Source organism: Delftia sp. GW456-R20, from assembly GCF_001622915.1.
GTDB lineage: Bacteria > Pseudomonadota > Gammaproteobacteria > Burkholderiales > Burkholderiaceae_C > Comamonas > Comamonas acidovorans.
In genome coordinates this window covers 3,651,516-3,706,020 of record NZ_LWCN01000004.1, presented here as the reverse complement: position 1 = coordinate 3,706,020, position 54,505 = coordinate 3,651,516, and the positions used below count along the sequence as shown (strand labels likewise).

Sequence of the window (54,505 nt, the reverse complement as noted above, 5' to 3'; positions counted from 1 at the left end):
TGCCCGCAAGGCCAGCCCCGTCATCCTGGAACCCATGATGGCTGTGGAAGTCGAGACGCCTGAAGACTACGCCGGTACCGTGATGGGCGATCTGTCCTCGCGTCGCGGTATGGTGCAGGGCATGGACGACATGGCCGGCGGCGGCAAGTCCATCAAGGCTGAAGTGCCTCTGTCGGAAATGTTCGGCTACGCCACGTCGCTGCGCTCGCAGACGCAAGGCCGCGCTACGTACACGATGGAGTTCAAGCACTACTCTGAAGCTCCCCGTAACGTGGCTGAAGCCATCGTTGCTGCTCGCTCGAAGTAAGCTTTTTTGTATAATTGAAGGCTTTTGAATCGCAGCACCCAGGCGTTTTGGCGCCGGGGTGCTGCGGTTTTTGCCGGTCTGCGATCCCATGCCGCCCTGTCACCTGTGCGGGGCGACCAAGCAATGGGGTGCAGACCTTAAACATCACACAGGTTTTGCTCTTTCGGAGAAATCATGGCAAAAGAAAAATTCCAGCGGAACAAGCCGCACGTCAACGTTGGCACCATCGGTCACGTGGACCACGGCAAGACGACCCTGACGGCTGCTATCGCTACCGTTCTGTCCAAGAAGTTCGGCGGCGAAGCCAAGGCTTACGACCAGATCGACGCAGCACCTGAAGAAAAGGCTCGCGGCATCACGATCAACACCGCCCACGTCGAGTACGAAACGGCCGGTCGCCACTACGCTCACGTTGACTGCCCCGGCCACGCCGACTACGTCAAGAACATGATCACCGGCGCTGCTCAAATGGACGGCGCCATCCTGGTGTGCTCGGCCGCTGACGGCCCCATGCCCCAGACCCGCGAGCACATCCTGCTGGCCCGTCAGGTGGGCGTGCCCTACATCATCGTGTTCCTGAACAAGTGCGACATGGTGGACGACGAAGAGCTGCTGGAACTGGTCGAAATGGAAGTGCGCGAGCTGCTTGCCAAGTACGACTTCCCCGGCGACGACACCCCCATCATCCGCGGCTCGGCCAAGCTGGCCCTGGAAGGCGACCAGTCCGACAAGGGCGAACCTGCCATCCTGCGCCTGGCTGAAGCACTGGACTCCTACATCCCCACGCCCGAGCGCGCTGTGGACGGTGCCTTCGCAATGCCCGTGGAAGACGTGTTCTCGATCTCTGGCCGTGGCACCGTGGTGACTGGCCGTATCGAGCGCGGCATCATCAAGGTCGGCGAAGAAATCGAAATCGTCGGTATCCGCGACACCCAGAAGACCATCGTCACCGGCGTGGAAATGTTCCGCAAGCTGCTGGACCAAGGTCAAGCTGGCGACAACGTGGGTCTGCTGCTGCGCGGCACCAAGCGTGAAGACGTGGAACGCGGCCAAGTGCTGTGCAAGCCCGGCTCCATCAAGCCCCACACCCACTTCACGGCTGAGGTGTACGTGCTGTCCAAGGACGAAGGTGGTCGCCACACTCCGTTCTTCAACAACTACCGTCCCCAGTTCTATTTCCGTACGACCGACGTGACCGGCTCCATCGAGCTGCCCGCCGACAAGGAAATGGTGATGCCTGGCGACAACGTGTCGATCACCGTCAAGCTGATCGCTCCCATCGCCATGGAAGAAGGTCTGCGCTTCGCTATCCGCGAAGGTGGCCGTACCGTGGGCGCTGGCGTGGTTGCAAAGATCATTGCGTAATTCTTGGAAAACTAGGAATACACAATGTCCAAGCAAAAAATCCGCATCCGCCTGAAGGCGTTTGACTACAAGCTGATCGACCAGTCGGCTGCTGAAATCGTTGACACTGCCAAGCGCACCGGCGCGATCGTCAAGGGTCCCGTGCCCCTGCCGACACGCATGAAGCGTTTCGACATCCTGCGCTCGCCGCACGTCAACAAGACCAGCCGCGACCAGTTCGAAATCCGCACTCACCAGCGCCTGATGGACATCGTTGACCCGACTGACAAGACGGTTGACGCTCTGATGAAGCTGGACCTGCCCGCAGGCGTGGACGTCGAGATCAAGCTGCAATAAGAACTTCACGGCCCCTTGCGGGGCCGTTGAAGGGCTTTGATTTAACGCGAACTTGCTTGAAAAGGCAGTTCGCGTTAAAATTTGGGGCTTCGCCTTTCTTGAGCGAAGTTTTATCAACCTTCTTTCGTGCGCAAGGCCTTGGACATCTGGGGCGGGAGCGCAACGCTGGGCCAATTGCAGTTTCAGCGGCGAAAGTTTTGGAGCAAACAAATGAGTCTGAGCAACTCCCTCGGGTTGCTGGGTCGCAAGGTGGGCATGATGCGTCTGTTCACCGATGACGGGGACGCAGTGCCCGTCACGGTGGTGGATGTGTCCAACAACCGTGTGACTCAGGTCAAAACCCAAGAGAACGATGGCTACGTGGCCCTGCAGGTCACTTTCGGTTCGCGCAAGGCATCTCGCGTGACCAAGCCAGAAGCCGGCCACCTTGCCAAGGCAGGTGTCGAAGCCGGTGAAGTGATGGGTGAATTCCGCGTGACCGAAGAAACCGCTGGCAAGTACGCCGCAGGCTCCGTCCTGCCCGTTGCCGAGCTGTTCTCGGTGGGCCAGAAGGTGGACGTGCAAGGCACTTCCATCGGTAAGGGCTTCGCCGGCACCATCAAGCGTCACAACTTCCGCTCGCAGCGCGCCTCGCACGGCAACAGCCGTTCGCACAATGTTCCCGGTTCCATCTCGATGGCCCAGGATCCAGGTCGCGTGTTCCCGGGCAAGAAGATGACCGGTCACATGGGCGATGAAACCATCACCACCCAAAATCTCGACGTGGTTCGCATTGACGAAGCACGCCAACTGCTCTTGATCAAGGGCGCTGTTCCGGGCTCCAAGGGTGGCTTCGTGACGGTGCGCCCCGCCATCAAGGCCAAAGCTTCCAAGGGAGCGAACTAATGCAGCTCGAACTCCTGAATGAACAAGGCCAGGCCGCATCCAAGTTCGATGCGCCCGAGACTGTTTTCGGTCGTGAATTCAACGAAGACCTCGTCCACCAGATCGTGATCGCCTACCGTGCCAACGCACGTCAGGGCACTCGCGCTCAGAAGGACCGCGAGCAGGTTCGTCACACGACTGCCAAGCCGTTCAAGCAAAAGGGCACCGGCCGTGCTCGTGCCGGTATGTCTTCCTCGCCTCTGTGGCGTGGCGGCGGCCGCATCTTCCCGAATCTGCCTGAAGAAAACTTCACGCAGAAGATCAACAAGAAGATGTACCGCGCCGGTATGGTTGCCATCCTGTCGCAGCTGGCCCGCGAAGGCCGTCTGGCCGTGGTGGACTCGCTGAAGCTCGAAAGCCCCAAGACCAAGGTGCTGGCCGACAAGTTCAAGGCCATGAACCTGGAATCGGTCATGGTGATCGCTGAAGAAGTCGACGAGAACCTGTACCTGGCTTCCCGCAATCTGAAGAACGTGTTCGTGGTCGAGCCGCGCTACGCCGACCCCGTGTCGCTGGTGCACTACAAGAAAGTGCTCGTCACCAAGGGTGCGATCGACAAACTCAAGGAGATGTTCGAATGAGCACGCTCAAGTTTGACGAAGGTCGTCTGATGCAGGTGTTGGTTGCTCCCATCGTGTCCGAAAAGGCCACCATGGTTGCCGAGAAGTCCAACGCCGTGACGTTCAAGGTGCTGCAGAGCGCCACCAAGCATGAAATCAAGGCCGCCGTGGAACTGATGTTCAAGGTGGAAGTTGCTGGTGTCTCCGTGGTGAACATCAAGGGCAAGACCAAGCGCTTTGGCAAGACCACTGGCCGCCGCGACCACGTTCGCAAGGCCTACGTGATGCTCAAGCCCGGTCAAGAGCTGAACCTGTCCGGGGAGGCTGCGTAATCATGGCTGTTATCAAGCTCAAACCGACGACCCCCGGCCAACGCGGCACGGTCAAGGTCACGCGTGACCATCTGCACAAGGGTGCAGGTTTCGCCCCCCTGCTGGAGCCTCAGCACCAGAAGTCGGGCCGTAACAACAACGGTCACATCACCACCCGTCACAAGGGCGGTGGCCACAAGCACCACTATCGCGTGGTGGACTTCAAGCGCACCAAGGACGGCATCCCCGCCAAGGTCGAGCGCATTGAGTACGACCCCAACCGTACGGCCCACATCGCTCTGGTGTGCTATGCCGACGGCGAGCGTCGCTACATCATTGCTCCGCGCAACCTGGAAGTCGGCGCAACGATCGTCAGCGGTTCGGAAGCCCCGATCCGCGTGGGCAACACCCTGCCGATCCGCAACATCCCCGTGGGTTCGACCATCCACTGCATCGAACTGAAGATCGGCGCTGGCGCGCAGATCGCCCGTTCGGCAGGTACGTCGGCTACGCTGCTGGCCCGTGAAGGCATCTACGCCCAAGTGCGTATGCGTTCCGGCGAAGTGCGCAAGGTGCACATCGAATGCCGCGCGACCATCGGTGAAGTCGCCAACGAAGAACACAGCCTGCGCCGTCTGGGCAAGGCCGGTGTGAAGCGTTGGATGGGTATTCGCCCGACCGTTCGCGGCGTGGTGATGAACCCTGTCGATCACCCGCACGGTGGTGGTGAAGGCAAGACCGGTGAAGGTCGTCACGCTGTTGACCCATGGGGCAACCTGACGAAGGGCTACCGTACCCGTAACAACAAGCGCACGCAGTCGATGATTGTGTCGCGTCGCAAGAAGTAAAGGGTAGCAAATGACTCGTTCTCTTAAAAAGGGTCCGTTTGTTGACCATCACTTGCTGGCAAAGGCCGAAAAGGCCGTCGCCACCAAGGACAAGAAGCCCGTCAAGACCTGGTCGCGTCGCTCCATGGTTCTGCCCGAGTTCATCGGTCTGACCATCGCCGTGCACAACGGCAAGCAGCACGTGCCCGTGTATGTGACTGACCAGATGGTCGGCCACAAGCTCGGCGAATTCGCGCTGACCCGTACCTTCAAGGGTCACCCGGCGGACAAAAAAGCCAAGAAGTAAGGAATAGAACATGTCTGAAACACGTGCTGTTCTCCGTGGCGTCCGCCTGTCTGTGGACAAGGGTCGCCTGGTCGCGGACCTGATCCGCGGCAAGAAAGTGGACCAAGCCCTGAACATTCTGACGTTCACGCAGAAAAAAGCTGCCGTGATCATCAAGAAGGTGCTCGAGTCCGCCATCGCCAACGCCGAGCACAACGACGGCGCCGACATCGACGAACTGAAGGTCAAGACCATCTTCGTCGAACAAGGCACCACGCTCAAGCGCTTCACCGCGCGTGCAAAGGGCCGCGGCAATCGCATCAGCAAGCCCACGTGCCACGTGTACGTGACGGTTGGCAACTGAAAGGCCTGGGAAGAATATGGGACAGAAAATCCATCCTACCGGCTTCCGCCTGGCTGTTAGCCGCAACTGGGCCAGCCGTTGGTACGCAAGCAACCGTGACTTCGCCGGCATGCTGGCCGAAGACATCAAGGTGCGCGAGTTCCTGAAGGCCAAGCTGAAGAATGCCGCCGTGTCGCGCATCCTGATCGAGCGTCCTGCAAAGAACGCCCGCATCACGATCTTCTCGGCACGTCCTGGTGTCGTGATCGGCAAGAAGGGCGAGGACATCGAGAACCTGAAGAAGGAACTCGCAACCCGTCTGGGCGTGCCCGTGGCTGTGAACATCGAAGAAGTGCGCAAGCCTGAAATCGATGCCAAGCTGATCGCCGATTCGATCTGCCAGCAGCTCGAAAAGCGCATCATGTTCCGCCGCGCCATGAAGCGTGCAATGCAAAACGCCATGCGTCTGGGTGCCCAAGGCATCAAGATCATGTCTTCGGGCCGTCTGAACGGTATCGAAATTGCACGTTGCGAGTGGTATCGCGAAGGCCGTGTGCCACTTCACACACTGCGCGCCGACATCGACTATGGCTTCTCCGAAGCCAAGACGACCTACGGTGTGATCGGTGTGAAGGTCTGGGTCTACAAGGGTGACACGCTGGGTCGTAACGACCTGCCGGCAGCCGAGACCCCCCGCCCCGAAGAAGAACGTCGTCCTCGCGGCCCCCGCCGTGATGGTCGCGGCGATGGTCGTCGTGACGGTGCTGGCCGTGGTGCCCGCCGCCCCGCAGGCGCTAACGCAGCACCTGCTGACGGCAGCGATAAGCCCGCCGGCGCTGGCGCTGATTCCGTTAAGCGCGTTCGCAAGACTGACGCGCCCGCTACAGCAGCGGACGGTAAAGGAGAATAAAGATGCTGCAACCTGCTCGCCGCAAATACCGCAAGGAGCAAAAGGGTCGCAACACCGGTATCGCAACGCGTGGTAACTCCGTTGCTTTCGGTGACTTCGGCCTGAAGTCCACTGACCGTGGTCGCCTGACGGCGCGTCAGATCGAAGCGGCTCGCCGCGCGATCTCGCGTCACGTCAAGCGTGGCGGTCGTATCTGGATCCGCGTGTTCCCGGACAAGCCAATCTCTACCAAGCCCGCAGAAGTGCGTATGGGTAACGGTAAGGGCAACCCCGAGTACTACGTGGCCGAAATCCAGCCCGGCAAGGTGCTCTACGAAATCGTGGGCGTCCCTGAAGAGCTGGCTCGTGAAGCGTTCCGCCTGGCCGCTGCAAAGCTGCCGCTGCGTACGACCTTCGTGTCCCGTCAAATTGGTGCCTAAGGAGAACAACATGACGAAAGCTGCTGAACTCCGCCAAAAAGACGTTGCCGGCCTGGAAGCCGAAGTGAAGTCCCTGCAAAAGGCTCACTTTGGCCTGCGTATGCAAAAGGCTACGCAACAGCTGGGTAACACGAACACGCTGCGTACCACGCGCCGTGACATCGCCCGCGCCAAGACCATCCTTGCTGAAAAGCAAGCTGCCAAGTAATCAGGAAGCCGACATGACGGAAGCTAAAAAATCCCTCAAGCGCACCTTGATTGGCAAGGTGGTCAGCGACAAGCGTGCCAAGACCGTGACGGTCATGGTTGAACGCCGCGTCAAGCACCCGATCTATGACAAGATCATGATCAAGTCCAGCAAGTACCACGCTCACGACGAGCAAGGTGAATACAAGCTGGGCGACGTGGTTGAAATCACGGAAAGCCGCCCGCTGTCCAAGACCAAGAATTGGGTTGCTACCCGCTTGGTGCAAAAGGCTGCTCTGGTGTAAGCCTACACAGGCCCACCGGCTGCAAGGCCACAGGAAACGACCCACAATGTGGGTCGTTTTTTCGTTTGGGGACCTCCATTTCGGCGGCCCCCGGTTTTGCACCACAAAGGAGATAGAGATGATCAAAGTCGGAGATGCCCTGCCCGCTGCCACCCTGATGGAATACGTGGAAGTCGAAGGCAATGGCTGCAGCATCGGCCCCAACCCCGTGAAGCTGCCCGAAGCCGCTGCCGGCAAGACCATCGCGGTCTTCGCCGTGCCCGGCGCATTCACTCCCACCTGCTCGGCCAAGCATGTGCCCGGCTTCGTGGAGCAGGCCGAAGCCTTCAAGGCTGCCGGCGTGGACGAGATCTGGTGCCTGTCGGTCAACGACGCCTTCGTGATGGGCGCGTGGGCCCGTGACCAGAAGACCGACGGCAAGGTGCGCATGCTGGCCGACGGCGATGCCGCCTTCGCCAAGGCCACCGGCCTGACGCTGGACCTGAACGGCAAGGGCCTGGGCCTGCGCAGCAACCGCTACTCCATGCTGGTCAAGGACGGCAAGGTCGCCACGCTGAACGTGGAAGGCCCTGGCAAGTTCGAAGTCAGCGACGCTGCCACCCTGCTGGGCCAGGCCAAGGCCTGATCCTGATCGTGTGCTGCAGGCCTGCCGGGCCTGGGCACCGCGCTTTTGCGAAAAAAGGCATTGCACCCAGGTGCAATGCCTTTTTGTGTTTCAGGAGGCCGCTTCAGCCGGGCCTAGAAGATATCGGCCTTGAGGTAATGCGCCCCTGCGATGGGGTTGTGATAGTAGGGCGGGATTTCCTGGAAGCCCAGGTCCGTGTAGAGGGCGCGCGCCGACTCCATATCGTCCAGCGTGTCCAGCAGCACATGGTCATAGCCGGCCTGGCGCGCCACATCGAGCATGGCCTCGGCGAGCTGGCGGCCCAGGCCGAAACCGCGAAAGGCCTTGCGCACGAACAGGCGCTTCATCTCGGCGGCGTTGGCGTAATCGCAGTTGTCCAGCGGGCGCAAGGCGCAGCAGCCGGCCACGGCGCCATCGACCTTGGCCAGCAGGATGTGGCCGCGCGGCGATGCGTAGTCGCCAGGCAGATCGGCGATCTCGGCCTCGAAATCTTGAAATTGCAGATCGACATCCAGGCTTGCGGCGTACTCCTGGAAGATCTGGCGGACTTCGTCCATGTCTTCCAGGGGATTCGGCGCCAGCAAGGCGACAGCAGGCTTGTCCACGGGCACTTGGCTAAAACGACGGAAAACGCAGTGTAGCGGCAAGCTGGCAACATCTGGCCACGCCGTCAGAAAGCACCCCCCAGCTGCTGCACCCACCATGCGGCGGCCCCCGCCACCAACGCCAGGACCAAGGCCAACAGGCGGCTGGCTGCCGTGTCGCGTGAAGAGGGCAGGGGTTCGGGCAAGTGCTTGTCTCCCGTCACCATGGCGCGCACCAGGCCCCGTCCGCGCCAGGCATAGAACAGGATGGCCAACAGGTGCAGGGCCACCAGCGCGTACAGCAGATACTGCCCCCAGTGCGCGTGGTAGGCGGTGGCCTGTGCCACGGTGTCGCCCGATACAAAGCGTCCCAGCGGGCCGGAGAACGCAATCTCGTCGTCGCTGAGCAACCCGCTGCCCACCTGGGCGATCAGCACGGCCAGCATGGCAAACACGGACAGGGCGCCCAGCGGGCTGTGGCCTGCGCTGTCTCTCTCCGTTCCTTGTCCCCGCACATGGCGCAGCACGGTGGCGGGCGCGTGGATGAAGCTGGCAAAGCGCGACCAGCGGCCGCCCACCAGGCCCCAAAGCAGGCGGAACAGCAGCAGGGCCAGCATGGCATGGCCCAGCAGCAGATGCCAGTTCATGGCATTGCCGCCCAGCTTGGCCGTCACGACCAGGCCGACCACCGTTGCGGCCAGCAGCCAGTGAAACAGCCGGGTGGGCAGGTCCCAGATGCGGACCTTGTGCTTGGCGGCGCCTTGTGCGGTCGATTCTTGTGCCATGGCATGAAAGCTGGGATGGGGATGGGGCATTGTGCCGCCCCGCATTCCTGCGAGGACCAGGAATGCACCCTGGCCGTGGTCAATCAAAGCGGCGCCGGCAAGACGCCGCTGCCATACTGGCCCGGCAGATTTCCCCACACTCCCAAAGGAAAACCACGATGAAGAAAGTTTCTGCATGGGCGCTGGCCGCCCTGCTGGCCGCCACGGCGCTGCCCGCGTCCGCACAGTTCGCCAAGTCCGAAGACGCCATCAAGTACCGCCAGGGCGCGCTCGCCGTGCTGGGCCAGCACTTCGGGCGCCTGGGCGCCATGGCGAACGGAAAGATCCCCTTCGATGCCAAGGCGGCCCAGGAAAACGCCGAGGTGGTGGCCTTCATGGCCAAGCTGCCCTGGGCCGCGTTCGGCGCGGGCACGGAAGGTGGAAAGGCCAAGCCTGAAATCTGGAAGGAGCAGGCCAAGTTCCAGGACCTGTCGGAGAAGATGCAGGCCGAGACGGTCAAGCTCGCGGCTGCGGCCAAGTCCGGCAACCTGGACCAGCTCAAGGCGGCCTTCGGCCCGGCCGCCGCCAGCTGCAAGGCGTGCCACGACAGCTTCCGCAGCCGTTGAGCGGCGGGCGGAGGATGCCCCAATGAAAAACCGGCCTGGTGCCGGTTTTTTTGTGCCCTGGTCTGCGCTGTATCAGGCCTCGGCCAGCAGCTTCTCGATCAGCCGATGCAACTCCGCGAAGTCAGGTGCGCCCACATAGCGCTTCACGATGTCGCCACGCTTGTTGACGATGTAGGTGGTGGGAGTCAGTTGCACATCGCCCCAGGCCCGGGCCACGGCGCCGGTGTTGTCCAGCGCGACCTTGAAAGGCAGCTTGCGCGAATCGGCGAAGTTCACCACATAGCTGGGCGGGTCGTAGCTCATGGCCACGGCCAGGGTCTCGAAGCCCTGGCTCTGGAATTTCTGGTGGGTGGCAACGATCTCGGGCATCTCGGCCACGCAGGTGGTGCAGCTGGTGGCCCAGAAGTTCACCAAGGTCACCTTGCCCTTGAGGTCGGCCGTGGTCTGCTTGCTGCCGTCCAGCAGCACGAAGGTGGACTGCGGCGCCGCCGTCTGGCCGGCACCCGAATACACCCATGCGCCCATGCCGGCGGCTGCGGCGATCACCACGCCTGCGATCCAATGTTTGCTTGCCATAGCGACGATTGTGCCCAAAGTTGCGCCCGAAGGCCTGCACGCATGCCGTGCACCGCCTTTCGATGCGCGGCAAGGGCAAAAGTTCGGGGCTCGGACAGGTCGGGCCATGCCGATAATGCCGGCATGACATTGATGGAAAGCTTTTCGAAAGCAAAGGGCCGCGCTCTGGCCCTGCGGCTCGGCGCCGCGCTGCTGGTGTTGGCGCCCCTGGCCGCCTGCAGTCCCAGGCTGGATTGGCGGCAGGTCGCGGTCGAAGGCACGCCGCTGCGCGTGCTCTTGCCCTGCGATCCGCAATCCGCAACACGGCCGGTGGAACTGGGCCAGGGCATGGGCACGGTGCAGATGTCCATGATGGGATGCGATGCCGATGCGTCGACCTACGCGGTGTCCCACTTCCTGGTCAGCGAGCCGTCCAGAGCCGCCGAGATGCTGTCGTACTGGCAGGCAGCCGTGCTCGGCCAGATGAACCCGGGTGCTCCGGGGCAGGCACCGGCGGGCGCCAAGCAACTGCGCTCCAAGGAAGATGGCCCTTTCCTGCCTGCAGGCGCACTGAATCTGCCGCAGTCGCTGCGCACCACGTTTGAAGGCGTGGGGCCCCAGGGCTGGAAGCTCACCGCCCATGGCGTGTGGTTTGCACGAATGGAGCCGGCAGGCGCACGCCTCTACCATGCCGTGATCTACAGCGACAAGCCGCGCACAGACGAGGCCAACAACTTCTTCGCCAGCCTGCAACTGCAATAGCAACGGCAACAGGTTTCGGAGCCACGGATGCGGGAGGCAGCTGTGGCATGGAACGCAGTGCAGGCGCGCCGGTTGTCCTGCATGCGCCTGCGCACGCCATAATCGACTCCGAACCCTGTGACTTCATGACCACGCGCATCCTTTTGTTCACCCACGCACCTTTGGCCCATGCACTGCGCGAATGCGCCTTGCATGTGTTCGCCGACAGTGCCGAGGACGTCCTTGCCCTGGATGTGCCCGCTCAGGAGCCGCCCGAGGCCACCTTGATGCGTGCCGAGCAGTTGCTTGAGGACCATGGCGGCCTGGTGGCGCTACCCACGCTGGTGCTGACCGACCTCTTTGGCGCGACGCCCTGCAACGTGGCGCAGCGCCTGGTGGCGCAGCTGCCTGCCGGGCGGCTGGTGGCCGGAGTGAACTTGCCCATGCTGCTGCGCTCCATAGGCTATCGCCACGAGGCGCTGGAAGCCGTGGCCGAGCGTGCCTTGGCGGGAGGCAGCCATGGGGTGATGCAGGTGGGCGTGAACACGCCTCAGAACCAGAGTCCGCGACCATCCAATGATCAAGACCCCTATAACCATCAGCAATAAACTGGGCCTGCATGCCCGCGCCTCCGCCAAGCTCACCAAGCTTGCAGGCAGCTTTCCCTGCGAAGTCTGGATGAGCAAGGGCGAGCGGCGCATCAATGCCAAGAGCATCATGGGCGTGATGATGCTGGCTGCCGGCATGGGCTCCGAGGTGCTGCTGGAAACCGAAGGACCGCAGGAGCAGGAAGCCATGGATGCGCTGACGGCCCTGATCAACGACAAATTTGGCGAAGGCCAGTGATGGGCCTCCGCTGCGCTGGCAGACGGTGAGCGCAAAAGAGCAACACGCGCCGGGCCCGGACGCTGCCGCATTGCGACGGCCCGGGGCCTGCGCAGCAGCAGGCAAAGGACAGGCGCAATGACGTTTGCAATCCACGGACTGGCCGTTTCACGGGGCATTGCGATAGGACGCGCGGTGGTGGTGGCCTCCAGCCGAATGGAGGTGGTGCACTACTTCATCCGGCCCGACCAGGTGGACGCGGAAATCGACCGCGCCCGCAGCGCACGCAACGCCGTCATCGACGAGCTGCGCCGTCTGCAGGATGAAATGCCCCAGGATGCGCCGGGCGAGCTCGATGCCCTGCTCGACGTCCACCTGCTGCTGTTGCAGGACGAGGCCCTGGCCGCCGCCATCAAGCACTGGATTTCCGATCGTCTCTACAACGCCGAATGGGCATTGACCACGCAGCTCGAGGTCGTCTCGCGCCAGTTCGACGAGATGGAGGACGAGTATCTGCGCGAGCGCAAGGCCGACCTGGAGCAGGTGGTCGAGCGCATCCTGCGCTACATGAAGGGCATGGCCAGCCCCGTGCCCGCGCCTGCCGCGCTGCCGCGAGCCGATGCAACGGGGGAGGGCGCGCCGCAGCAGCCGCTGCTGCTCGACGAAGTCACCGATGTGCCCCTGGTCCTGGTGGCGCAGGACCTGTCGCCTGTGGACATGCTGCAGTTCAAGAGCCGGCTGTTTGCCGGCTTCATCACGGCCGTGGGCGGGCGCACCTCGCACACTGCCATCGTGGCGCGCAGCATGGACATCCCGGCCGTGGTCGGCGCGCGCGCGGCCAGCCAGCTGATCCGCCAGGACGACTGGATCATCATCGATGGCAACGCAGGCGTCGTCATCGTCGATCCTTCTCCCATCATCCTGGCCGAGTATGGCTTTCGCCAGCGCCAGAACGAGCTGGAGCGCGAGCGCCTCTCACGCCTGCGCCATACGCCCGCGCTGACGCTGGACGGAGAGCGCATCGAGTTGCTGGCCAATATCGAGCAGCCCGGCGACGGACCTGCGGCCGTGCATGCAGGCGCCGTGGGCGTGGGGCTGTTCCGCACGGAATTCCTGTTCATGGGGCGTGGCGGCAACCTGCCCGGTGAGGAAGAGCAGTACCGCGCCTACCGCGAAGCGGTGGACGGCATGCAGGGCATGCCCGTGACCATTCGCACGCTGGACGTGGGCGCCGACAAGCCGTTGGACAAGGCACAGCCCAAGGATTACTACCTGAACCCCGCGCTGGGTCTGCGCGCCATCCGCTGGAGCCTGGCCGACCCGGCCATGTTCCGCACCCAGTTGCGCGCCATCCTGCGTGCGGCGGCGCATGGGCAGATCCATCTGCTGTTTCCCATGCTGGCCCACCAAAGCGAGATCGAGCAGACCCTGGCCCAGGTGCGGCTGGCGCAAAGCGAACTCGACGCGCGAGGCGTGGCCCATGGCCCGGTCAAGCTGGGCGCCATGATCGAAGTGCCTGCGGCCGCGCTGATCGTGCGCACCTTTTTGCGCTACTTCGACTTCCTGTCGATCGGCACCAACGACCTCATCCAGTACACGCTGGCCATCGACCGCGCCGACGAGACCGTGGCCCATCTCTATGACCCCTTGCATCCCGCCGTGCTCAAGCTGGTGGCGGACGTGATCGCCGAAGGAAGGGCGCAGGGCAAGAGCGTCTGTGTCTGCGGGGAGACTGCCGGGGATGTGGGCATGACGCGCCTGCTGCTCGGCCTGGGTCTGCGCAGCTTTTCCATGCATCCGGCGCAGATCCTGGTCGTCAAGCAGGAAATCTTGCGCGCCGACACACGCAAGCTGACTGCCTGGGCGCAGGAAGTCCTCCGCTCGGACAGTCCCGCAGCGCTGCTGGGACCATGAATTCATGCAGGCGAGGATGCGCAGAAAAAAAGATTTGCAGCTTTAGTTGCGATTGATTCTCATTCGATGCTATGATCAGCCCCAATGCAGCAAGAAACTCTCTGGTGGGGAATTCGAGCTGCAAGCCTTTTTCAGTTTCATCGTGGGGCGACTCGCCAGGCCTGTTCAGCCTGCAGCAAGTCGGTTTGCCAGCCAGCGGTCTGCCGGTTAGCCAGGCTTTTTTTCTACGATGTCAGAAGAGGCAACATCGCCTCCAATTCAAGCAGAGCATGCGTCAGCGGCTCTGCTTTTTTGTTGCCTGCGCGTCTTGATGTGCCGTCATGCGACCATGAAAAAGCCCTCGGCAGCAGGGCTGGCGAGGGCTGGGCATTGAGGGTCGCCTGGGTGCGGCGAACTCAAACGCCTGCGGCGTGTGCCTGCTGATCCGCGTGGTAGCTGGAGCGCACCATAGCGCCCACGGCGGCGTGCGTGAAGCCCATCTTGTAGGCTTCTTCCTCGAACATCTTGAAGGTGTCGGGGTGCACGTATCGGCGCACCGGCAAGTGGCTGTTGCTGGGCGCCAGGTACTGGCCGATGGTCAGCATGTCGATGTCATGGGCGCGCATGTCGCGCATCACCTGCAGGATTTCCTCGTCGGTCTCGCCCAGGCCCACCATGATGCCGCTCTTGGTCGGAACCTTGGGGTGCAAGGCCTTGAACTTCTTGAGCAGGTTCAGCGAGAACTGGTAGTCCGAGCCGGGACGCGCTTCCTTGTACAGGCGTGGTGCAGTCTCCAGGTTGTGGTTCATCACATCGGGAGGTGCGGCCTTGAGGATTTCCAGCGCACGGTCGTCGCGGCCACGGAAGTCGGGCACCAGGATCTCGATCTGGGTCAGCGGCGAGAGCTCGCGGATGTTCTTGATGCACTCCACGAAATGGCCCGAGCCGCCATCGCGCAGGTCATCGCGGTCCACGCTGGTGATCACCACGTACTTCAGGCGCAGCTCGGCAATCGTCTTGGCAAGATTGAGCGGCTCGTTGGTGTCCAGCGGGTCGGGGCGGCCGTGGCCCACGTCGCAGAACGGGCAACGGCGCGTGCACTTGTCGCCCATGATCATGAAGGTGGCCGTGCCCTTGCCGAAACATTCGCCGATATTGGGGCAGGAGGCTTCCTCGCAGACCGTGTGCAGCTTGTTGGCGCGCAGGATGTCCTTGATCTCGTAGAAGCGCGTGGTGGGGCTGCCCGCCTTGACGCGGATCCACTCGGGCTTCTTGAGGGCCTCGCCATGCTCGACCTTGATCGGGATGCGCGAAAGCTTCGCTGCCGCCTTCTGCTTGGCCAGCGGGTTGTACTCGGCTTGGGACTGCGCTTCGCGCACGACGGTGTTGGTGGTCATGGTTCTGGATTCAGGGGGCTAGGCGGCGCTGCAACTGTCGTCCCAGCACGCGCGCGGCTTCGTCCCAGGTTGTCTGAACGCCGATTGTAGAAAGGTCCACCGTTTGCAGTCCTGCATAGCCGCAAGGGTTGATCCGTTCGTAGGGTTCCAGGTCCATGGCGGCATTCAGGGCAACGCCGTGATAGGTGCAATGCCGGCTGACCTTGATGCCCAGGGCTGCAATCTTGCCCAGCCCCGAAAAATCGGGCTGGGGCGCGGGTGAGCCGGGTGCGCGCAGTTGCGGGCGCTGGGCCAGCATGGCGTGGCTGCGAGGATCGTCGAGGCGCACGTAGATGCCGGGGGCGCCTTCCACGCGGTGGCCGGTGATGCCGAAATGCTCCAGCGTGCGGATGACCGCATCTTCGATGCGGAACACGTATTCCTTGACGAAGTAGCCCAGGCGCTGCAGATCGAGCAACGGATAGGCGACCACCTGGCCCGGGCCGTGGTAGGTGACCTGCCCGCCGCGGTTGGTTGCGACCACGGGAATGTTGCCAGGGCACAGCAAGTGGTCACTTTTCCCGGCAAGGCCTTGCGTGAAATGCGGGGCGTGCTCGCAGATCCAGAGCTCGTCGCGCGTGCCGGCATCGCGGCCGCTCGTGAATGCCTGCATGGCCTGCACCGTGGCTTCGTAGTCGGTGCGGCCCAGCAGGCGCAAGTCCAGCGTCTGCGCAAGCTCGGCGGCTGGGGCGCTCAAAGCACCACTTTCACAAGCGGGTGCGAGGTGAACGCCCGGTACAGGTCGTCGAGCTGCTCGCGGCTGGTGGCTGTCACCGTGACGGTGACACCCAGGTATTTGCCGCTGCTGCTGGGGCGCAACTCGATGGTGCTGGGGTCAAAGGCGGGGTCGAAGCGCTCGGCGATCTGGGTGATTTCATGCACCAGATGCTCGGCCTTGATGCCCATGACTTTGATGGGAAACTGCGACGGGTACTCGATTAACGAGTCCTTGCGCGGGTCCGCGCCCGGCGCGGCTGCTGGTGCGGAGGAGGGGGTGGGGGCGTCGGTCATAGGTGAATCAAGGTTAATCGCTTGGCGTTGGAGGCGATTGTGCGCTATCGTTCGCGGCCATGTCGCAGCCTGGGGCTGCCGCGCCGCCGGTCACGAAAACTCCACACACAACAAACAAGCTGCCTGCGGTGCGAGGCTGGCGTTGTTGGCCTGCTGCCACACAGCCAGGCTGCCGCCGCCGTTTTGGGCATGCCCGTAACAACCCCTATCGTTCGGCAGGGGTTTTTACTTATAATCAGAGGCTTTGTGAAAAAGTCTTGTCTGGTCTGCGGCCTTCGAGAACTCAATGAAAAACTACGCCGCTGACACAGACGCTGACAGGGAACTTGAGGGCGAGGATTCCGACTTCAAGCCCCTGACCTCCGAGGAGGCTCAGGAGTGGCGCACGCGAAACCCGCAGATGTCTGTGTGGCGCTTCGTGGTGGTCCAGGCGGTGGTTGGCGTGCTGGTGGCACTGGTCGCGTGGCTGGTGACGGGTCGCGCCGAGGTCGGATGGTCGGCTGCCTATGGCGCCTTGTCGGTGGTGCTGCCGGCTGCGCTGTTTGCGCGCGCCGTCGTGCGCAAGAGGCCTGGCGGCGCTGCAGCCGCCATGGTGGGAATTTTTGGCTGGGAACTGGTGAAGCTGGTGCTGTGCATTGCCATGCTGGCGGCTGCACCCAAGCTGGTCCCGGGGCTGAGTTGGCTGGCGCTGCTGGCGGGCTTGGTGATCGTCATGAAAACGTATTGGGTCGCGCTGATAGTGCGGGCCAATGTCCGAAAAACCGATTGATATTTGAAGAGAAGTTGACCGATGGCCGCAGACGCGCACGCACCTACTGCAAGTGAATACATCGTTCACCACCTGCAGCACCTCCAGAACATCAAGCAAAAGTCGATCATCGACTTTTCGGTCATCAACCTGGACTCGATCGTCGTCAGCGCCACGCTGGGCGTGCTGAGCCTGTTCGTGCTGTGGCTTGCCGCGCGCAAGGCCACCTCGGGCGTGCCGGGCCGCTTCCAGGCCGCCGTCGAGCTGCTGGTCGAGATGGTGGACAACCAGGCCAAGGCCAACATCCACAACGCGCAAAGCCGCAAGTTCATCGCTCCGCTGGCGCTGACCGTGTTCGTCTGGATCTTCATGATGAACGCCATGGACATGCTGCCCGTGGACCTGCTGCCGGTACTGTGGCAGGGGGTCCAGGGTGACTCGCACGCCTACCTGCGTGTCGTTCCCACGGCTGACCTCTCGACCACGCTGGGCCTGTCCTCGGCCGTGCTGATCCTGTGCTTCTTCTACAGCATCAAGATCAAGGGCATGGGCGGCTGGGCCCACGAACTGGTGACCGCTCCGTTCGGCACCAGCAAGAATCCCGTGTTTGCACTGATCCTGGGTGTTATCAACCTGGCCATGCAGATCATTGAATATGTCGCCAAGACGGTTTCGCATGGCATGCGACTGTTCGGCAACATGTACGCTGGTGAGTTGGTGTTCTGTCTGATCGCTCTGATGGGCGGTGCGGCTGCCATGTCGCTTTCCGGTGTGTTGCTCCCCTTGGGGCACATCATTGCAGGCTCTATCTGGGCGATCTTCCACATTCTGATCATCACCCTGCAGGCCTTCATTTTCATGATGCTGACGCTGATCTATCTCGGCCAGGCACATGAAGCCCACTGACCATTTCCTTTCCCTCTCAACCTTTCTCTTTCTTTAATCTCAGGAGTCATCATGGAAAACATTCTCGGTCTCGTCGCTCTGGCTTGTGGTCTGATCGTTGGTCTGGGCGCTATCGGCGCTTCGATCGGTATCGCCCTGATGGGTGGCAAGTTCCTGGAATCGTCGGCACGTCAGCCTGAGCTGATCAACGAACTGCAAACCAAGATGTTCATCTTGGCCGGTCTGATCGACGCTGCCTTCCTGATCGGTGTTGCTATCGCTCTGCTGTTCGCTTTCGCCAACCCCTTCGTCCTGGCCTAAGCTCCGATCAACGCCCTAGATAGAAAGGTGTTGCCGTGAGTATCAACGCGACCCTGTTCGTCCAGGCCATCGTTTTCCTGATCCTGGTGCTGTTCACGATGAAGTTCGTGTGGCCCCCGATCGCGAAGGCGCTGGATGAACGAGCTCTGAAAATCGCCGATGGCCTCGCTGCTGCCGACAAGGCCAAGACTGACCTGGCCGCCGCCAACAAGCGCGTCGAGCAGGAACTGGCCCAGACGCGCAACGAAACGGCATCGCGGCTTGCGGACGCCGAACGCCGTGCCCAGGCCATCATCGAAGAAGCCAAGGCCCGTGCCTCCGAAGAAGGCAACAAGATTGTTGCTGCTGCCCGCGCCGAGGCCGAGCAGCAGACAGTCCAGGCCCGTGAAGCCCTGCGCGAGCAAGTGGCTGCGCTGGCCGTCAAGGGCGCCGAGCAGATCCTGCGCAAGGAAGTGGATGCCGGCGTCCATGCCGACCTGCTGAACCGCCTGAAGACCGAGCTGTAAGGAAGAGCAAACATGGCAGAACTCGCCACCATTGCCCGTCCTTACGCAGATGCCCTGTTCAAGGCCAGCACCCAGCAGGGTGCTGACCTGTCCGGCACTGTTGCCTGGGCGGAGGAATTGGCGGCGATTGCCGCCAATCCGCAATTGCGCCAGCTGGCCGACGACCCCAAGGTGACCGACGAACAACTGTTCGACGTCATCAGTGGCGTGGCCGGCTCGGCATTGCCTGATGCCGCTCGCAACTTTCTGCGCGTCATCATTGAAAACGGCCGACTGCAAGCCCTGCCAGAAGTGGCGGCCCAGTTTCGCAGCCTCGTGAACCGCGCCGGTGGCTCGTCCGACGCCGTGGTTCAAAGCGCTTTTCCCATAGATGCTGCCGCTCTGGCTGCCCTCGGGACTTCGCTGGAGAAGCGTTTCGGCCGAAAGCTGAACCTGTCGGTGCAGCAAGATCAGTCCCTGATCGGTGGCATCCGCGTCGTGGTGGGTGATGAAGTTCTTGACACGTCCGTCAAGGCCCGCCTGGAACAAATGAAAGCGGCCCTCATTGCGTAACAACGCGACTGAGGTCTCGGCTAACCAAAGCTAAAGAAGGAAAGAGTCATGCAACTCAATCCCGCAGAAATTTCTGAACTGATCAAGAGCCGCATCGAGGGTCTGGCTGGCAGCAGCGACATCCGTAACGAAGGCACCGTGGTTTCGGTGACCGACGGTATCGTGCGCGTGCACGGCCTGTCGGACGTGATGCAAGGCGAAATGCTGGAATTCCCCGCAGGCAAGGATGGCCAGCCCTCCTTCGGCCTGGCGCTGAACCTCGAGCGCGACTCCGTCGGCGCCGTGATTCTGGGCGAGTACGAGCACATCTCCGAAGGCGACACCGTCAAGTGCACGGGCCGTATTCTGGAAGTGCCCGTCGGCCCCGAACTCATCGGCCGCGTGGTCAACGCCCTGGGTCAGCCGATTGACGGCAAGGGCCCGATCAACGCCAAGATGACGGACGTGATCGAGAAGGTCGCTCCCGGCGTGATCGCACGCCAGTCCGTGGACCAGCCCCTGCAGACCGGCATCAAGTCCATCGACTCGATGGTGCCCGTCGGCCGTGGCCAGCGCGAACTGATCATCGGCGACCGCCAGACCGGCAAGACCGCCGTGGCCATCGACGCCATCATCAACCAGAAGGGTCAGGGCGTTACCTGCATCTACGTTGCGATCGGCCAGAAGGCTTCCTCGATCAAGAACGTGGTGCGTGCCCTGGAGCAGGCCGGCGCGATGGAATACACCATCGTCGTGGCTGCCACCGCCTCCGAATCTGCTGCCATGCAGTACGTGTCGGCCTACTCCGGCTGCACGATGGGCGAGTACTTCCGCGACCGCGGCGAAGACGCCCTGATCGTCTATGACGACCTGTCCAAGCAAGCCGTGGCCTACCGCCAGGTTTCGCTGCTGCTGCGCCGTCCCCCAGGCCGCGAAGCCTTCCCCGGCGACGTGTTCTATCTCCACAGCCGCCTGCTCGAACGTGCAGCCCGCGTGAATGCCGACTACGTCGAAGCCTTCACCAAGGGTGAAGTCAAGGGCAAGACGGGTTCGCTGACGGCACTGCCCATCATCGAAACCCAGGCCGGTGACGTGTCGGCCTTCGTGCCCACGAACGTGATCTCGATCACGGACGGCCAGATCTTCCTGGAAACCAGCCTGTTCAACGCCGGTATCCGCCCCGCCATCAACGCCGGTATCTCGGTGTCGCGCGTCGGTGGTGCTGCACAGACCAAGCTGGTCAAGGGCCAGTCCGGCGGTATCCGTACCGACCTGGCGCAATACCGTGAGCTGGCTGCCTTCGCGCAGTTCGCCTCCGACCTGGACGAAGCCACCCGCAAGCAGCTGGACCGCGGTGCCCGCGTGACCGAACTGCTCAAGCAGGCCCAGTACAGCCCCCTGTCCACCGCCTTGATGGGCGCTTCGCTGTTCGCAGTGAACAAGGGCTACATGGACGACATCCAGGTCAAGCAAGTGCTGGCTTTCGAGTCTGGTCTGCACCAGTTCCTGAAGACCAGCCACGGCGCCCTGATCGACAAGCTGAACGCTTCCAAGGCCATGGACAAGGATTCCGAAGCCGAATTGAACGCCGCCATCGCTGCGTTCAAGAAGTCGTTCGCTTAAACCGGACGAGGAGCCATCATGGCAGCAGGTAAGGAAATTCGCGGCAAGATCAAATCGGTGGAAAACACCAAGAAGATCACCAAAGCCATGGAAATGGTGGCCGCATCCAAGATGCGCAAGGCGCAGGAACGGATGCTGGCTGCACGCCCGTACAGCGAAAAGATCCGCAACATTGCAGTCCATCTTGGCCAAGCCAACCCCGAGTACGTGCACCCGTTCATGCAAGTGAACGGTGATGCAAAGACAGCCGGCGTCATCGTGGTGACGACGGACAAGGGGTTGTGCGGCGGCATGAACACCAACGTGTTGCGTGCTGTCACGGCCAAGCTGCGGGAGCTGCAGGATCAAGGCGTGTCGGCAGAAGCAGTGGCCATTGGCAACAAGGGTCTGGGCTTTCTGAACCGTGTCGGCGCCAAGGTGGTTTCGCACGCGACGGGTCTGGGCGATACGCCCCATCTGGAAAAGCTGATCGGCCCTGTGAAGGTGCTGCTCGATGCATATGCAGCGGGCAAGCTGAGCGCGGTGTACCTGAGCTACACCAAGTTCATCAACACCATGAAGCAGGAATCGGTGGTGGAGCAGTTGCTGCCCCTGTCGTCCGAGAGCATGCAGGCCGAGAAGACGTCTGGCCATAGCTGGGACTACATCTACGAACCCGACGCGCAGTCCGTGATCGACGAGCTGCTCGTGCGCTACGCAGAGTCCCTGGTCTACCAAGCTGTCGCGGAAAACATGGCGTCCGAGCAATCGGCGCGCATGGTGGCCATGAAGGCCGCTACCGACAACGCAGGCAGCGTCATTGGCGAGTTGAAGCTGGTCTACAACAAGACGCGCCAGGCAGCGATCACGACCGAGCTGTCGGAAATCGTGGCTGGCGCCGCTGCTGTGTAAAGCAGCTCAACAGACAAACTAATTGGAGCAAAAAATGGCTCAAGTGCAAGGCAAGATTGTTCAATGTATTGGCGCTGTGGTGGACGTCGAGTTCCCCCGCAACGCAATGCCCAAGGTGTTCGATGCCCTGAAGCTCGACGGCTCGGCCCTGACGCTGGAAGTGCAGCAACTGCTGGGTGACGGCGTTGTGCGTACCATCGCCCTGGGTTCGTCCGACGGTCTGCGTCGCGGCCTGATGGTGTCCAACACCGGCAACCCCATCACCGTGCCCGTGGGCAAGGCGACGCTGGGTCGCATCATGGACGTGCTGGGCAACCCCATCGACGAACGCGGTCCCGTGGATCAGGCGCTGACGGCTCCCATCCACCGCAAGGCACCGGCTTATGACGAGCTGTCGCCTTCGCAGGAACTGCTGGAAACCGGCATCAAGGTGATCGACCTGATCTCGCCCTTCGCCAAGGGCGGCAAGGTGGGTCTGTTCGGTGGCGCCGGTGTGGGCAAGACCGTGAACATGATGGAACTCATCAACAACATCGCCAAGGGCCACGGTGGTCTGTCGGTGTTCGCCGGTGTGGGTGAACGTACCCGCGAAGGCAATGACTTCTATCACGAAATGTCGGACGCCGGCGTGGTCAACCAGGAGTCGCTGAACGACTCCAAGGTGGCCATGGTCTACGGCCAGATGAACGAACCCCCGGGCAACCGTCTGCGCGTGGCGCTGACCGGCCTGACCATGGCCGAAGCCTTCCGTGACGAAGGCAAGGACGTGCTGTTCTTCGTGGACAACATCTACCGCTACACGCTGGCTGGTACCGAAGTGTCCGCTCTGCTGGGCCGCATGCCTTCCGCCGTGGGCTACCAGCCCACGCTGGCCGAGGAAATGGGCCGCCTGCAAGAGCGCATCACCTCGACCAAGGTCGGTTCGATCACTTCCATCCAGGCCGTTTACGTGCCCGCCGATGACTTGACCGACCCCTCGCCTGCCACGACGTTCGCCCACTTGGATTCGACCGTGGTGCTGTCGCGTGACATCGCTTCGCTGGGTATCTACCCCGCCGTCGATCCGCTGGACTCCACCAGCCGCCAGCTGGACCCCCAAGTCGTGGGTGAAGAGCACTACAAGGTGGCCCGCGAAGTGCAGGGCACGCTGCAGCGCTACAAGGAACTGCGCGACATCATCGCCATTCTGGGCATGGACGAGCTGGCTCCCGAAGACAAGCTGACCGTGGCCCGCGCCCGCAAGATCCAGCGTTTCCTGTCGCAGCCTTTCCACGTGGCCGAAGTGTTCACTGGCGCTCCCGGCAAGTACGTGTCGCTGGCTGAAACCATCCGTGGTTTCAAGATGATCTGCGCTGGCGAGTGCGATCACCTGCCCGAGCAGGCCTTCTACATGGTTGGCACCATCGACGAAGCCTTCGAGAAGGCCAAGAAACTGGCGGCTTGAGCCTGCGGCACCCCCTGAGCGACTGCGTCGCTTCCCCCTCTCTACTCGCTTCGCGGGGAAGGGGGACGACACCATCGCTGCGGGGTGGCCCTTGCTCGGTGTCCCCGATCTGGGCCCTGCCGGTTCCAAGTTCCAGTCAACCTTTTCTGAGGAGCAAAGATGAACACCATCCACGTTGATGTGGTCAGTGCCGAAGAGTCCATCTTCTCCGGTGAAGCGCGCTTTGTCGCCCTGCCCGGTGAATCCGGCGAACTGGGCATTTTTCCCCGCCACACTCCGCTGATCACGCGCATCAAGCCCGGCTCGGTGCGTATCGAGATGGCGGACGGCAGCGAAGAGTTCGTCTTCGTGGCCGGCGGCATCCTGGAAGTGCAGCCCAACTGTGTGACCGTGCTGTCCGACACCGCCATCCGCGGTGCCGACCTGGACGCCGAGAAGGCCGAGAAGGCCAAGCTCGAAGCCGAGGAAGCACTGAAGAACGCCAAGAGCGAAGTCGATCTGGCGCGTGCCCAGTCCGAGCTGGCCGTCATGGCCGCTCAGATCGCAGCCCTGCGCAAGTTCCGCCAAAAGCGCTGAGCCCCATTCGGGCTCCAGCTGCAAGAAAGCCGCCCTTGGGCGGCTTTTTCTTTGGTGCGAAAGGCTGGAAGGCCGGTCTCACCGGCCCCATGGCTCAGTCGCCGCAGCGGGCCTGGTACACGTAGGTCACGGCATTGTCCTTGGGGTCCACCGTGCGCGACTTGTGCGTCACGGCCTTGGCGGGCACGGGGCACAGGGCGCGGATCTGTTGCTCGCAGCGCTTGGGGTCGTCTTCGCGCAGCTTGCAGCTGAGCACATAGTCATATTCCTGCGAGTCGTCGAGGATGGGGCTTGCGCAGGCGCTCAGGGTCAGCACGGCGGCCAGCAGGCCCAGGCGGGCCAGGGTGTTCTTCATGGTGTGGATGCTCCTTGATGAAATGGCGTGACGCTATCACAGCCTCCGTGCCCGCGATAGCTTGATGAAGGGGGTGGCTCGGCCCGGCCTGCGCAGCCTGCCTGCCTTTCAGTGGTGCTGTATCACGACAGCATCGGGAAGATTGTCGCTGCCATCGTGCACAGGCTGGAGCGGGTCACGCGGAAAGTTGGTTTCAAGCAGCAGGCTCACGCGCTCCAGGGCTGCTGTCATGCCCATGGCGTAATGGCCGCCCTGAAAGGCGGCACCCATGTCGCTGATCAGCGTTTGCCATTGTTCCGCCGGCAGGGTGCGCGCCAGGGCGCGGTCGGCGACGATTTCGATGGCGTGGTCGGCCAGCAGCAGATAGATCAGAGCACCGTTGTTGTGTTCGGTATCCCAGACGCGCAGCTTGCCGAACAGCGTGATGGCGCGCTCGCGCGGCGTGGCGTCGCGCCACAGGTAGCTGGGCGGCAGTCCGGGTTCGACGCAGATGCGAATCTGGCCTGTATGGCGCTGCTCGCTCATGGTGATCAGGCGCTCCAGCTCCGCCAGGCTTTCAGGCGGGAGTGCACGGCGCAACTGTCCTTCGGCCCAATGGTGGCGCAGCAGCCGGAGCAGACGCTGTACAAAGCCTGTGATTGCAGCCGCCATCTCACCAACTCCCCGAGGCGCCGCCGCCCCCGAAACTGCCGCCTCTGCCGGAACTGAAGCCCCCGCCGCCGCTGCGGCCGCCGCCTCCGCCAAAGCCGCCACCACCGCCCCATCCACCGCCGCCACCCCTGCCGGAGCGGCCGCTTCCCAGCAGGGTGAACAGCAGCGCGACGACTCCCGCTCCTGCGGCGACGAGCAGACTGGCCGTCACCACATAGGCGGCAATGCCGGCGCCTGCCCCCGCCAGCACGGAGGCCAGCGGCCGGCCCAGCACCGAGCGCAGGATGGGGCCGACCACGGCCACGCCGAAGAAGAAGAACAGCATCAGGTCTTCCATGTCGAAGCCCCTGTCCGGGCTTTTGGAAGACTGGGGGCTGGAGGAGGGCGCCGGCAGTTGCTCGCCCGCAATGCGCGCTGCCACCTGGTCCAGCGCAGCGGTGATGCCGCCCGCATAGTCCCCCTGGCGAAAGCGTGGTGCCATCTGCTGGTCGATGATGCGCGCGGCCGCCAGGTCGGGGATCGCGCCTTCCAGCGCGCGGGCCACTTCCATGCGCATGCGCCTGTCGTTCTTGGCAATCACCACCAACAGGCCGTCGCCCACGTCGCGGCGGCCGATCTTCCAGTCACTGGCCACGCGCCAGGCATAGGCGGCAATGTCCTCGGGCGCGGTGGTGGCCACCATCAGCACGACGACCTGCGAGCCCGACTTCTGTTCGATGCCACGCAGCCTGTCTTCAATGGCGCGTGCCTCATCGGCCGACAGCGTGCCCGTCTGGTCGATGAGCCGCGCCGAGAGGGCCGGCACGGGCTGCGGCGCCTGCGCCAGCGTGCTCCCGGGCAGCAGCAGCATGGTCAGGGCAAGGGCGCAAAGCATGCGCCACAGTGGCACCAGGGACATGGTCACGGCTTACTTGTTGCCGAAGTCCACCGTGGGCGGGCGGGAGATTTCGGCCTCGTTCTGCACGCTGAAGCTGGGCTTGGGTTCGTAGCTGAAAACCTTGGCCGTCAGATTGGTCGGAAAGCTGCGCGCCAGCACGTTGTAGGACTGCACGGCCTGGATGTACTGGTTGCGCGCCACGGTGATGCGGTTCTCCGTGCCCTCCAGCGTCACACGCAGGTCGCGGAAGCCCTGGTTGGCCTGCAGCTGGGGATAGCGCTCGGCCACCACCATCAGCCGCGACAGGGCACTGGACAGCTCGCCCTGCGCCTGCTGGAACTTGTTGAAGGCCTCGGGGTTGTTGACCAGCTCGGGCGTGGCCTGGATGGAGGTGGCCTTCGCGCGTGCCTCCACCACCTTGGTCAGGGTTTCCTGCTCGAAATTGGCCTCGCCCTTGACCGAGGCCACGATGTTGGGCACCAGGTCGGCACGGCGCTGGTACTGGTTGAGCACCTCGCTCCAGGCCGACTTGGTCTGTTCGTCAAGACGCTGGAAGTCGTTGTAGCCGCAGCCGGTCAATGCCAGGACGGTGGCAAGCGTGGCGAGTAGACGTTTCATAAGATGGCAACCTGAAAGCGACAATGGAAAACAGTATCGCGCACGATGCATGCGCAATGCTGGCGATTGTGCTGCGCGCCCGGCCTGCTGCCCTGTAGGGCAAAGGCCATTGCGCAGCGGTGTGGCAAGGACTGCTAACAGGGCTTTTATGCACGAATTCACGGCGGCGCGCTGGTTGCCCGGGGGCCACGCCCAGACCATCTGGCCGGCACTGTTCGCGCGCCGCTGGCCGGTGGGCCAGGCGGCGCCCGCCTGGCGCTGGGAGCGCTGGGATACCCCGGATGGCGACTTCATCGATGTCGCCTTCGGCGGTGCTCCCACCCTGCCTGCCGATGCGCCATGGCTGGTGCTTTTCCATGGCCTTGAAGGCTCGGCGAACAGCCACTATGCCCAGGCCATGGCCTGGGTGGCCGCGCAGCGTGGCTGGCACATGGCCGTGCCGCACTTTCGCGGCTGCAGCGGCGAGGTCAACCGGGGCCCGCGCGCCTATCACTCGGGCGATGTGCACGAGGTGGACTGGATACTGCGCCGCCTGCGCGCACGCTCTTCCCGCCCGCTCCATGTGGTGGGTGTTTCCCTGGGCGGCAATGCGCTTGCGCGCTGGGCCGGTCTGCAGGCAGACAAGGCCGCCGAGGTGGTCCAGGCTCTGGCGGCGGTGAGTGCGCCGCTGGATCTGGCGGCTGGCGGCATGGCACTGGGGCAGGGTCTGAACCGCTGGATCTACACACGCATGTTCCTGCGCACGCTGGTGCCCAAGGCGCGGGTCAAATGGGCGCAATTTCCCGGGCTCTTCGACCGCGATGCCGCGGTGCGCGCGCGCGATCTGAAGGAGTTCGATGACGCGTTCACGGCACCCGTGCATGGCTTTCTCGATGCGCACGACTATTGGCGCCGGGCGGCAGCCAAGCCTGTGCTGGGCAGCATTGCCGTGCCTGCGCTGCTGCTCAATGCGCTGGACGATCCTTTTGTCCCTGCATGCAGCCTGCCAGGGCCAGGCGAGGTCGGCCCACGGGTTACGCTGTGGCAACCGCCGCATGGCGGTCATGTGGGTTTTGCACAGGGACATTGGCCAGGGCATGTACTGGGCATGCCGCAGGCCGTCACGCAGTGGCTGGCAGACAGCGAACAAGGATGAATGCAATGGACGATATCGTGAAGCAGGCCATGGCCAAATGGCCCCATGTGCCCGCCTGCAGCGGCTGGCTGGGGCTGGACGAGCGCGGGCGCTGGTATCTGCGCGATGAAGAGGCCCAGGCCTGCGGCGCTTTCGACAGCGGCATCCCGGGAGCCAAGGGCGCGGAGGTACGCAACGAAAAGCTGGCGGACTTCATCGCCCGCAACTATCTTGCCGAGCCCGACGGTCGGTGGTTTTTCCAGAATGGTCCCCAGCGCGTGTATGTGGAACTGGAAAGCACACCCTGGATATGGCGGCTGCGCTGGGATGGCGAGCGCCTGCAGATGCACAGCCACACAGGGGCAGAGCTGCAGGCCGCAGACATCAAAGAGGTTTTGATGGATGAGATAGGGCGCCTGTATCTGGCCATGCCCTCCGGCCTGGGCCTGGTCCATACGCAGGACATGGTCGATGCCGCTGCCGCGCTGGACGCCGGCATGCTGCCTGCGTGTGAAGAGGTGCCGGCACAGACGTTGCCGCAACGCTACGGTTTTGTGCGCAGTCCGGCCCGGGCATGAAAAAACCGGCCGAAGCCGGTTGGTGCCAGACATCCTGGGCCTTGCTCAGTTGGCGGGTGCCGCTGCACCTTCTGTTGCAGCGCCTTCTGCGGCCGGAGCCTTGGGCTCTTCAAACTTGCCACCTGCGGCATTGGCCATGTAGACCACGCCACGGGCAATTTCGGTGTCGTTGAAATCGCCGCCGCCTTGAGGCGCCATCGCTCCCTTGCCCTTGAGGGCCGAGTGCACCAGACCTTCCAGACCTTGTGCCAGGCGCGGGCCCCAGGCCGCGGCATCCGCGAACTTGGGAGCACCTGCGGCACCTGTGGCATGGCAGGCCGCGCATTGGCCCTTGAAGACTTCTTCACCCGAGCGCAGCGGGCGATTGGCATCCCGGATTTCCACGAGGCCGATTTTCTGCAGCCGCTGGGCCTTGGCCATTTCGGTCTGGGAAGCGCCGGCGCCGGCCTTGTCGGCCGAGCTCACGTATTGCACGAGGCCGATGATCACGAACACCGGAACCACGAACGAGAAAAACACCGCCATCAGCAGCTGCTTGGGGTTCTTGATCGGGCCCGTATGGGCTTCTTCGGTGTGGGTTGCGCTCATGAAGTCCTCTTGTGTTGTGGGGGCGTGAGTCAACAACAAATTATATCGACGGGCCTCTTGCAGACACTGCGCGCAGACCCGGGTTGACCTGGGGCGCACATATGCCATGAGATGGATCAAGCAAATGGCAAATGCTTTCCGCGCGCCATGAAAAAGAGGTGTTCACCTTGCGGAGAACACCTCTGTGCGGTTGGCGCGGCAGATGCCTGGCTTGGGTCTTACTGCGCGGGCGCGGGAGCCGGCGTGGCTGCCGCTGCTGTCGCCGTCCTGTCGGTCCAGCCGCCGCCAAGCGCCTTGTACAGCTCGATCTGGTTGAGCAGCTGCGCCAGACGCACGCTCACGGTGGACTGCTCCAGCGCGAACAGGGTGCGCTGTGCATCCAGCAGGTCCAGGTAGCTGGCCACGCCGTTGCTGTAGCGCAGGTCGGACAGCTTCAGGCGTGCCTGCTCGGCTTCGAGCTGGGCGCGCTGGGCCATGATCTGGTCACGCAGCGTGCCCTGGCTGTCCAGTGCGTCGGAGACCTCGCGGAAGGCGCTCTGGATGGACTTCTCGTACTGGGCGATGGCCACTTCGCGCTCGACCTTGGCTGCAGCCAGATTGGCCGAATTGCGGCCCGCATCGAAGATGGGCAGGAGGGCGGATGGCGCGAGGGTGAAGCCCCAGCTGCCGCTCTTGAACAGGCCCGACAGCTCGTTGCTGGCCGTGCCGAACTGCCCCGTCAGCGTGATGCGCGGGAAGAAGGCGGCACGCGCGGCACCGATGTTGGCGTTGGTGCTGATCAACTGCTGCTCGGCCTGGCGAATGTCGGGCCGCTGCGTGAGCAAGTCCGAAGGCAGGCCGGCCGGCACGGCGGGCAGGTCGGCCGTGTCGCGCAGTCCCTGACTGGAGCCCAGGCTGGCGAGCACGTCCGCTGGCAGGGACTGGCCCAGCAGCAGCACCAGGGCGTTCTCGTCCAGGGCGCGCTGGCGCTGCTGCTGCGCCAGCGTGGCGCGCGCAGCCTCGGTCAGCGAGACGGCCTGGCGGTAGTCCAGCTCGGACGCCACGCCCGTGTCGAAACGCAGCTTGGTCAGCTTGATCGACTCTTCACGGGTCTGCAGCGTGTCGCGCGAGATCTTCAGCAGTTGCTCGTCGGCCAGCAGCGTGTACCAGCCGCTGGCCACAGCGGCCACCAGGCTGGTCTGCGCGGCGCGGCGAGCTTCCTCGGTCGCCAGGTACTGGGCCAGGGCCGCTTCCTTCAGGCTGCCGATGCGGCCGAAGAAGTCCAGCTCCCACGAGGTGACGGCGAGGCCGACCTGGTAGCTGTTGACGTACTTGGTGCCCGAGCCCGTGGTGTTCGGGGCGCGGCTGGCGTTGACGCCTGCACCCACCGTCGGGAACTGGTCGGCGCGCGTGATCCGGTACTGGGCCTGGGCACGCTCGATGTTGAGCGCGGCCACGCGCAGGTCACGGTTGTTGTCCAGCGCGGTGCGAACCAGCTGCTGCAGGCGTGCGTCCTGGAAGAAATCCTGCCAGGGCAGCTGCGCTGCAGCCGTGCCGCCTTCCGCCGCAGCGGTGGCGTTCGCGCGGGTGTACTGCGCCGCGACCGGAGCGGCAGGGCGCTCGTAGGTGGGGATGAGCGAGCATCCCGCCAGGAGCAGGGCGGTGGCGATGGCCACCGGGGTACTGCGATTAATCATGGCTCAAGGCCTCCTTGCCGGCCGGTGTGGACGGCGGGTTGTGCGATTTGATCTTGCCCTTGAACAGCTTGCGCACCACGACGAAGAAGGTGGGCACGAACAGCACGGCCAGCACGGTGCCGGTGATCATGCCGCCGAGCACGCCGGTGCCGATGGCACGCTGGCTGGCCGAGCTCGCGCCCGTGGCGATCACCAGAGGCACCACGCCCAGGCCGAAGGCCAGCGAGGTCATGATGATGGGGCGGAACCGCAGGTGGGCGGCTTCCAGCGCAGCCTCGATCAGTCCCTTGCCTTCGGCCTGCAGGTCCTTGGCGAACTCCACGATCAAGATCGCGTTCTTCGCCGACAGGCCGATCACCGTCACCAGTCCGATCTGGAAGTACACGTCGTTGGAGTAGTTGCGCAGCAAGGTGGCAAGCACCACGCCCAGCAGACCCAGCGGCACGACCAGAATCACCGACAGCGGGATGGACCAGCTTTCATACAGAGCAGCCAGGCACAGGAACACGGCCAGGATGGCGAAGGCGTACAGGAAGATGGCTTGCGAGCCCGCCAGCTTTTCCTCACGCGACTGGCCGGTCCACTCGAAGCCGAAGCCTTCGGGCAGCTTGGCAGCCAGCTTTTCCATCTCGTCCATGGCATCGCCCGAGCTGAAGCCCGGTGCGGCCGAGCCTTCGATGCGCACGGCAGGGTAGCCGTTGTAGCGCACCGTCTGCTGGGCGCCCTTGACCCACTTGGTGGTCGCGAACGTGGACAGCGGCACCGGATCGCCCTTGGCATTGCGCGCGTTCAGGCGCAGCAGATCGTCGGGCTGCATGCGGGCCGGAGCATCGGCCTGCACGATCACGCGCTGCAGACGACCCTGGTTGGGGAAGTCATTGACGTAGGACGAGCCCAGCGCCGTGGACAGCGCGGCATTGATCGAGGTGAAGTCCACGCCCAGGGCGTTGGCCTTGTCGCGGTCGATCTCGATGCGCAGCTGGGGCGCGTCCTCCAGACCATCGGGACGCACGCCGGCCAGCACCTTGCTCTGCCCGGCCATGCCCAGCATCATGTTGCGGGCATTGATCAGCGCATCGTGTCCGTGGCCGGCACGGTCCTGCAGGCGGAACGAGAAGCCCACGGCGTTGCCCAGTTCGGGAATGGGCGGCGGGTTCACGGCGAACACGAAGGCATCGCGGATGCCCGACGTCATGCCCATGATGCGGCCCGTCATGGCGTCCACCGTGGAGTTCGCTCCCTTGCGCTCGGACCAGTCCTTGAGCGGCACGAAGGCGAGGGCGGCGTTCTGGCCCTGGCCGGAGAAGCTGAAGCCCAGCACGCTGACCATGTTGGCCACTTCGGGCTGCGGCAGCACGGCTTCTTCCACCTGCTTCATCACCTCCAGCGTGCGCTCCTTGGCGGCGCCAGGGGGCAGTTGCACGTTGACGATGAAGTAGCCCTGGTCCTCGGTCGGCAGGAACGAGGTCGGCAGGCCACGGAACACCACCACGGCGCCCGCGATCACGGCCAGGTACACGCCGATCATCAGCACCGAGCGCTTGAGCAGTCGGGCCACCCAGCCTTCATAGGACTTGGCCGAGCGTGCGAACGTGCGGTTGAACCAGCCGAAGAAGCCTTTCTTCTCGTGGTGGTGACCGGCTTCCACGGGCTTGAGCAGCGTTGCGCACAGGGCCGGCGTCAGCGTCAGCGCCATGAAGGCCGAGAAGCTGATGGAGGCGACCATCACGATGGAGAACTGCCGGTAGATATTGCCGGTGGACCCCGCGAAGAAGGCCAGCGGTATGAACACCGCGATCAGCACCAGCGTAATGCCCACGATGGCGCCCGAGATCTGGCCCATGGCCTTGATCGCGGCTTCGCGCGGCGGCAGGCCTTCCTCGCTCATGATGCGCTCGACGTTCTCCACCACCACGATGGCGTCATCCACCACGATGCCGATGACCAGCACCATGCCGAACATGGCCAGCACGTTGATCGAGAAGCCCACGGCCTGCATGACCGCGAAGGTGCCCAGCAGTGCAATGGGCACCACGATGGTCGGGATCAGCGTGTAGCGCCAGTTCTGCAGGAACAGGTACATCACCAGGAACACCAGCACGATGGCTTCCAGCAGCGTGTGGGCGACCTTCTCAATGGAGATGCTCACGAACTTGGAGCTGTCGTAGGGGATGGAGTACTTCACGCCCTTGGGGAAGAACTTCTGCAGCTCTTCCATGCGCGCATGCACGGCCTTGGCGGTCGCCAGCGCATTGCCGCTGGGCGTCAGCTGGACGCCGATACCCACGGCATCCTTGCCGTTCAGGCGGGCGGAGGTCGCGTAGGCCTGGCCGCCGATCTCGATGGTGGCCACATCCTTGAGGCGCACGGTGGAGCCATCGGGATTGGCGCGCAGCACGATGTTCTCGAACTGGCCGATCGAAGACAGCTGGCCTATCACCGTCACCGTGGCGGCGATCTTCTGGCCCGTGATGTTGGGCAGGTCGCCGATGGCGCCGCTGGCCACCTGGGCGTTCTGGCTGCGGATGGCGGCCGTCACGTCCTCGGCCGAGAGCTTGTAGCCCTGCAGCTTGGCGGGATCGAACCAGATGCGCATCGCCTTTTCGGTACCGAACAGCTGTGCCTGGCCCACGCCGGCCACACGCTGGATTTCGGGAACGATGTTGCGCGAGGCATAGTCGCCCAGGGCCACCGTGTCATAGGCCTTGGCGTCCTCGGACGACAGCATGATGAACAGCAGGAAGTTGGACGACGCCTTGTCCACACGCACGCCCTGCTGCGTCACGGACGCAGGCAGGCGCGGCGTGGCGCGCGACAGGCGGTTTTGCACGTCCACCTGCGCCAGATCCACGTTGGTGCCGGCCTCGAAGCTGATGGTGATGCTGCCCGTGCCATCGGCCTGGGCCACTGACTCCATGTAGACCAGACCGGGCGAGCCGTTCATCTCGCGCTCGATCACGGACAGCACGCTGTCTTCGAGCACCTTCGCGGACGCGCCTGGATAGGCAGTGTTGATGACGATGGCCGGAGGAGCCACCTTGGGGTATTGAGCGATCGGAAGCTTGGTCAGCGCGATACCACCGAGGACGATGATGAATAGCGCGACGACCCATGCAAAGATCGGTCTGTCAATAAAGAACTTGGCCATTGCTGAGCCCCTTGATTACTTCTTGTCTGCCTGGTCCGCAGGCTTGGCATCGGCTGCGGCTTGCGGGGCTGGCGCTGCCGCACCGGCCGGCTTCTGGGCACCTGCGGCCTCGGGCTGCCAGGGCACGGGCTTGACCGGCGTGCCGGGCGGCAGCATCTGCAGCTTCTGGAAGCCGTCGACCATGACCTTCTCGCCCGCCTGCAGGCCTTCGCTGACCAGCCACTGGTTGTTCTGGGCCGTGGTCACCTTCACCTGCCGCTTGGTGATCTTGCCGTCGTCGCTGACCACGCTCACGGTGTCGCCGGTCTCGGTGCGCGTCACCGCCTGCTGGGGCACGGCAATGGCGTTGGACGCCTGGGCCTGCTCCATGCGCACACGCACATACATGCCGGGCAGCAGCAATCCCTTGGGATTGGGCACCTCGGCACGCAGCGTGACCTGGCCCGTGGAGCTGTCCACGGTCAGGTCGGTGAACAGCAGCTTGCCCTTGAGTTCATAGGCCGTGCCGTCGTCCAGGCGTACCTCGACGCTGGCAGCCTCGGCGCCATCGGCCTTCTTGAGCTTGCCCTGCTCCATCGCGCGGCGCAGCCGGAAGGCCTCGCTGGACGACTGGGTGAAGTTCACATAGACAGGATTGATCTGCTGGACCACGGCCAGCGGAGTCGCCTCGCCCTGGCCGACCAGCGCGCCTTCGGTCACCAGCGACTGGCCGATGCGGCCGGAGATGGGGGCCGTGACGTTGGTGTAGCCCAGATTGATCTCGGCCGTGCGCACCGACGCCTTGCCGGCCGCCACATCGGCCTGGGCCTGCTTGTAGGCTGCCTCGGCGTTGACGAAATCCTGCTTGCTGATGGCGTTGGCGGCAACCAGCGGGCGGTAGCGTTCCAACTGCGCCAGTGCCTGCGCCTGGTTGGCTTCGGCGCGGGCCTGCGTGGCCTTGGCGCTTTGCAGCGTGGCCTGGTAGGGTGCGGGATCGATGCGGTACAGCACCTGGCCGGCCTTCACATCGCTGCCTTCCCGGAACAGTCGTTCCTGCACGATGCCGGCGCTGCGGGCGCGGATCTGGGCCACGCGGCGCGCATCCACGCGGCCAGGGAGTTCGGTCACAAGGCCCACGTCGGCGGGGGTGGCGACCACCACGCCCACCGGCACGGCGGGCATCTGCTGCTGCGCGGCAGCTTGTTCTTCGGGCTTTTTCCCGCAGGCCGCCATGGCCATTGCGGCAGTGACGGCCAGGGCCACGGTGGTGAGGCGCAGACTGCTGTAAGGGGACGGAGCGGCTGACACATTGCTGCGTGTGCTGGGCATGATGGGTCCTTGTGCTGAATCAAATAACGATGTTGACGTTCCGGTCAGCGCTATCCGGAACGCCCGTGTCCACGGGCAAGTCGCGGATTATACATACATACATGAATGTATAATGACCGCTGTTGCTGCAAGGCGGCGCGAAGCATGGCGTAGCGTGGCATGGCCGGGCTCAACGATGGAAGGAAATACATCTTGGCACGACGAACGAAAGAAGATGCGTTTGCAACGCGCAACAGTCTGCTGGACGCTGCGGAGCAAGTGTTCTACGAACAGGGTGTCGCCCGGGCCTCGCTCAACGAGATTGCCCAGCGAGCCGGCGCCACGCGCGGTGCGGTCTACTGGCATTTCAAGGACAAGCTGGATCTCTTCTACGCCATGCTGGACCGCGTCACGCTCCCGCTGGAGCAGGCGGCCCAGGGCGACTGCGAGGACGATTCGGAGTGCGATGCACTGGAATATGTGCGGCGCCTGATGGCTGTGGTCTTCGGGCGCATCGCCGATGACGACAGCACGCGGCGCGTCTTCGAGATCCTGCTGCTAAAGGTGGAATACGTGGGTGAGCTCATGCCCGTGCAGGAGCGCAACCGTGCCGCACTGGACTCTTTTTCCGCGCAACTGGAGCTGGCGCTGCGCGCGGCTGCCGAAAGCCACGCGGTGACCATGTCCATGCCGGCTCCCCAGGCCTCGATCGCGCTGTGCGCCATGTTCGATGGCCTGCTGCAGAGCTGGCTGCTGGGAAGGGCCTTCGATCTCAAGCAGGTGGGCGCGCAGGCAGTGGATGTCTGCCTGCGGGGATTGGGCTTCACGGTGCCGCAGGCGCAATAGCGCCGGGTCCTGGGGGCTTGGACGTGCCGGGGCAAAGTCATGCGACAATGCTCGGCTTGTGCAGGGCAGCGATGCCCTGAGCGGCTGTAGCTCAGTGGATAGAGTATTGGCCTCCGAAGCCAAGGGTCGTGGGTTCGATCCCCGCCAGCCGCACCACAATTTTTCTTGGATCGCCCAGGTGGCCTGAGAAAAAAATGCACTGAAATTTTTCTGACGAAAAAAACGGTGCTAGAATTCAAATCTCTTCGGAGGGGTGCCCGAGTGGCTAAAGGGGGCAGACTGTAAATCTGTTGGCTTACGCCTACACTGGTTCGAATCCAGTCCCCTCCACCAGTAATGGTGAAGAAGAGAAGTCATCTGAAAAGATGGCGACGTGCAGTCAATCTGTGCGGGAGTAGTTCAATGGTAGAACCCTAGCCTTCCAAGCTAATGACGCGGGTTCGATTCCCGTCTCCCGCTCCAGTTGGCGAGCAAAGTTTTTTGAGATTGCTTCGGCAGCCTCAAGGCCCATGTGGCTCAGTGGTAGAGCACTCCCTTGGTAAGGGAGAGGTCGGCAGTTCGATCCTGCCCATGGGCACCATTATCTCTGGTGCGCTCGCTAGATGGGGTTGCGCCAAATCCTGTTGTAGTGATTTAGATTTTTTTCGGAGTCGGAAAAATGGCTAAAGCAAAATTCGAGCGTACCAAGCCGCACGTCAACGTTGGCACCATCGGTCACGTGGACCACGGCAAGACGACCCTGACGGCTGCTATCGCTACCGTTCTGTCCAAGAAGTTCGGCGGCGAAGCCAAGGCTTACGACCAGATCGACGCAGCACCTGAAGAAAAGGCTCGCGGCATCACGATCAACACCGCCCACGTCGAGTACGAAACGGCCGGTCGCCACTACGCTCACGTTGACTGCCCCGGCCACGCCGACTACGTCAAGAACATGATCACCGGCGCTGCTCAAATGGACGGCGCCATCCTGGTGTGCTCGGCCGCTGACGGCCCCATGCCCCAGACCCGCGAGCACATCCTGCTGGCCCGTCAGGTGGGCGTGCCCTACATCATCGTGTTCCTGAACAAGTGCGACATGGTGGACGACGAAGAGCTGCTGGAACTGGTCGAAATGGAAGTGCGCGAGCTGCTTGCCAAGTACGACTTCCCCGGCGACGACACCCCCATCATCCGCGGCTCGGCCAAGCTGGCCCTGGAAGGCGACCAGTCCGACAAGGGCGAACCTGCCATCCTGCGCCTGGCTGAAGCACTGGACTCCTACATCCCACGCCCGAGCGCGCTGTGGACGGTGCCTTCGCAATGCCCGTGGAAGACGTGTTCTCGATCTCTGGCCGTGGCACCGTGGTGACTGGCCGTATCGAGCGCGGCATCATCAAGGTCGGCGAAGAAATCGAAATCGTCGGTATCCGCGACACCCAGAAGACCATCGTCACCGGCGTGGAAATGTTCCGCAAGCTGCTGGACCAAGGTCAAGCTGGCGACAACGTGGGCCTGCTGCTGCGCGGCACCAAGCGTGAAGACGTGGAACGCGGCCAAGTGCTGTGCAAGCCCGGCTCCATCAAGCCCCACACCCACTTCACGGCTGAGGTGTACGTGCTGTCCAAGGACGAAGGTGGTCGCCACACTCCGTTCTTCAACAACTACCGTCCCCAGTTCTATTTCCGTACGACCGACGTGACCGGCTCCATCGAGCTGCCCGCCGACAAGGAAATGGTGATGCCTGGCGACAACGTGTCGATCACCGTCAAGCTGATCGCCCCCATCGCCATGGAAGAAGGTCTGCGCTTCGCTATCCGCGAAGGTGGCCGTACCGTGGGCGCTGGCGTGGTTGCCAAGATCATTGCCTAATTGATTCGTAGGGGTATAGCTCAATTGGCAGAGCGTCGGTCTCCAAAACCGAAGGTTGTAGGTTCGATTCCTACTGCCCCTGCCACCTGATGGTGGAATCGCAACGAGCCCGCCCCAAAGCGGGCTTCGGTGTCTTGGCGTTGCGCAAAAGATGCGCATTAGAAATGGATTATGGCCACTACTCAGGTTGAAACGGTCAGCTCCGGAGCTGACAAAGCCAAGCTTGCCGCAGTCGCGGCTTTAGTCGTTGCTGCGATCGCAGGTTTCTATCTGCTGAGCAAGCAAGGGCCCATCGTCCAGTGGCTGGTGCTGCTGGTCGGCCTGGCTGCAGCTGCTGGCACGTTCCTTGTTTCCGAGCCCGGAAAGCGTTTCGTGAGCTTTGCCCAGGATGCCTGGCGCGAAGTCAAGAAGGTCGTCTGGCCGACGCGCAAGGAAACCATGCAGATGACCTTGTACGTCTTCGGCTTTGTCGTCATCATGGCCTTGTTCCTGTGGTTCACGGACAAGACGCTTGAGTGGGTCTTGTACGACCTGATTTTGGGCTGGAGGAAGTAATGGATGCTGTCGAAACGGGTGTGAACGACGGAGGGGCAGCGCCTGCCAATCCGGATCTGCGCTGGTACATCGTCCATGCCTACTCCGGCATGGAAAAGGCGGTTGAGCGCAACATCATCGAGCGCATCGCGCGCTCTGACATGCAGTCCAAGTTCGGTCGCATTCTTGTCCCCACTGAAGAAGTGGTGGAAATGAAGAATGGCCAGCGCCGCACTACCGAACGCCGTCTGTTCCCTGGCTACGTGTTCGTCGAGATGGTCATGGACGACGACACCTGGCACTTGGTCAAGCACACCAGCAAGGTGACGGGTTTCGTGGGCGGTGCCAAGAACCGTCCTGCGCCCATTTCCGAAGAGGAAGTGCGCAAGATCGTCAGCCAGATGCAGGAGGGCACGGAAAAGCCGCGCCACAAGGTCGAGTTCATGCCCGGCGAGCTGGTGCGTGTCAAGGAAGGTCCGTTCACGGACTTCAACGGCTCTGTCGAAGAGGTCAACTACGAGAAGAGCCGTCTGCGCGTCTCCGTGATGATCTTCGGTCGCTCCACGCCGGTCGAGCTTGAATTTGCCCAGGTTGAAAAAACCTGAGTTACCGCTTACAATCTCTGGCTCTGCATTTTTAGGCTTGGTGCAGGGCGTTCTCACAAGAGTCTTTTAACCCCCGGGGAGCTGTCGGCTGCAACTGTTGTTGGTTGGGCCGGCGGCGCTATACCCGCAAGGAGCATTCAATGGCGAAGAAAATCGTCGGCTTCATCAAGCTGCAAGTGCCAGCTGGTAAGGCCAATCCCTCTCCCCCGATCGGTCCTGCGCTGGGTCAGCGCGGCCTCAACATCATGGAATTCTGCAAGGCGTTCAACGCCCAGACCCAAGGTGTCGAGCCCGGACTGCCCCTGCCCGTGGTCATCACGGCCTTCGCGGACAAGAGCTTCACCTTCATCATCAAGACGCCTCCGGCGACTGTGCTGATCAAGAAGGCCATCAAGCTGGACAAGGGTTCTTCCAACCCCCTGAAGAACAAGGTCGGCAAGATCACCCGCGCTCAGCTGGAAGAGATCGCCAACACCAAGCTGAAGGACATGAACGCTGCTGACGTGGACGCCGCCGTGCGTACGCTGGCTGGTTCGGCTCGCTCGATGGGCGTGATTGTGGAGGGCGTGTAAATGGCCAAGTTGACCAAGAAGCAAAAGGCTCTCCAGGGCAAGGTGGAGTCCACCAAGCTGTACGCTTTCGCTGACGCAGTCGCGCTGGTGAAGGATGCTGCCACCGCCAAGTTCGATGAATCCATCGACGTGGCCGTGCAACTGGGCGTGGACGCCAAGAAGTCTGACCAAGTGGTTCGCGGCGCTGTCGTGCTGCCCCATGGCACCGGCAAGATTGCCCGCGTGGCTGTGTTCGCCCAAGGCGCCAAGGCTGAAGAAGCCAAGGCTGCCGGCGCCGACGTGGTCGGCATGGACGACCTGGCTGCCCGCGTGAAGGCTGGCGACATGCCCTTCGACGTGGTCATCGCTGCCCCCGACGCCATGCGCGTCGTCGGTACGCTGGGCCAGATCCTGGGCCCGCGCGGCCTGATGCCCAACCCCAAGGTTGGCACGGTGACTCCCGATGTGGCCACGGCTGTGAAGAACGCCAAGGCTGGTCAGGTGCAATACCGCGTCGACAAGGCCGGCATCATCCACGCCACCATCGGCCGCCGCTCGTTCGACAACGAGAAGCTGCAAGGCAACCTGGCTGCGCTGATCGACGCCCTGAACAAGTCCAAGCCCGCTTCGAGCAAAGGCCTGTACCTGCGCAAGGTCGCTGTTTCGTCGACCATGGGTGTGGGCGTTCGCGTCGACACGCAAACCATCTCGGCCTGATAGCCAAGAAATCTTGAGACACCTTTCGGGGTGCCTCAGTGGTGGGCCGGTGCAGCGATGCGCCGGGTCATCCAAGACCGTTGGTGTGCCTTGCGGCACTTAAACCCCCGGGGCCAACGCAGATGGCGATCCCGCTGCAGATGGATGCATTTCCAAAACAGTTGGTCGCTGCAACAAGAGCGCGCATGAGGGGCTTGCCCCGAGTGCGCATTTGAAGGAGTAGACCTTGAGTCTTAATCGCAGTGAGAAAGAAGCGGTCATCAATGAAGTGACCAGCCTCGCCGCAAAAGCTCAAACGCTTGTGATCGCGGAATACCGCGGCATCACGGTCGCCGACATGACCAAACTGCGTTCTGATGCTCGCAGCAAGGGTGTGAGCCTGAGCGTGTTGAAGAACACGCTGGCCCGCCGTGCTGTGGCTGGCAGCCAGTTTGACGTTGTCGCCGACCAGATGACCGGCCCTCTGATCTATGGCTTCTCTGAAGACGCAGTGGCCGCCGCCAAGGTGGTGGCCGACTTCGCGAAAACCAACGACAAGCTGGTGATCCGCGGTGGTGCGTTTGCAGGCAAGGCCCTGGACGTGAACGGTGTGAAGCAACTGGCGAACATCCCCTCGAAGGAAGTTCTGCTGGCACAACTGTGTGGCTTGCTGATGTCGCCTATCTCGCGTACGGCCGTTGTGCTGGGCGCCCTGGCGGCAAAGAAGAGCGAAGGCTCTGCCGAAGAACCGGCAGCCGAAGCAGTCGCAGCCTGAGCGCGCGGCAGTTAACCAATATTGTTAGGAAATCAAAATGGCATTCGATAAAGACGCATTTCTGACCGCGCTCGACGGCATGACGGTCCTGGAACTCAATGACCTGGTGAAGGCCATTGAAGAGAAGTTTGGCGTGAGCGCTGCCGCTATGGCTGCTCCCGCTGCTGGCGGCGCTGCTGGCGGCGCTGCTGCTGCAGAAGAAAAGACCGAGTTCAACGTTGTGCTGACCGAAGCCGGCGCGAACAAGGTTTCCGTCATCAAGGCCGTGCGTGAAATCACCGGCCTGGGTCTGAAGGAAGCCAAGGACCTGGTCGACGGCGCTCCCAAGAACGTCAAGGAAGGCGTTGCCAAGGCTGACGCTGAAGCCGCTGTGAAGAAGCTGGTGGAAGCCGGTGCCAAGGCTGAACTGAAGTAATTCAGTCCCCTCAAGGGCTGGAGGCTCCGAAAAAGGGCCTCCAGCCTTTGGCGCTTGTGGAGCGCTGATCCATAGAGCACACTAAAAAGCAGTCAGCACAGTCTGTTTTTTAGTGTCTTCTGACAACCCGACAGCAGAAGATGCCTTGGTTCGGGCGATGTGCAACGCATCGCCGTCAGCCATGGTTGGTAGTGGCCAACCGCCAAGCCCGCAGGGAGCTTTCCATGTGGGGCAGTCGTCGCAGACCCAGGACTCATGTCTTTGCCCGGAGATCTCATGGCCTATTCTTACACCGAACGCAAGCGAATCCGCAAAAGCTTCGGGAGCCGCGACAGCGTGCTCGAAGTGCCTTACCTGCTGCAGATGCAAAAAGATGCATATACCGCATTCTTGCAGTCAGATGTAGCCCCCAAAAAACGCACCATCGAAGGCCTGCAAGCGGCCTTCAACTCCGCCTTCCCCATCGTCTCCCACAACGGTTTTGTGGAGATGAAGTTCGTCGAGTACAACCTCGCCAAGCCTGCTTTCGATGTGCGCGAGTGCCAGACCCGTGGTCTGACGTTCGCCTCCGCCGTGCGCGCCAAGGTCCAGTTGATCATCTATGACCGTGAGTCTTCGACCTCGCAGTCCAAGGTGGTCAAGGAAGTCAAGGAGCAAGAGGTCTACATGGGCGAAGTGCCCCTGATGACCGAAAAGGGCTCGTTCATCATCAACGGCACCGAGCGTGTCATCGTCTCGCAGCTGCACCGCTCGCCTGGCGTGTTCTTCGAGCACGACAAGGGCAAGACCCACAGCTCGGGCAAGCTGCTGTTCTCGGCACGCATCATTCCTTACCGCGGCTCGTGGCTGGACTTCGAGTTCGACCCCAAGGACCTGCTGTTCTTCCGCGTCGACCGTCGCCGCAAGATGCCCGTGTCCATTCTGCTGAAGGCCATCGGCCTGACGCCGGAATCGATCCTGGCCAACTTCTTCGTCAACGACAACTTCCGCCTCATGGATTCGGGCGCGCAGATGGAGTTCGTCTCCGAGCGCCTGCGCGGCGAAGTCGCGCGCTTCGACATCACCGACAAGTCGGGCAAGGTCGTGGTCGCCAAGGACAAGCGCGTCACCGCTCGCCACACGCGCGAGCTGGAGCAGTCGGGCACCAAGTTCATCAGCGTCCCCGAAGATTTCCTGATCGGCCGCGTGGTCGCCAAGAACATCGTCGATCCGGACACGGGCGAGATCATCGCCAAGGCCAATGAAGAGCTGACCGAGTCCCTGCTCAAGAAGCTGCGCAGCGCCGGCATCCAGGATCTGCAGTGCATCTACACGAATGAGCTGGACCAGGGCGCCTACATCTCGCAGACCCTGCGCACCGACGAAACCGTCGATGAGTTCGCTGCACGCGTGGCCATCTACCGCATGATGCGCCCCGGCGAGCCGCCGACCGAAGACGCCGTGCAGGCCCTGTTCCAGCGCCTGTTCTACAACGCCGACACCTACGATCTGTCGCGCGTGGGCCGCATGAAGTTCAACGCCAAGGTCGGCCGCGATGGCGCCACCGGCCCCATGGTGCTGTCCAACGAGGACATCCTGGCCGTGGTCAAGATCCTGGTGGATCTGCGCAATGGCAAGGGCGAAGTCGACGATATCGACCACCTGGGCAACCGCCGCGTGCGTTGCGTGGGCGAACTGGCCGAAAACCAGTACCGCACGGGCCTGGCACGTATCGAGAAGGCTGTGAAGGAGCGTCTGGGCCAGGCCGAGCAAGAGCCGCTGATGCCCCATGACCTGATCAACAGCAAGCCGATTTCGGCCGCCCTGAAGGAATTCTTCGGTGCGTCGCAGCTGTCGCAGTTCATGGACCAGACCAACCCTCTGGCCGAAATCACGCACAAGCGTCGCGTCTCGGCCCTGGGCCCGGGCGGTCTGACCCGCGAGCGTGCAGGCTTCGAAGTGCGCGACGTGCACGTGACCCACTACGGCCGCGTCTGCCCTATCGAAACGCCTGAAGGCCCGAACATCGGCCTGATCAACTCGCTGGCCCTGTACGCCCGCCTGAACGAGTACGGCTTCATCGAGACGCCGTACCGCCGGGTGGCCGACGGCAAGGTCACGATGGAGATCGACTACCTGTCGGCCATCGAGGAAGGCAAGTACATCATCGCCCAGGCCAATGCCGAGCTGGATGCCGAAGGCCGCCTGATCGGCGACCTGGTGTCGGCGCGCGAAAAGGGTGATTCGACCCTGGTGTCGGCCGAGCGCGTTCAGTACATGGACGTGTCGCCCGCACAGATCGTGTCGGTGGCTGCCTCGCTGATTCCGTTCCTGGAACACGATGACGCGAACCGCGCATTGATGGGCGCCAACATGTCGCGTCAGGCCGTGCCTGTGCTGCGTCCCGAAAAGCCCATGGTGGGCACGGGCATCGAGCGTGTGGCGGCAGTGGACTCCGGCACCGTGGTGACGGCAACCCGCGGCGGTATCGTGGACTATGTCGATGCAACGCGCATCGTGGTCCGCGTGAACGATGCGGAAGCCGTGGCCGGCGAAGTCGGCGTGGACATCTACAACCTCATCAAGTACCAGCGTTCCAACCAGAACACCAACATCCACCAGCGTCCCATCGTCAAGCGTGGCGACAAGCTGGCCAAGGGTGACGTGGTGGCCGACGGCGCATCGACCGACCTGGGCGAAATCGCCATCGGTCAGAACATGCTGATCGCCTTCATGCCCTGGAACGGCTACAACTTCGAGGATTCGATTCTGATCAATGAGCGCGTGGTGGCCGAAGACCGCTACACCTCGATCCACATCGAAGAACTCGTGGTGATGGCCCGCGACACCAAGCTCGGTGCCGAGGAAATCACGCGCGACATCCCGAACCTGTCCGAGCAGCAGCTCAACCGCCTGGACGAGTCCGGCATCATCTACGTGGGTGCGGAAGTGCAGCCCGGCGATGTGCTGGTCGGCAAGGTCACGCCCAAGGGCGAGACCACGCTGACGCCTGAAGAGAAGCTGCTGCGCGCCATCTTCGGCGAGAAGGCTTCCGACGTGAAGGACACCTCGCTGCGCGTGGACCAGGGCTCGCAAGGCACCGTGATCGACGTGCAGGTCTTCACCCGTGAAGGCATCCAGCGTGACAAGCGCGCCCAGCAGATCATCGACGATGAACTCAAGCGCTACCGCCTGGACCTGAACGACCAGCTGCGCATCGTCGAGGCCGACGCCTTCGACCGTATCGAGAAGCTGCTCAATGGCCGCGTGGCCAACGGCGGCCCGCAGAAGCTGGCCAAGGGCGCCAAGATCGACAAGGCCTACCTGGATGGCGTGGAGAAGTTCCACTGGTTCGACATCCGTCCTGCAGAGGACGAAGTCGCCACCCAGCTCGAGTCCATCAAGAACTCGCTGGAGCAGACGCGCCACAGCTTCGACCTGGCTTTTGAAGAAAAGCGCAAGAAGCTCACCCAGGGCGACGAGCTGCCCGCTGGCGTGCTCAAGATGGTCAAGGTCTACCTGGCCGTCAAGCGCCGCCTGCAACCCGGCGACAAGATGGCCGGCCGCCACGGCAACAAGGGTGTGGTCTCCAAGATCGTTCCGGTCGAGGACATGCCCTACATGGCCGACGGCTCCACTGCCGACATCGTGCTGAACCCGCTGGGCGTGCCTTCGCGTATGAACATCGGCCAGGTGCTGGAAGTGCATCTGGGCTGGGCCGGCAAGGGCCTGGGCCAGCGCATCGGCGACATGCTGCAGCAGGAAGCCCGCGCTGCCGAGATCCGTACCTTCATGGAAGAGATCTACAACTCGCGCGGCCGCAAGGAAGACCTGACGCAGCTCGACGACAAGGAGATCGTGTCCATGGCGCAGGCGCTGACCACGGGCGTGCCGTTTGCCACGCCGGTGTTCGATGGTGCGTCCGAGCAGGAAATCCAGGACATGCTGCATCTGGCATATCCGGAGGAACTGGCCCAGCGCAAGGGGCTGACCGAGTCGCGCACGCAGGCCTACCTGTATGACGGCCGCACCGGCGACCGCTTCGAGCGTCCGACCACCATCGGCTACATGCACTACCTGAAGCTGCACCACTTGGTCGACGACAAGATGCACGCCCGCTCCACGGGTCCGTACTCTCTGGTGACGCAGCAGCCGCTGGGCGGCAAGGCCCAGTTCGGTGGCCAGCGTTTCGGGGAAATGGAAGTGTGGGCGCTGGAAGCTTACGGCGCCGCCTATGTGCTGCAGGAAATGCTGACCGTGAAGTCCGACGACGTGGTGGGCCGTACCAAGGTGTACGAATCCATCGTCAAGGGCGAGCACGCCATCGAGGCAGGCATGCCCGAGTCGTTCAACGTGCTGGTCAAGGAAATCCGCTCCCTGGGCCTCGACATCGAGCTTGAGCGTTCTTAAATATTGAAAAGGGAAAGAGTCTTATGAAATCTCTACTCGACCTGTTCAAGCAATTCACGCCTGATGAGCATTTCGATGCCATCAAGATCGGTCTGGCTTCTCCCGAGAAGATCCGTTCCTGGTCCTTCGGCGAGGTGAAGAAGCCCGAGACCATCAACTACCGCACGTTCAAGCCCGAGCGCGATGGTCTGTTCTGCGCCAAGATCTTTGGCCCCATCAAGGACTACGAGTGCCTGTGCGGCAAGTACAAGCGCCTCAAGCACCGCGGTGTGATCTGCGAGAAGTGCGGCGTCGAAGTGACCCAGACCAAGGTGCGCCGCGAGCGCATGGGCCACATCGACCTGGCTGCGCCCTGCGCCCACATCTGGTTCCTGAAGTCGCTGCCGTCGCGTCTGGGCCTGGTGCTCGACATGACGCTGCGCGACATCGAGCGCGTGCTGTACTTCGAAGCCTACGTGGTGACCGACCCCGGCATGACCCCGCTGAAGAAGTTCAGCATCATGACCGAGGACGATTACGAGGCCAAGCGCACCGAATACGGTGACGAGTTCGAAGCCAAGATGGGCGCCGAAGGCATCAAGGACCTGCTCGAAGGCATCGACATCGACGTCGAGACCGAGCGCCTGCGTGGCGATCTGACCGGCTCCGAAGTCAAGGTCAAGAAGAACGCCAAGCGCCTGAAGCTGCTGGAAGCGTTCAAGAAGTCCGGCATCAAGCCGGGCTGGATGGTCATGGAAGTGCTGCCCGTGCTGCCCCCGGACCTGCGTCCGCTGGTGCCGCTGGACGGCGGCCGCTTCGCGACGTCCGACCTGAACGACCTGTATCGCCGCGTCATCAACCGCAACTCGCGTCTGCGCCGCCTGCTGGAGCTGAAGGCTCCGGAAATCATCGCGCGCAACGAAAAGCGCATGCTGCAGGAAGCGGTGGACTCGCTGCTGGACAACGGCCGCCGTGGCAAGGCCATGACGGGCGCCAACAAGCGTGCCCTGAAGTCGCTGGCCGACATGATCAAGGGCAAGAGCGGTCGTTTCCGCCAGAACTTGCTGGGCAAGCGCGTGGACTATTCGGGCCGTTCCGTGATCACGGTGGGTCCGTACCTCAAGCTGCACCAGTGCGGTCTGCCCAAGCTGATGGCGCTGGAACTGTTCAAGCCCTTCATCTTCGCGCAGCTCGAGCAGCGCGGCATCGCCACCACCATCAAGGCGGCGAAGAAGGAAGTGGAATCCGGCACGCCCGTGGTGTGGGACATCCTCGAAGAGGTCATCAAGGAGCACCCGGTCATGCTGAACCGTGCTCCCACGCTGCACCGACTGGGCATCCAGGCCTTCGAGCCCATCCTGATCGAAGGCAAGGCCATCCAGCTGCACCCGCTCGTCTGCGCGGCCTTCAACGCCGACTTCGACGGTGACCAGATGGCTGTCCACGTTCCGCTGTCGGTGGAAGCACAGATGGAAGCCCGCACGCTGATGCTGGCCTCCAACAACGTGCTGTTCCCCGCATCGGGCGAGCCCTCCATCGTTCCTTCGCAGGACGTGGTGCTGGGTCTGTACCACGCAACGCGCGAGCGCATCAACGGCAAGGGCGAAGGCATGATCTTCGCCGACATCGGTGAAGTGCAGCGCGCGCTGGACTCCGACCAGGTCGAACTGGCCGCCAAGATCAGCGTGCGTCTGACCGAGTGGACCAAGAACAAGGACTCCGGCGAGTTCGAGCCTTCGACCAGCCTGGTGGAAACCACCGTGGGCCGCGCCCTGATGTCCGAGATCCTTCCCAAGGGCCTGCCGTTCAGCCACATGAACAAGGCGCTCAAGAAGAAGGAAATCTCCAAGCTCATCAACGCCTCGTTCCGCAAGTGCGGTCTCAAGGCCACGGTGGTGTTTGCCGACAAGCTGCTGCAAAACGGCTTCCGCCTGTCCACGCACGCCGGTATCTCGATCGCCATCGGCGACATGCTGGTGCCGCCGCAAAAGGCCGAGATCATCGGCCGTGCCGAAGCCGAGGTGAAGGAGATTGAACAGCAGTACGTCTCCGGTCTCGTGACCGCTGGCGAGCGCTACAACAAGGTGGTGGACATCTGGGGCAAGGCCGGCGACGAAGTCTCCAAGGTCATGATGGCCCAGCTTGCCAAGGAAAAGGTCATCGACCGCCATGGCAACGAAGTCGAGCAGGAATCGTTCAACGCCATTTACATGATGGCCGACTCCGGCGCCCGCGGCTCGGCCGCGCAGATCCGCCAGCTGGCCGGCATGCGTGGCCTGATGGCCAAGCCTGACGGCTCCATCATCGAGACGCCCATTACGGCGAACTTCCGTGAAGGCCTGAACGTTCTGCAGTACTTCATCTCCACCCACGGCGCCCGAAAGGGTCTGGCCGACACGGCGTTGAAGACGGCCAACTCCGGCTACCTGACGCGTCGTCTGGTGGACGTGACGCAGGATCTGGTGGTCAACGAGGACGATTGCGGCACGACCAATGGCGCACTGATGCGCGCCATCGTCGAAGGCGGTGAAGTGATCGAATCGCTGCGCGACCGCGTGCTGGGCCGTACCACGGCCGAGGACGTCGTGCACCCCGAGACGCTGGCCGTCCTGCTGCCCGCAGGCACGCTGCTCAACGAAGACGGGATCGATGAACTCGAGTTGCAAGGCGTGGACGAGATCAAGGTCCGCACCGCGCTGAACTGCGAAACCCGCTACGGCTTGTGCGCCAAGTGCTACGGCCGCGACCTGGGCCGCGGCGGCCAGATCAACCTCGGCGAAGCCGTGGGTGTGATCGCCGCCCAGTCCATCGGCGAGCCCGGCACGCAGCTGACCATGCGTACCTTCCACATCGGTGGTGCCGCTTCGCGCGCTGCCATCGCATCGAGCGTGGAAGCCAAGTCCAACGGCGCCATCAGCTTCAACAGCACGATGCGTTACGTCAGCAACACCAAGGGTGAGCTGGTCGTGATTTCGCGTTCGGGCGAAATCGTCATCAGCGACAACGGCCGCGAGCGTGAGCGCCACAAGGTGCCTTACGGTGCCGTGCTGACCGTCAGGCCCGACCAGCAGGTCAAGGCCGGTCTGATCCTGGCCAACTGGGATCCGCTGACCCGACCCATCATTACCGAGTACGCCGGCCAGGTGCGCTTCGAGAATGTGGAAGAGGGCCTGACCGTGGCCAAGCAGGTCGACGAAGTGACCGGCCTGTCCACGCTGGTGGTGATCGATCCCAAGCGCCGTGGCTCTGCCAAGGTCGTGCGTCCTCAGGTCAAGCTGATCGATGCCAACAACCAGGAAGTCAAGATCCCCGGCACCGACCACTCGGTGACGATCGGCTTCCAGGTCGGCGCTCTGATCCAGGTGCGTGACGGCCAGGACGTGGGCCCCGGCGAAGTGCTGGCCCGTATCCCTGTCGAAGGCCAGAAGACCCGCGACATTACCGGCGGTCTGCCCCGTGTGGCCGAGCTGTTCGAAGCCCGTACGCCCAAGGACAAGGGCACGCTGGCCGAGATGACCGGCACCATCTCCTTCGGCAAGGAAACCAAGGGCAAGGTGCGCATGCAGATCACCGATCTGGATGGCAAGGTCTGGGAAGAGCTCGTGCCCAAGGAAAAGAACATCCTGGTGCACGAAGGCCAGGTGGTCAACAAGGGCGAGTCCATCGTCGACGGCCCGGCCGATCCGCAGGACATCCTGCGCCTGCTGGGCATCGAGGAGCTGTCGCGCTACATCGTTGATGAAGTGCAGGACGTCTACCGTCTGCAGGGTGTGAAGATCAATGACAAGCACATCGAGGTGATCGTTCGCCAGATGCTGCGCCGCGTCGTGGTCGAGAACACCGGCGATTCGACCTACATCGCTGGCGAGCAGGTCGAGCGTTCGGAAATCCTCAATACCAACGAGGCCCTGCAGCGCGAAGGCAAGATCCCCGCCACGTACTCCAACGTGCTGCTGGGTATTACCAAGGCCTCGCTGTCGACCGACTCCTTCATCTCCGCCGCGTCGTTCCAGGAAACGACCCGCGTGCTCACCGAGGCTGCCATCATGGGCAAGCGCGACGAGCTGCGTGGCCTGAAGGAAAACGTCATCGTGGGTCGCCTGATCCCCGCTGGTACGGGTCTGGCCTACCACCAGGCACGCAAGGCCAAGGACGCCATGGACGACGCAGAGCGCCGCGCCATCGCCGACGCCGAAGCGGCCGAACTGGCCGGTGTGATGGCTGACGACGACGCTGGCGTGGCTGCCGTCGCCGGTGACGCTTCCGCTGACTGAGACACTCGGGCGAGCGCAAGCGAGCCCTTGAAGTGACGTGACGCTCCCGGCCTGCCCTGCGCAGGCGGGAGCGTTTTTCTTTGGGAATAACCAGAGTTCGGCCGGACCAGCTTCCGGCCGGGCCATTGCAGACGATGTGGTCCTTGTCTCTTGAATGGATGCTGCTGGCACTGCTGGTGTTCTGGGCCGTTGGCGCATACAACCGGCTGGCCCGGCTGCGCAGCGGCTGCGTGCAGCAGTTCGGAGCGCTCGATGCGCACCTGGGCCAGTGGCATGCCATGCTGCAGGCCTTCGAGGCCCAGCCCAAGGCCGAAGGCCAAAGCCCCGCCCTTGTGCATGCCCAGGCCGCACTGCACCAGACCGCCGCACAGCTGCAGGCGGCCCTGGTCGATGCCCGTGGCCGGCCGCTGCGCGAGACCGCGCTGGCCTCGCTGGAGCACGCCTGTTCGGCGCTGGACGTGGCCTGGCAGGCCATGACCAAGGTCGCCGTTGATACCGGCGCCGGCGCCGCTGGCACTGGCGCTGCGCCACCAGATGCCCCATCGCCGGACCCCGATCCGCTGCAGCCCTGGCAGCAGCGCTGGACCGAGCACCAGGTGCGCAACCGCCTGGGACTGCAGCAATTCAACGCCGCGGCCGAGCGCTACAACGCCGCCATTGCGCAATATCCGGCCAGGCTGCTGGCCTGGCTGCTGGGCTTTCGCCCGGTGCGCAGCCTGCTGGTCGAGCCTGTCGCCAGCAAGGCACAGGAAAGTGGAACATGAACCAACGCACGCATTCTTCCCCGCGCCGCGCTGCGGCGCCCTCGCAGGCACCTGCCGCGCCGCCTCTTTGGCAGCAGCTCGACGCCGTTGCCCAATGCCTGCAGTCCGTGCTTGAAGGCCAGTCCAGCCGCAGCGTGCTGGCGCGCGTGGCGCAGCCGCTGCGCCCCGGCGTCCAGGCGCTGCTGTTCCAGGTGCTGCGCCAGTTGGGCCGTGCCCAGGCGCTGCAAAAGCAGCTGGCCTCGCGCAACCCGCCGCCGCGCGTCAGCGCATTGCTGAACACGGCCCTGGCCCTGGCCTGGGATGAGTCCCGGGCACCGTACCCACCATTCACCCTGGTCAACCAGACGGTGGAGGCTGCCAAGCAGGGGCCCACGCGCGCCCAGTCCGGCTTCATCAATGCCTGCCTGCGCCGCTTCCTGCGCGAGCGCGATGCCCTGGTCGCCGCCACCGACGACCAGCCGCAGGCCGTCTGGAACCACCCGGCCTGGTGGATCGCCCGTTTGCGCAAGGACCATCCCGATCATTGGCAAGCCATCCTGCAGGCCAACAATGAACAGCCGCCGATGACGCTGCGCGTCAACCGCCAACAAACGGACCGCCAGTCCTACCAGGCAGCGCTGCAGGCCATGGACGTGCCTTCCCTGGCCGTGGCCGACAGCGGCCTGCAACTGCAGCATGCCCTGCCGGTGCAATCCCTGCCGGGCTTCGACGAGGGCCTGGCCTCGGTGCAGGATGCGGCCGCGCAACTGGCCGCGCCGCTGCTGCTGCAGGGGCTGGAGCAGCCCGCCGGCCGCGCGCTGCGTGTGCTCGATGCCTGCGCCGCCCCGGGCGGCAAGACGGCCCACCTGCTGGAGTACGCAGCACCGCAGACCCTGGAGGTCACGGCGCTGGAGATAGATGCCGAGCGCGCCGCGCGCATCGCGGACACGCTGGGGCGGCTGCGCCTGCAGGCCCGCGTGGTGGTGGCCGACGCATCCCGGCCCGACCAGTGGTTCGATGCGCAATGCGGCGGCCAGCGGTTCGACGCCATCTTGCTGGACGCGCCCTGCACGGCCTCGGGCATCGTGCGGCGCCAGCCCGACGTGCGCTGGCTGCGCCGCGAAAGCGATGTGCGCCAGCTGGCCGAGATCCAGGCGCGCCTGCTCGACACCCTGTGGCCCCTGCTGCAGCCCGGCGGGCGCCTGCTCTACTGCACCTGCTCGGTCTTCAGGGAAGAGGGCGAGGCACAGGTTCAAGCGTTTGTTACACGCAACAGTGAGGCGCGAACCCTGGCGGCACCGGGGCATTTAATCCCGGGCAAAGCCGACAAAGCCGGCATGCTGGCTGACAATGCTTTGGGTGACCACGACGGTTTCTTCTACGCCTTGCTGCAAAAGACGCGCTGACCCCCCCCATCGGGCCTGGTCGCCAGCCTGGCTGCGCCTGCTGGCGCGGCTGGCCGGGGCGCTTTTGCTGGCCGGCGTGCTGGCGGGCCTGGGCCTGCAGGCCAGGGCCGATGCCCTGACGGCCGAGATCGGCCCCATGCAGCTCGATCGCTCCGACGACGGCCTGCTGCTGTCGGCCAACCTCCATTTCGAGCTGCCCTACCAGATCGACGATGCGCTGCGCCAGGGCATCCCCATGTACTTCGTGGCCGATGCCCAGATCCAGCGCGAGCGCTGGTACTGGTCCGATCAGCAACTGGCCACCGCCAGCCGCCACTACCGCCTCAGCCACCAGCCGCTGACGCGCCGCTGGCGCCTGCACATCTCCAGCACCCCGTTCTCCAGCAGCGGCCTGGGGCTGGCGCTGGGCCAGACCTTCGAAAGCCTGGACGATGCGCTGGCCTCCATGCAGCGCATCTCGCGCTGGAAGATCATGGACACGGCGCCCACGCAATCGGGCGTATCGGTGCAACTGCGCTTTCGCATCGACCTGTCCCAGCTGCCCAGGCCGCTGCAGATCGGCGCGCTGGGCCGCTCGGGCTGGAACCTGCAGCTGTCGCGCACCCAGATGCTGGAAGACGCGCCATGAGCAGGGCCTCGGCCGACGACGAACGCGTGGCCCTGCCGGCCTCGGCCGGCCTGTCGCGCGGCACGCGCTGGGCCGTGGGCGTGGGCGCCGGCCTCATGGGCCTGGTCGGCGTGCTGCTGCTGTTCCTGCTCACCCTGGCCACCAACAACCGCCTGGACTACGAGCGCAACTACAACTGGCTGTTCGCCGCCAACGTGGTCGTGGCCGGCCTGCTGCTGGCCATCCTGGCCTGGGGCGGCATCCGCCTGGCCATACGGCTGCAGCGCGGGCGCTTCGGTAGCCGCCTGCTGCTCAAGCTGGCCGGCATCTTCACGCTGGTGGGCCTGGTGCCGGGCCTGCTGATCTACATCGTCTCCTACCAGTTCGTCTCGCGCTCCATCGAAAGCTGGTTCGATGTGCAGGTCGAGGGCGCGCTGTCGGCCGGCGTCAGCCTGGCCAGTGCCACGCTGGAGACCGTGGCCAATGACATGGCCAACAACACGCGCACCGCAGGCGCCCAGCTGTCCCAGGTCTCCGATGCCGGCGCTGCGCTGATCCTGGAGCGCGTGCGCGACCAGTTGGGTGCCACCGATGTCGTGCTGTGGAGTGCATCGGAGCTTGCCGTCATGGGCCCGACGCAGACCACCCGCGGCGGCGACCTTGCGGGCCTGCGCGCCATCGCCAGCGTGGGCCAGTCGCGCTTCAACCTGCAGCCCGAACGCCCCAGCGCGCAAATGCTGCGCTCGCTGCGCGAGCAGCGCGCCGTGGCCAGCATCGAAGGCCTGGACGACGACGGCATGGCCCAGCCCGGCGCCACCGCGCCTGGCGCCCAGGTCCGCACCCTGGCCCTGGTGCCCAACCCGAGCGTGGGCCTGCTGACCGAGCCGCGCTACCTGCAGGCCACCATTGCACTGCCGCAGGCCCTGGTGACCAATGCCCTGGCCGTGCAGGCAGCCAACCGCGAATACCAGGAGCGCGCGCTGGCACGCGGTGGCCTGCAGCGCATGTACATAGGCACGCTCACGCTCAGCCTGTTCCTGGCCGTCTTCGGCGCCGTGGTGCTGGCCATCGTGCTGGGCAACCAGCTGGCCAGGCCGCTGCTGCTGCTGGCCCAGGGCATGCGCGACGTGGCGCGCGGCGACCTGCGGCCCAAGCCGGCGCTGCAGACGCGCGACGAGATCGGCGGGCTCACACGCTCCTTTGCGCTCATGACCCAGCAACTGGCCGACGCCCGCGCCGAAGCCAACCGCAGCATGGGCCAGCTCGATGCCGCACGCGGCAACCTGCAGACCATCCTCGACAACCTCACCTCGGGCGTCATCGTGCTGGACGCGCGGGGCGCCATCGTGCTGAGCAATCCCGGCGCCACGCGCATATTGCGCGCGCCCATGGCCGTCCATGAAGGCCGGCTGCTGTCCCAGGTGCCGGGGCTGGAGCAGTTCGGCGAAGTCGTGCAGGAGCAGTTCGCGCTCTTCCTGGGCGAGCAGGGGCGCGATCGCTGGCAACTGGTGCATGAGCTGCATGCCTCCACCGATGGCGGCGTCATCCAGCACACCACCACCCTGGTCATGCGTGGTGCGGAGCTGCCCGATGCGCAGCGCCTGCTGGTCTTCGACGACATCTCGGAAATCGTCTCGGCCCAGCGTGCCCAGGCCTGGGGCGAGGTGGCGCGCCGCGTGGCCCACGAGATCAAGAACCCGCTCACGCCCATCCAGCTGTCGGCCGAGCGCATGGCCATGCGGCTGACCGACAAGCTGCAGCCGGCTGACCAGGCGCTGCTGGCCAAGTCCGTCAAGACCATCGTCGATCAGGTCGGCGCCATGAAGCGCCTGGTCGATGAATTCCGCGACTACGCGCGCCTTCCCGCCGCCAACCTGCAGTCGCTGGACCTCAACGCGCTGGTCACCGATGTGCTCCAGCTGTATGGGGAAGAGAACGCCGAAGTGCGCGTGGACTGCGTGCTGGACCCGCAATGCCCGCCGATTTCCGGCGATGGCCAGCAGCTGCGCCAGGTCATTCACAATCTTTTGCAGAATGCCCAGGACGCCACGGCCCAGCGCGCGCAGGAAAGCGGCCAGCCCCCCGGCCCCGTGACCATAGAGACGCGCTGGAACGAGTCCACGCGCCGCGTGCGCCTGAGCATCAGTGACAGCGGCACGGGCTTCGCCGCCAACATCCTTCAACGGGCCTTCGAGCCCTACGTCACGACCAAGGTGCGAGGCACAGGCCTGGGCCTGGCCGTGGTCAAGAAAATCGCAGACGAGCATGGCGCCCGCATCGA

At 63.6% G+C, this 54,505-nt stretch carries 56 protein-coding genes, 5 tRNA genes and 2 pseudogenes (2 of these 63 only partly in view); 49 read left to right on the top strand and 14 right to left on the bottom strand.

The genetic code is table 11. The features are described from left to right. From fusA to A4F85_RS21860, 14 genes are all read left to right on the top strand, one after another. Positions 1 to 307, top strand: partial view of an elongation factor G gene (gene fusA / locus A4F85_RS21925; RefSeq protein WP_013800248.1) — the 3' end only. Its footprint begins 1,802 nt before the window's first position; the window shows 307 of its 2,109 coding nt (coding positions 1,803–2,109); its start codon lies beyond the left edge, outside the window; the stop codon is at positions 305 to 307. A gap of 174 nt (positions 308 to 481) precedes the next feature. Further along, entirely contained in the window at positions 482 to 1,672 is a 1,191-nt protein-coding gene (gene tuf, locus A4F85_RS21920) for an elongation factor Tu (protein ID WP_013800249.1), read from the top strand. Between the two features lie 24 nt (positions 1,673 to 1,696). Continuing rightward, on the top strand, positions 1,697 to 2,008 hold the full coding sequence (gene rpsJ, locus A4F85_RS21915) for a 30S ribosomal protein S10 (RefSeq protein ID WP_003059431.1): 312 nt from the start codon (positions 1,697 to 1,699) through the stop codon (positions 2,006 to 2,008). Between the two features lie 210 nt (positions 2,009 to 2,218). Next, complete coding sequence (gene rplC / locus A4F85_RS21910; protein ID WP_012202329.1) at positions 2,219 to 2,893, top strand: 50S ribosomal protein L3; 675 nt, start codon at positions 2,219 to 2,221, stop codon at positions 2,891 to 2,893. Beyond that, the gene (gene rplD / locus A4F85_RS21905; RefSeq protein ID WP_012202330.1) at positions 2,893 to 3,513 is read left to right on the top strand and encodes a 50S ribosomal protein L4; all 621 of its coding nucleotides are present in this window, start codon (positions 2,893 to 2,895) and stop codon (positions 3,511 to 3,513) included. Before rplC ends, rplD begins: the two co-directional genes overlap by 1 nt. Then, the gene (gene rplW / locus A4F85_RS21900) at positions 3,510 to 3,824 is read left to right on the top strand and encodes a 50S ribosomal protein L23 (RefSeq protein WP_012202331.1); all 315 of its coding nucleotides are present in this window, start codon (positions 3,510 to 3,512) and stop codon (positions 3,822 to 3,824) included. Before rplD ends, rplW begins: the two co-directional genes overlap by 4 nt. 2 nt (positions 3,825 to 3,826) lie before the next feature. Next, a complete protein-coding gene (rplB, locus tag A4F85_RS21895) occupies positions 3,827 to 4,651 on the top strand; it encodes a 50S ribosomal protein L2 (RefSeq protein WP_012202332.1) in 825 nt (274 codons plus the stop codon). A 10-nt stretch (positions 4,652 to 4,661) separates the two neighbouring features. Then, a complete protein-coding gene (rpsS, locus tag A4F85_RS21890; RefSeq protein WP_012202333.1) occupies positions 4,662 to 4,937 on the top strand; it encodes a 30S ribosomal protein S19 in 276 nt (91 codons plus the stop codon). 10 nt (positions 4,938 to 4,947) lie between these two features. Then, entirely contained in the window at positions 4,948 to 5,280 is a 333-nt protein-coding gene (gene rplV / locus A4F85_RS21885; protein WP_012202334.1) for a 50S ribosomal protein L22, read from the top strand. 16 nt (positions 5,281 to 5,296) lie between these two features. After that, positions 5,297 to 6,169, top strand: a complete 873-nt coding sequence (rpsC, locus tag A4F85_RS21880; RefSeq protein ID WP_012202335.1) for a 30S ribosomal protein S3 — start codon at positions 5,297 to 5,299, stop codon at positions 6,167 to 6,169. A gap of 2 nt (positions 6,170 to 6,171) precedes the next feature. Next, the gene (gene rplP, locus A4F85_RS21875) at positions 6,172 to 6,588 is read left to right on the top strand and encodes a 50S ribosomal protein L16 (protein ID WP_012202336.1); all 417 of its coding nucleotides are present in this window, start codon (positions 6,172 to 6,174) and stop codon (positions 6,586 to 6,588) included. 10 nt (positions 6,589 to 6,598) lie between these two features. Continuing rightward, complete coding sequence (gene rpmC / locus A4F85_RS21870; RefSeq protein ID WP_012202337.1) at positions 6,599 to 6,796, top strand: 50S ribosomal protein L29; 198 nt, start codon at positions 6,599 to 6,601, stop codon at positions 6,794 to 6,796. Between the two features lie 13 nt (positions 6,797 to 6,809). Then, positions 6,810 to 7,079, top strand: a complete 270-nt coding sequence (gene rpsQ, locus A4F85_RS21865; RefSeq protein ID WP_012202338.1) for a 30S ribosomal protein S17 — start codon at positions 6,810 to 6,812, stop codon at positions 7,077 to 7,079. 118 nt (positions 7,080 to 7,197) lie between these two features. Continuing rightward, positions 7,198 to 7,704, top strand: a complete 507-nt coding sequence (locus A4F85_RS21860) for a peroxiredoxin (protein ID WP_013800250.1) — start codon at positions 7,198 to 7,200, stop codon at positions 7,702 to 7,704. Between the two features lie 113 nt (positions 7,705 to 7,817). Here the strand turns inward: A4F85_RS21860 and A4F85_RS21855 are convergent, their stop codons facing one another. Continuing rightward, positions 7,818 to 8,309, bottom strand: coding sequence for a GNAT family N-acetyltransferase (locus A4F85_RS21855; protein WP_043780357.1), 492 nt, complete (start codon positions 8,307 to 8,309; stop codon positions 7,818 to 7,820). 65 nt (positions 8,310 to 8,374) lie between these two features. Beyond that, a complete protein-coding gene (locus tag A4F85_RS21850; RefSeq protein WP_063328055.1) occupies positions 8,375 to 9,073 on the bottom strand; it encodes a cytochrome b/b6 domain-containing protein in 699 nt (232 codons plus the stop codon). Between the two features lie 158 nt (positions 9,074 to 9,231). On the opposite strand from A4F85_RS21850, the gene A4F85_RS21845 reads away from it, so the two are divergent. Further along, the gene (locus A4F85_RS21845) at positions 9,232 to 9,678 is read left to right on the top strand and encodes a c-type cytochrome (RefSeq protein ID WP_034397888.1); all 447 of its coding nucleotides are present in this window, start codon (positions 9,232 to 9,234) and stop codon (positions 9,676 to 9,678) included. Between the two features lie 72 nt (positions 9,679 to 9,750). Here A4F85_RS21845 and A4F85_RS21840 read toward each other — a convergent pair whose 3' ends face one another. Further along, complete coding sequence (locus A4F85_RS21840) at positions 9,751 to 10,254, bottom strand: TlpA disulfide reductase family protein (protein ID WP_043780365.1); 504 nt, start codon at positions 10,252 to 10,254, stop codon at positions 9,751 to 9,753. Between the two features lie 123 nt (positions 10,255 to 10,377). Between A4F85_RS21840 and A4F85_RS21835 the strand changes: the two genes are divergently transcribed. The 4 genes from A4F85_RS21835 to ptsP all read left to right on the top strand — a co-directional run bounded on the left by A4F85_RS21835 (position 10,378) and on the right by ptsP (position 13,713). Beyond that, positions 10,378 to 10,995 (top strand): hypothetical protein, encoded by a 618-nt coding sequence (locus A4F85_RS21835; RefSeq protein ID WP_012202344.1) that lies wholly within the window; start codon positions 10,378 to 10,380, stop codon positions 10,993 to 10,995. Between the two features lie 125 nt (positions 10,996 to 11,120). After that, on the top strand, positions 11,121 to 11,582 hold the full coding sequence (locus tag A4F85_RS21830) for a PTS sugar transporter subunit IIA (protein WP_170962107.1): 462 nt from the start codon (positions 11,121 to 11,123) through the stop codon (positions 11,580 to 11,582). Continuing rightward, complete coding sequence (locus A4F85_RS21825; RefSeq protein ID WP_012202346.1) at positions 11,551 to 11,820, top strand: HPr family phosphocarrier protein; 270 nt, start codon at positions 11,551 to 11,553, stop codon at positions 11,818 to 11,820. Before A4F85_RS21830 ends, A4F85_RS21825 begins: the two co-directional genes overlap by 32 nt. Positions 11,821 to 11,937: 117 nt before the next feature. Further along, positions 11,938 to 13,713 carry a phosphoenolpyruvate--protein phosphotransferase gene (ptsP, locus tag A4F85_RS21820; RefSeq protein WP_012202347.1) on the top strand — a complete coding sequence of 592 codons (1,776 nt, stop codon included), beginning with the start codon at positions 11,938 to 11,940 and terminating at the stop codon, positions 13,711 to 13,713. Positions 13,714 to 14,108: 395 nt separating this feature from the next. On the opposite strand, the gene lipA is transcribed toward ptsP, so the two are convergent. Genes lipA through A4F85_RS21805 form a run of 3 tightly spaced genes read right to left on the bottom strand, consistent with a single transcriptional unit; the run spans position 14,109 to position 16,139 of the window. Further along, on the bottom strand, positions 14,109 to 15,089 hold the full coding sequence (gene lipA, locus A4F85_RS21815) for a lipoyl synthase (RefSeq protein ID WP_013800257.1): 981 nt from the start codon (positions 15,087 to 15,089) through the stop codon (positions 14,109 to 14,111). A gap of 10 nt (positions 15,090 to 15,099) precedes the next feature. Then, on the bottom strand, positions 15,100 to 15,825 hold the full coding sequence (gene lipB, locus A4F85_RS21810; RefSeq protein WP_063327687.1) for a lipoyl(octanoyl) transferase LipB: 726 nt from the start codon (positions 15,823 to 15,825) through the stop codon (positions 15,100 to 15,102). After that, the gene (locus A4F85_RS21805) at positions 15,822 to 16,139 is read right to left on the bottom strand and encodes a YbeD family protein (protein ID WP_034397898.1); all 318 of its coding nucleotides are present in this window, start codon (positions 16,137 to 16,139) and stop codon (positions 15,822 to 15,824) included. Before A4F85_RS21805 ends, lipB begins: the two co-directional genes overlap by 4 nt. Before the next feature lie 286 nt (positions 16,140 to 16,425). On the opposite strand from A4F85_RS21805, the gene A4F85_RS21800 reads away from it, so the two are divergent. From A4F85_RS21800 to A4F85_RS21760, 9 genes are all read left to right on the top strand, one after another. Continuing rightward, positions 16,426 to 16,908, top strand: a complete 483-nt coding sequence (locus tag A4F85_RS21800; RefSeq protein WP_012202351.1) for an ATP synthase subunit I — start codon at positions 16,426 to 16,428, stop codon at positions 16,906 to 16,908. A gap of 21 nt (positions 16,909 to 16,929) precedes the next feature. Beyond that, on the top strand, positions 16,930 to 17,793 hold the full coding sequence (gene atpB / locus A4F85_RS21795; protein WP_012202352.1) for a F0F1 ATP synthase subunit A: 864 nt from the start codon (positions 16,930 to 16,932) through the stop codon (positions 17,791 to 17,793). Positions 17,794 to 17,844: 51 nt separating this feature from the next. Then, entirely contained in the window at positions 17,845 to 18,093 is a 249-nt protein-coding gene (gene atpE, locus A4F85_RS21790; RefSeq protein WP_011803767.1) for a F0F1 ATP synthase subunit C, read from the top strand. A 35-nt stretch (positions 18,094 to 18,128) separates the two neighbouring features. After that, entirely contained in the window at positions 18,129 to 18,599 is a 471-nt protein-coding gene (locus A4F85_RS21785; protein WP_012202353.1) for a F0F1 ATP synthase subunit B, read from the top strand. A gap of 12 nt (positions 18,600 to 18,611) precedes the next feature. Next, positions 18,612 to 19,151: a F0F1 ATP synthase subunit delta gene (locus tag A4F85_RS21780; protein WP_012202354.1), complete on the top strand. Its 540-nt coding sequence runs from the start codon at positions 18,612 to 18,614 to the stop codon at positions 19,149 to 19,151. Positions 19,152 to 19,199: 48 nt separating this feature from the next. Beyond that, on the top strand, positions 19,200 to 20,753 hold the full coding sequence (gene atpA, locus A4F85_RS21775; protein ID WP_012202355.1) for a F0F1 ATP synthase subunit alpha: 1,554 nt from the start codon (positions 19,200 to 19,202) through the stop codon (positions 20,751 to 20,753). An 18-nt stretch (positions 20,754 to 20,771) separates the two neighbouring features. Next, on the top strand, positions 20,772 to 21,644 hold the full coding sequence (atpG, locus tag A4F85_RS21770; protein ID WP_043824939.1) for a F0F1 ATP synthase subunit gamma: 873 nt from the start codon (positions 20,772 to 20,774) through the stop codon (positions 21,642 to 21,644). Positions 21,645 to 21,678: 34 nt separating this feature from the next. After that, entirely contained in the window at positions 21,679 to 23,088 is a 1,410-nt protein-coding gene (gene atpD, locus A4F85_RS21765) for a F0F1 ATP synthase subunit beta (protein WP_012202357.1), read from the top strand. A gap of 159 nt (positions 23,089 to 23,247) precedes the next feature. Beyond that, on the top strand, positions 23,248 to 23,664 hold the full coding sequence (locus A4F85_RS21760) for a F0F1 ATP synthase subunit epsilon (RefSeq protein ID WP_012202358.1): 417 nt from the start codon (positions 23,248 to 23,250) through the stop codon (positions 23,662 to 23,664). A gap of 94 nt (positions 23,665 to 23,758) precedes the next feature. On the opposite strand, the gene A4F85_RS21755 is transcribed toward A4F85_RS21760, so the two are convergent. The 4 genes from A4F85_RS21755 to A4F85_RS21740 all read right to left on the bottom strand — a co-directional run bounded on the left by A4F85_RS21755 (position 23,759) and on the right by A4F85_RS21740 (position 26,165). Next, positions 23,759 to 24,019, bottom strand: a complete 261-nt coding sequence (locus tag A4F85_RS21755) for a hypothetical protein (RefSeq protein WP_012202359.1) — start codon at positions 24,017 to 24,019, stop codon at positions 23,759 to 23,761. Positions 24,020 to 24,127: 108 nt separating this feature from the next. Next, positions 24,128 to 24,670, bottom strand: a complete 543-nt coding sequence (locus A4F85_RS21750; protein WP_012202360.1) for a TPM domain-containing protein — start codon at positions 24,668 to 24,670, stop codon at positions 24,128 to 24,130. A 1-nt stretch (position 24,671) separates the two neighbouring features. After that, the gene (locus A4F85_RS21745) at positions 24,672 to 25,544 is read right to left on the bottom strand and encodes a TPM domain-containing protein (protein ID WP_063328054.1); all 873 of its coding nucleotides are present in this window, start codon (positions 25,542 to 25,544) and stop codon (positions 24,672 to 24,674) included. 33 nt (positions 25,545 to 25,577) lie between these two features. After that, positions 25,578 to 26,165 carry a LemA family protein gene (locus A4F85_RS21740; protein ID WP_012202362.1) on the bottom strand — a complete coding sequence of 196 codons (588 nt, stop codon included), beginning with the start codon at positions 26,163 to 26,165 and terminating at the stop codon, positions 25,578 to 25,580. Positions 26,166 to 26,313: 148 nt separating this feature from the next. Between A4F85_RS21740 and A4F85_RS21735 the strand changes: the two genes are divergently transcribed. After that, on the top strand, positions 26,314 to 27,300 hold the full coding sequence (locus tag A4F85_RS21735; protein WP_063327686.1) for a YheT family hydrolase: 987 nt from the start codon (positions 26,314 to 26,316) through the stop codon (positions 27,298 to 27,300). Between the two features lie 5 nt (positions 27,301 to 27,305). Then, a complete protein-coding gene (locus tag A4F85_RS21730; RefSeq protein WP_063327685.1) occupies positions 27,306 to 27,857 on the top strand; it encodes a DUF2946 family protein in 552 nt (183 codons plus the stop codon). Positions 27,858 to 27,914: 57 nt separating this feature from the next. Here the strand turns inward: A4F85_RS21730 and A4F85_RS21725 are convergent. The 4 genes and pseudogenes from A4F85_RS21725 to A4F85_RS21710 form a co-directional block, all read right to left on the bottom strand. After that, positions 27,915 to 28,445, bottom strand: a pseudogene (locus A4F85_RS21725) (c-type cytochrome); the annotation flags it as partial. A gap of 218 nt (positions 28,446 to 28,663) precedes the next feature. Next, a complete protein-coding gene (locus A4F85_RS21720; RefSeq protein ID WP_043825883.1) occupies positions 28,664 to 30,121 on the bottom strand; it encodes an efflux transporter outer membrane subunit in 1,458 nt (485 codons plus the stop codon). Then, positions 30,114 to 33,269, bottom strand: coding sequence for an efflux RND transporter permease subunit (locus A4F85_RS21715; protein WP_063327683.1), 3,156 nt, complete (start codon positions 33,267 to 33,269; stop codon positions 30,114 to 30,116). Before A4F85_RS21715 ends, A4F85_RS21720 begins: the two co-directional genes overlap by 8 nt. 15 nt (positions 33,270 to 33,284) lie before the next feature. After that, the gene (locus A4F85_RS21710; RefSeq protein WP_043825886.1) at positions 33,285 to 34,577 is read right to left on the bottom strand and encodes an efflux RND transporter periplasmic adaptor subunit; all 1,293 of its coding nucleotides are present in this window, start codon (positions 34,575 to 34,577) and stop codon (positions 33,285 to 33,287) included. Positions 34,578 to 34,769: 192 nt separating this feature from the next. Between A4F85_RS21710 and A4F85_RS21705 the strand changes: the two genes are divergently transcribed. The 19 genes and pseudogenes from A4F85_RS21705 to A4F85_RS21615 form a co-directional block, all read left to right on the top strand. Then, positions 34,770 to 35,402: a TetR family transcriptional regulator gene (locus tag A4F85_RS21705; RefSeq protein WP_169807227.1), complete on the top strand. Its 633-nt coding sequence runs from the start codon at positions 34,770 to 34,772 to the stop codon at positions 35,400 to 35,402. Between the two features lie 80 nt (positions 35,403 to 35,482). After that, a tRNA-Arg gene (locus A4F85_RS21700) sits at positions 35,483 to 35,558 on the top strand. A gap of 91 nt (positions 35,559 to 35,649) precedes the next feature. Next, positions 35,650 to 35,735, top strand: a tRNA-Tyr gene (locus tag A4F85_RS21695). A gap of 55 nt (positions 35,736 to 35,790) precedes the next feature. After that, a tRNA-Gly gene (locus A4F85_RS21690) sits at positions 35,791 to 35,864 on the top strand. Positions 35,865 to 35,907: 43 nt separating this feature from the next. Next, positions 35,908 to 35,982 (top strand) — tRNA-Thr (locus A4F85_RS21685). A gap of 78 nt (positions 35,983 to 36,060) precedes the next feature. Beyond that, positions 36,061 to 37,250 (top strand): annotated as a pseudogene (gene tuf / locus A4F85_RS21680) (elongation factor Tu). A gap of 9 nt (positions 37,251 to 37,259) precedes the next feature. After that, positions 37,260 to 37,335: transfer RNA gene (locus A4F85_RS21675), tRNA-Trp, on the top strand. Positions 37,336 to 37,421: 86 nt separating this feature from the next. Continuing rightward, positions 37,422 to 37,805, top strand: coding sequence for a preprotein translocase subunit SecE (gene secE / locus A4F85_RS21670; RefSeq protein WP_012202436.1), 384 nt, complete (start codon positions 37,422 to 37,424; stop codon positions 37,803 to 37,805). Then, a complete protein-coding gene (gene nusG / locus A4F85_RS21665; protein WP_012202437.1) occupies positions 37,805 to 38,389 on the top strand; it encodes a transcription termination/antitermination protein NusG in 585 nt (194 codons plus the stop codon). The genes secE and nusG overlap by 1 nt, the downstream gene beginning before the upstream one ends. A 140-nt stretch (positions 38,390 to 38,529) precedes the next feature. Beyond that, positions 38,530 to 38,961: a 50S ribosomal protein L11 gene (gene rplK, locus A4F85_RS21660; RefSeq protein WP_012202438.1), complete on the top strand. Its 432-nt coding sequence runs from the start codon at positions 38,530 to 38,532 to the stop codon at positions 38,959 to 38,961. Then, a complete protein-coding gene (rplA, locus tag A4F85_RS21655) occupies positions 38,962 to 39,657 on the top strand; it encodes a 50S ribosomal protein L1 (protein WP_013800271.1) in 696 nt (231 codons plus the stop codon). A 226-nt stretch (positions 39,658 to 39,883) separates the two neighbouring features. Continuing rightward, a complete protein-coding gene (gene rplJ, locus A4F85_RS21650; RefSeq protein WP_012202440.1) occupies positions 39,884 to 40,411 on the top strand; it encodes a 50S ribosomal protein L10 in 528 nt (175 codons plus the stop codon). A gap of 37 nt (positions 40,412 to 40,448) precedes the next feature. Next, the gene (gene rplL, locus A4F85_RS21645) at positions 40,449 to 40,826 is read left to right on the top strand and encodes a 50S ribosomal protein L7/L12 (protein ID WP_012202441.1); all 378 of its coding nucleotides are present in this window, start codon (positions 40,449 to 40,451) and stop codon (positions 40,824 to 40,826) included. Between the two features lie 276 nt (positions 40,827 to 41,102). Beyond that, positions 41,103 to 45,215, top strand: a complete 4,113-nt coding sequence (rpoB, locus tag A4F85_RS21640) for a DNA-directed RNA polymerase subunit beta (protein ID WP_013800272.1) — start codon at positions 41,103 to 41,105, stop codon at positions 45,213 to 45,215. 23 nt (positions 45,216 to 45,238) lie between these two features. Next, positions 45,239 to 49,468 (top strand): DNA-directed RNA polymerase subunit beta', encoded by a 4,230-nt coding sequence (gene rpoC, locus A4F85_RS21635; protein ID WP_013800273.1) that lies wholly within the window; start codon positions 45,239 to 45,241, stop codon positions 49,466 to 49,468. 134 nt (positions 49,469 to 49,602) lie between these two features. Beyond that, complete coding sequence (locus tag A4F85_RS21630; protein ID WP_013800274.1) at positions 49,603 to 50,232, top strand: hypothetical protein; 630 nt, start codon at positions 49,603 to 49,605, stop codon at positions 50,230 to 50,232. Continuing rightward, complete coding sequence (gene rsmB / locus A4F85_RS21625; protein ID WP_063327682.1) at positions 50,229 to 51,617, top strand: 16S rRNA (cytosine(967)-C(5))-methyltransferase RsmB; 1,389 nt, start codon at positions 50,229 to 50,231, stop codon at positions 51,615 to 51,617. Before A4F85_RS21630 ends, rsmB begins: the two co-directional genes overlap by 4 nt. Beyond that, the gene (locus tag A4F85_RS21620) at positions 51,562 to 52,245 is read left to right on the top strand and encodes a DUF4390 domain-containing protein (protein WP_231890591.1); all 684 of its coding nucleotides are present in this window, start codon (positions 51,562 to 51,564) and stop codon (positions 52,243 to 52,245) included. The genes rsmB and A4F85_RS21620 overlap by 56 nt, the downstream gene beginning before the upstream one ends. Further along, positions 52,242 to 54,505, top strand: partial view of a sensor histidine kinase gene (locus A4F85_RS21615; protein WP_063327681.1) — the 5' portion only. Its footprint extends 79 nt past the window's final position; only the first 2,264 of its 2,343 coding nucleotides appear in the window; its start codon is at positions 52,242 to 52,244; the stop codon falls past the right edge of the window. The genes A4F85_RS21620 and A4F85_RS21615 overlap by 4 nt, the downstream gene beginning before the upstream one ends.

What these genes read in the sequence shown, in the direction of transcription:
- tuf (WP_013800249.1), top strand. Translation starts at nt 482, where the DNA reads ATGGCAAAAGAAAAATTCCAGCGGAACAAGCCGCACGTCAACGTTGGC.
- rpsJ (WP_003059431.1), top strand. Translation starts at nt 1,697, where the DNA reads ATGTCCAAGCAAAAAATCCGCATCCGCCTGAAGGCGTTTGACTACAAG.
- rplC (WP_012202329.1), top strand. Translation starts at nt 2,219, where the DNA reads ATGAGTCTGAGCAACTCCCTCGGGTTGCTGGGTCGCAAGGTGGGCATG.
- rplD (WP_012202330.1), top strand. Translation starts at nt 2,893, where the DNA reads ATGCAGCTCGAACTCCTGAATGAACAAGGCCAGGCCGCATCCAAGTTC.
- rplW (WP_012202331.1), top strand. Translation starts at nt 3,510, where the DNA reads ATGAGCACGCTCAAGTTTGACGAAGGTCGTCTGATGCAGGTGTTGGTT.
- rplB (WP_012202332.1), top strand. Translation starts at nt 3,827, where the DNA reads ATGGCTGTTATCAAGCTCAAACCGACGACCCCCGGCCAACGCGGCACG.
- rpsS (WP_012202333.1), top strand. Translation starts at nt 4,662, where the DNA reads ATGACTCGTTCTCTTAAAAAGGGTCCGTTTGTTGACCATCACTTGCTG.
- rplV (WP_012202334.1), top strand. Translation starts at nt 4,948, where the DNA reads ATGTCTGAAACACGTGCTGTTCTCCGTGGCGTCCGCCTGTCTGTGGAC.
- rpsC (WP_012202335.1), top strand. Translation starts at nt 5,297, where the DNA reads ATGGGACAGAAAATCCATCCTACCGGCTTCCGCCTGGCTGTTAGCCGC.
- rplP (WP_012202336.1), top strand. Translation starts at nt 6,172, where the DNA reads ATGCTGCAACCTGCTCGCCGCAAATACCGCAAGGAGCAAAAGGGTCGC.
- rpmC (WP_012202337.1), top strand. Translation starts at nt 6,599, where the DNA reads ATGACGAAAGCTGCTGAACTCCGCCAAAAAGACGTTGCCGGCCTGGAA.
- rpsQ (WP_012202338.1), top strand. Translation starts at nt 6,810, where the DNA reads ATGACGGAAGCTAAAAAATCCCTCAAGCGCACCTTGATTGGCAAGGTG.
- A4F85_RS21860 (WP_013800250.1), top strand. Translation starts at nt 7,198, where the DNA reads ATGATCAAAGTCGGAGATGCCCTGCCCGCTGCCACCCTGATGGAATAC.
- A4F85_RS21850 (WP_063328055.1), bottom strand. Translation starts at nt 9,073, where the DNA reads ATGGCACAAGAATCGACCGCACAAGGCGCCGCCAAGCACAAGGTCCGC.
- A4F85_RS21845 (WP_034397888.1), top strand. Translation starts at nt 9,232, where the DNA reads ATGAAGAAAGTTTCTGCATGGGCGCTGGCCGCCCTGCTGGCCGCCACG.
- A4F85_RS21840 (WP_043780365.1), bottom strand. Translation starts at nt 10,254, where the DNA reads ATGGCAAGCAAACATTGGATCGCAGGCGTGGTGATCGCCGCAGCCGCC.
- A4F85_RS21835 (WP_012202344.1), top strand. Translation starts at nt 10,378, where the DNA reads ATGACATTGATGGAAAGCTTTTCGAAAGCAAAGGGCCGCGCTCTGGCC.
- A4F85_RS21830 (WP_170962107.1), top strand. Translation starts at nt 11,121, where the DNA reads ATGACCACGCGCATCCTTTTGTTCACCCACGCACCTTTGGCCCATGCA.
- A4F85_RS21825 (WP_012202346.1), top strand. Translation starts at nt 11,551, where the DNA reads ATGATCAAGACCCCTATAACCATCAGCAATAAACTGGGCCTGCATGCC.
- ptsP (WP_012202347.1), top strand. Translation starts at nt 11,938, where the DNA reads ATGACGTTTGCAATCCACGGACTGGCCGTTTCACGGGGCATTGCGATA.
- lipA (WP_013800257.1), bottom strand. Translation starts at nt 15,089, where the DNA reads ATGACCACCAACACCGTCGTGCGCGAAGCGCAGTCCCAAGCCGAGTAC.
- A4F85_RS21805 (WP_034397898.1), bottom strand. Translation starts at nt 16,139, where the DNA reads ATGACCGACGCCCCCACCCCCTCCTCCGCACCAGCAGCCGCGCCGGGC.
- A4F85_RS21800 (WP_012202351.1), top strand. Translation starts at nt 16,426, where the DNA reads ATGAAAAACTACGCCGCTGACACAGACGCTGACAGGGAACTTGAGGGC.
- atpB (WP_012202352.1), top strand. Translation starts at nt 16,930, where the DNA reads ATGGCCGCAGACGCGCACGCACCTACTGCAAGTGAATACATCGTTCAC.
- atpE (WP_011803767.1), top strand. Translation starts at nt 17,845, where the DNA reads ATGGAAAACATTCTCGGTCTCGTCGCTCTGGCTTGTGGTCTGATCGTT.
- A4F85_RS21780 (WP_012202354.1), top strand. Translation starts at nt 18,612, where the DNA reads ATGGCAGAACTCGCCACCATTGCCCGTCCTTACGCAGATGCCCTGTTC.
- atpA (WP_012202355.1), top strand. Translation starts at nt 19,200, where the DNA reads ATGCAACTCAATCCCGCAGAAATTTCTGAACTGATCAAGAGCCGCATC.
- atpG (WP_043824939.1), top strand. Translation starts at nt 20,772, where the DNA reads ATGGCAGCAGGTAAGGAAATTCGCGGCAAGATCAAATCGGTGGAAAAC.
- atpD (WP_012202357.1), top strand. Translation starts at nt 21,679, where the DNA reads ATGGCTCAAGTGCAAGGCAAGATTGTTCAATGTATTGGCGCTGTGGTG.
- A4F85_RS21760 (WP_012202358.1), top strand. Translation starts at nt 23,248, where the DNA reads ATGAACACCATCCACGTTGATGTGGTCAGTGCCGAAGAGTCCATCTTC.
- A4F85_RS21755 (WP_012202359.1), bottom strand. Translation starts at nt 24,019, where the DNA reads ATGAAGAACACCCTGGCCCGCCTGGGCCTGCTGGCCGCCGTGCTGACC.
- A4F85_RS21750 (WP_012202360.1), bottom strand. Translation starts at nt 24,670, where the DNA reads ATGGCGGCTGCAATCACAGGCTTTGTACAGCGTCTGCTCCGGCTGCTG.
- A4F85_RS21745 (WP_063328054.1), bottom strand. Translation starts at nt 25,544, where the DNA reads ATGCTTTGCGCCCTTGCCCTGACCATGCTGCTGCTGCCCGGGAGCACG.
- A4F85_RS21740 (WP_012202362.1), bottom strand. Translation starts at nt 26,165, where the DNA reads ATGAAACGTCTACTCGCCACGCTTGCCACCGTCCTGGCATTGACCGGC.
- A4F85_RS21735 (WP_063327686.1), top strand. Translation starts at nt 26,314, where the DNA reads ATGCACGAATTCACGGCGGCGCGCTGGTTGCCCGGGGGCCACGCCCAG.
- A4F85_RS21730 (WP_063327685.1), top strand. Translation starts at nt 27,306, where the DNA reads ATGGACGATATCGTGAAGCAGGCCATGGCCAAATGGCCCCATGTGCCC.
- A4F85_RS21720 (WP_043825883.1), bottom strand. Translation starts at nt 30,121, where the DNA reads ATGATTAATCGCAGTACCCCGGTGGCCATCGCCACCGCCCTGCTCCTG.
- A4F85_RS21715 (WP_063327683.1), bottom strand. Translation starts at nt 33,269, where the DNA reads ATGGCCAAGTTCTTTATTGACAGACCGATCTTTGCATGGGTCGTCGCG.
- A4F85_RS21710 (WP_043825886.1), bottom strand. Translation starts at nt 34,577, where the DNA reads ATGCCCAGCACACGCAGCAATGTGTCAGCCGCTCCGTCCCCTTACAGC.
- secE (WP_012202436.1), top strand. Translation starts at nt 37,422, where the DNA reads ATGGCCACTACTCAGGTTGAAACGGTCAGCTCCGGAGCTGACAAAGCC.
- nusG (WP_012202437.1), top strand. Translation starts at nt 37,805, where the DNA reads ATGGATGCTGTCGAAACGGGTGTGAACGACGGAGGGGCAGCGCCTGCC.
- rplK (WP_012202438.1), top strand. Translation starts at nt 38,530, where the DNA reads ATGGCGAAGAAAATCGTCGGCTTCATCAAGCTGCAAGTGCCAGCTGGT.
- rplA (WP_013800271.1), top strand. Translation starts at nt 38,962, where the DNA reads ATGGCCAAGTTGACCAAGAAGCAAAAGGCTCTCCAGGGCAAGGTGGAG.
- rplL (WP_012202441.1), top strand. Translation starts at nt 40,449, where the DNA reads ATGGCATTCGATAAAGACGCATTTCTGACCGCGCTCGACGGCATGACG.
- rpoB (WP_013800272.1), top strand. Translation starts at nt 41,103, where the DNA reads ATGGCCTATTCTTACACCGAACGCAAGCGAATCCGCAAAAGCTTCGGG.
- rpoC (WP_013800273.1), top strand. Translation starts at nt 45,239, where the DNA reads ATGAAATCTCTACTCGACCTGTTCAAGCAATTCACGCCTGATGAGCAT.
- A4F85_RS21630 (WP_013800274.1), top strand. Translation starts at nt 49,603, where the DNA reads ATGTGGTCCTTGTCTCTTGAATGGATGCTGCTGGCACTGCTGGTGTTC.
- rsmB (WP_063327682.1), top strand. Translation starts at nt 50,229, where the DNA reads ATGAACCAACGCACGCATTCTTCCCCGCGCCGCGCTGCGGCGCCCTCG.
- A4F85_RS21620 (WP_231890591.1), top strand. Translation starts at nt 51,562, where the DNA reads ATGCTTTGGGTGACCACGACGGTTTCTTCTACGCCTTGCTGCAAAAGA.